Origin of the sequence: Pseudomonas sp. C11 (genome assembly GCF_034683865.1) — a bacterium.
In the GTDB taxonomy this organism is placed as follows: domain Bacteria; phylum Pseudomonadota; class Gammaproteobacteria; order Pseudomonadales; family Pseudomonadaceae; genus Aquipseudomonas.
Map to the genome: position 1 here is coordinate 1 of NZ_JAWIIP010000002.1, position 57,671 is coordinate 57,671.

36 protein-coding genes (1 of these 36 running past the window's edge) are annotated in these 57,671 nt (G+C 64.4%); 12 read left to right on the top strand and 24 right to left on the bottom strand.

The features are described from left to right. Window positions 1-307: 307 nt before the first annotated feature. From VC352_RS03240 to VC352_RS03300, 13 genes are all read right to left on the bottom strand, one after another. A complete protein-coding gene (locus VC352_RS03240; RefSeq protein ID WP_322978148.1) occupies window positions 308-1,891 on the bottom strand; it encodes an aldehyde dehydrogenase (NADP(+)) in 1,584 nt (527 codons plus the stop codon). 123 nt (window positions 1,892-2,014) lie between these two features. Next, the gene (gene araD1, locus VC352_RS03245; RefSeq protein WP_322978149.1) at window positions 2,015-3,001 is read right to left on the bottom strand and encodes an AraD1 family protein; all 987 of its coding nucleotides are present in this window, start codon (window positions 2,999-3,001) and stop codon (window positions 2,015-2,017) included. A gap of 53 nt (window positions 3,002-3,054) precedes the next feature. Beyond that, window positions 3,055-4,230, bottom strand: a complete 1,176-nt coding sequence (locus VC352_RS03250; RefSeq protein WP_322978150.1) for an L-lyxonate dehydratase — start codon at window positions 4,228-4,230, stop codon at window positions 3,055-3,057. A 326-nt stretch (window positions 4,231-4,556) separates the two neighbouring features. Beyond that, the gene (locus VC352_RS03255) at window positions 4,557-5,840 is read right to left on the bottom strand and encodes an OprD family porin (protein WP_322978151.1); all 1,284 of its coding nucleotides are present in this window, start codon (window positions 5,838-5,840) and stop codon (window positions 4,557-4,559) included. Window positions 5,841-6,036: 196 nt separating this feature from the next. Continuing rightward, window positions 6,037-6,996: an amidohydrolase family protein gene (locus VC352_RS03260; RefSeq protein WP_322978152.1), complete on the bottom strand. Its 960-nt coding sequence runs from the start codon at window positions 6,994-6,996 to the stop codon at window positions 6,037-6,039. Window position 6,997: 1 nt separating this feature from the next. Next, complete coding sequence (locus VC352_RS03265) at window positions 6,998-8,008, bottom strand: TRAP transporter substrate-binding protein (protein WP_322978153.1); 1,011 nt, start codon at window positions 8,006-8,008, stop codon at window positions 6,998-7,000. A 15-nt stretch (window positions 8,009-8,023) separates the two neighbouring features. Beyond that, a complete protein-coding gene (locus VC352_RS03270) occupies window positions 8,024-8,950 on the bottom strand; it encodes a YncE family protein (RefSeq protein WP_322978154.1) in 927 nt (308 codons plus the stop codon). A 51-nt stretch (window positions 8,951-9,001) separates the two neighbouring features. Then, a complete protein-coding gene (locus VC352_RS03275) occupies window positions 9,002-9,988 on the bottom strand; it encodes a TRAP transporter substrate-binding protein (protein WP_322978155.1) in 987 nt (328 codons plus the stop codon). 32 nt (window positions 9,989-10,020) lie between these two features. Continuing rightward, window positions 10,021-11,301: a TRAP transporter large permease subunit gene (locus VC352_RS03280; RefSeq protein WP_322978156.1), complete on the bottom strand. Its 1,281-nt coding sequence runs from the start codon at window positions 11,299-11,301 to the stop codon at window positions 10,021-10,023. Continuing rightward, a complete protein-coding gene (locus tag VC352_RS03285) occupies window positions 11,298-11,825 on the bottom strand; it encodes a TRAP transporter small permease (RefSeq protein ID WP_322978157.1) in 528 nt (175 codons plus the stop codon). The genes VC352_RS03280 and VC352_RS03285 overlap by 4 nt, the downstream gene beginning before the upstream one ends. Window positions 11,826-11,929: 104 nt before the next feature. Next, entirely contained in the window at window positions 11,930-12,946 is a 1,017-nt protein-coding gene (locus VC352_RS03290) for a 4-hydroxythreonine-4-phosphate dehydrogenase PdxA (RefSeq protein ID WP_322978158.1), read from the bottom strand. Then, complete coding sequence (locus VC352_RS03295) at window positions 12,943-13,902, bottom strand: amidohydrolase (protein ID WP_322978159.1); 960 nt, start codon at window positions 13,900-13,902, stop codon at window positions 12,943-12,945. Before VC352_RS03295 ends, VC352_RS03290 begins: the two co-directional genes overlap by 4 nt. Continuing rightward, window positions 13,895-15,226, bottom strand: a complete 1,332-nt coding sequence (locus VC352_RS03300) for an MFS transporter (protein WP_322978160.1) — start codon at window positions 15,224-15,226, stop codon at window positions 13,895-13,897. The genes VC352_RS03295 and VC352_RS03300 overlap by 8 nt, the downstream gene beginning before the upstream one ends. 290 nt (window positions 15,227-15,516) lie before the next feature. On the opposite strand from VC352_RS03300, the gene VC352_RS03305 reads away from it, so the two are divergent. The 4 genes from VC352_RS03305 (at window position 15,517) to VC352_RS03320 (ending at window position 19,670) form a co-directional block, all read left to right on the top strand. Continuing rightward, a complete protein-coding gene (locus tag VC352_RS03305; protein WP_322978161.1) occupies window positions 15,517-16,530 on the top strand; it encodes a tripartite tricarboxylate transporter substrate binding protein in 1,014 nt (337 codons plus the stop codon). Between the two features lie 49 nt (window positions 16,531-16,579). Next, window positions 16,580-17,101, top strand: a complete 522-nt coding sequence (locus VC352_RS03310; protein WP_322978162.1) for a tripartite tricarboxylate transporter TctB family protein — start codon at window positions 16,580-16,582, stop codon at window positions 17,099-17,101. Continuing rightward, a complete protein-coding gene (locus tag VC352_RS03315; protein ID WP_322978163.1) occupies window positions 17,098-18,618 on the top strand; it encodes a tripartite tricarboxylate transporter permease in 1,521 nt (506 codons plus the stop codon). Before VC352_RS03310 ends, VC352_RS03315 begins: the two co-directional genes overlap by 4 nt. A 101-nt stretch (window positions 18,619-18,719) precedes the next feature. Continuing rightward, window positions 18,720-19,670 carry a LysR family transcriptional regulator gene (locus VC352_RS03320; protein ID WP_322978164.1) on the top strand — a complete coding sequence of 317 codons (951 nt, stop codon included), beginning with the start codon at window positions 18,720-18,722 and terminating at the stop codon, window positions 19,668-19,670. A 36-nt stretch (window positions 19,671-19,706) separates the two neighbouring features. On the opposite strand, the gene VC352_RS03325 is transcribed toward VC352_RS03320, so the two are convergent. Together VC352_RS03325 and VC352_RS03330 are read right to left on the bottom strand one after the other, a co-directional pair. Then, window positions 19,707-20,198, bottom strand: coding sequence for a hypothetical protein (locus VC352_RS03325; RefSeq protein WP_322978165.1), 492 nt, complete (start codon window positions 20,196-20,198; stop codon window positions 19,707-19,709). A 118-nt stretch (window positions 20,199-20,316) separates the two neighbouring features. Beyond that, window positions 20,317-20,601, bottom strand: a complete 285-nt coding sequence (locus VC352_RS03330; protein ID WP_322978166.1) for a SelT/SelW/SelH family protein — start codon at window positions 20,599-20,601, stop codon at window positions 20,317-20,319. A 71-nt stretch (window positions 20,602-20,672) separates the two neighbouring features. Here VC352_RS03330 and VC352_RS03335 point away from each other — a divergent pair, with 71 nt between their 5' ends. Then, window positions 20,673-22,859 (top strand): patatin-like phospholipase family protein, encoded by a 2,187-nt coding sequence (locus tag VC352_RS03335; RefSeq protein ID WP_322978167.1) that lies wholly within the window; start codon window positions 20,673-20,675, stop codon window positions 22,857-22,859. A 55-nt stretch (window positions 22,860-22,914) separates the two neighbouring features. Here the strand turns inward: VC352_RS03335 and VC352_RS03340 are convergent, their stop codons facing one another. The 4 genes from VC352_RS03340 to recQ all read right to left on the bottom strand — a co-directional run bounded on the left by VC352_RS03340 (window position 22,915) and on the right by recQ (window position 29,125). Further along, window positions 22,915-24,954 carry a FimV/HubP family polar landmark protein gene (locus tag VC352_RS03340; RefSeq protein WP_322978168.1) on the bottom strand — a complete coding sequence of 680 codons (2,040 nt, stop codon included), beginning with the start codon at window positions 24,952-24,954 and terminating at the stop codon, window positions 22,915-22,917. A 272-nt stretch (window positions 24,955-25,226) separates the two neighbouring features. Then, window positions 25,227-25,658: a MarR family transcriptional regulator gene (locus tag VC352_RS03345; protein WP_322978169.1), complete on the bottom strand. Its 432-nt coding sequence runs from the start codon at window positions 25,656-25,658 to the stop codon at window positions 25,227-25,229. Between the two features lie 97 nt (window positions 25,659-25,755). Further along, window positions 25,756-26,913, bottom strand: coding sequence for a diguanylate cyclase (locus VC352_RS03350; protein WP_322978170.1), 1,158 nt, complete (start codon window positions 26,911-26,913; stop codon window positions 25,756-25,758). A gap of 73 nt (window positions 26,914-26,986) precedes the next feature. Beyond that, the gene (gene recQ / locus VC352_RS03355) at window positions 26,987-29,125 is read right to left on the bottom strand and encodes a DNA helicase RecQ (protein WP_322978171.1); all 2,139 of its coding nucleotides are present in this window, start codon (window positions 29,123-29,125) and stop codon (window positions 26,987-26,989) included. Between the two features lie 223 nt (window positions 29,126-29,348). Between recQ and VC352_RS03360 the strand changes: the two genes are divergently transcribed. The 4 genes from VC352_RS03360 to lapD all read left to right on the top strand — a co-directional run bounded on the left by VC352_RS03360 (window position 29,349) and on the right by lapD (window position 33,235). Next, window positions 29,349-29,933: a YecA family protein gene (locus VC352_RS03360; protein ID WP_322978172.1), complete on the top strand. Its 585-nt coding sequence runs from the start codon at window positions 29,349-29,351 to the stop codon at window positions 29,931-29,933. 16 nt (window positions 29,934-29,949) lie between these two features. Continuing rightward, window positions 29,950-30,348 (top strand): YbaN family protein, encoded by a 399-nt coding sequence (locus VC352_RS03365; RefSeq protein ID WP_322978173.1) that lies wholly within the window; start codon window positions 29,950-29,952, stop codon window positions 30,346-30,348. A 237-nt stretch (window positions 30,349-30,585) separates the two neighbouring features. Next, window positions 30,586-31,281 carry a cysteine protease LapG gene (gene lapG, locus VC352_RS03370; protein WP_322978174.1) on the top strand — a complete coding sequence of 232 codons (696 nt, stop codon included), beginning with the start codon at window positions 30,586-30,588 and terminating at the stop codon, window positions 31,279-31,281. 10 nt (window positions 31,282-31,291) lie between these two features. Then, on the top strand, window positions 31,292-33,235 hold the full coding sequence (gene lapD, locus VC352_RS03375) for a cyclic di-GMP receptor LapD (RefSeq protein ID WP_322978175.1): 1,944 nt from the start codon (window positions 31,292-31,294) through the stop codon (window positions 33,233-33,235). A gap of 21 nt (window positions 33,236-33,256) precedes the next feature. On the opposite strand, the gene VC352_RS03380 is transcribed toward lapD, so the two are convergent. After that, window positions 33,257-33,598 (bottom strand): tryptophan synthase subunit beta, encoded by a 342-nt coding sequence (locus VC352_RS03380; protein WP_322978176.1) that lies wholly within the window; start codon window positions 33,596-33,598, stop codon window positions 33,257-33,259. A 120-nt stretch (window positions 33,599-33,718) separates the two neighbouring features. After that, complete coding sequence (locus VC352_RS03385) at window positions 33,719-46,012, bottom strand: retention module-containing protein (RefSeq protein WP_322978177.1); 12,294 nt, start codon at window positions 46,010-46,012, stop codon at window positions 33,719-33,721. A 447-nt stretch (window positions 46,013-46,459) separates the two neighbouring features. Here VC352_RS03385 and VC352_RS03390 point away from each other — a divergent pair, with 447 nt between their 5' ends. From VC352_RS03390 to VC352_RS03400, 3 genes are all read left to right on the top strand, one after another. Beyond that, window positions 46,460-47,815 carry a TolC family outer membrane protein gene (locus VC352_RS03390; protein WP_322978178.1) on the top strand — a complete coding sequence of 452 codons (1,356 nt, stop codon included), beginning with the start codon at window positions 46,460-46,462 and terminating at the stop codon, window positions 47,813-47,815. Window positions 47,816-47,880: 65 nt separating this feature from the next. After that, window positions 47,881-50,040: a type I secretion system permease/ATPase gene (locus VC352_RS03395; RefSeq protein WP_322978179.1), complete on the top strand. Its 2,160-nt coding sequence runs from the start codon at window positions 47,881-47,883 to the stop codon at window positions 50,038-50,040. Between the two features lie 10 nt (window positions 50,041-50,050). Beyond that, window positions 50,051-51,409, top strand: coding sequence for an HlyD family type I secretion periplasmic adaptor subunit (locus VC352_RS03400; protein WP_322978180.1), 1,359 nt, complete (start codon window positions 50,051-50,053; stop codon window positions 51,407-51,409). Between the two features lie 7 nt (window positions 51,410-51,416). Here VC352_RS03400 and ligA read toward each other — a convergent pair whose 3' ends face one another. The 3 genes from ligA to smc all read right to left on the bottom strand — a co-directional run. After that, window positions 51,417-53,777 (bottom strand): NAD-dependent DNA ligase LigA, encoded by a 2,361-nt coding sequence (gene ligA / locus VC352_RS03405; RefSeq protein WP_322978181.1) that lies wholly within the window; start codon window positions 53,775-53,777, stop codon window positions 51,417-51,419. A 59-nt stretch (window positions 53,778-53,836) separates the two neighbouring features. Further along, window positions 53,837-54,658, bottom strand: coding sequence for a cell division protein ZipA (zipA, locus tag VC352_RS03410; protein WP_322978182.1), 822 nt, complete (start codon window positions 54,656-54,658; stop codon window positions 53,837-53,839). Between the two features lie 213 nt (window positions 54,659-54,871). After that, window positions 54,872-57,671 carry the 3' portion of a chromosome segregation protein SMC gene (gene smc, locus VC352_RS03415; protein WP_322978183.1) on the bottom strand. Its footprint extends 689 nt past the window's final position, so only the last 2,800 of its 3,489 coding nucleotides appear in the window; its start codon lies beyond the right edge, outside the window; it ends in the stop codon at window positions 54,872-54,874.

Consider the following 57,671-nt stretch of genomic DNA (forward strand, 5'->3'; position numbering starts at 1 on the left):
GGAGTCCTCTGCCAGGTTAAAAACTGTTACCCATGTGCTTGAACCGATTTGTCACCTATGTGGGTGAGTCGTACCGCAAAGACTTTTTGCCTTCTTTTGTGGCGTTTGACAAAAGAAGGTCGCCGGGAGGCGAAACGGGAGATATCAGCAGAACGCAGATAAGCTGCTTGAACACCGAAACAACCGAAACCAATACACAAACTCACCAGCCACTATCAAACAAAGCCATTTCACCAAACCGCACGAAGAACAAAAAAGCCCCGGCATAAGCCGGGGCAAATCGGGAAGGGAGCAGTGAACGGAGAAATCAGACGATGGCTTCGCGACTGCTGACGCCATCGACCAGACGCAGGATGCCCAGCGGGTTGGCATTCTGCAGCGCGGCTGGCAGCAGCCGATCCGGGTAGTTCTGGTAGCACACCGGGCGCAGGAAGCGATCGATGGCCAGCGTGCCCACCGAGGTGCCACGGGCATCGGAGGTCGCCGGATAGGGGCCGCCGTGAACCATCGCGTCGCATACCTCGACACCAGTCGGGTAACCATTAAGCAGCAGGCGGCCGGCCTTGCGCTCGAGTAGCGGCACCAGGTCGGCGAAGTCGTCCAGATCCTGCTCGTCAGCGATCAGCGTGGCGGTGAGCTGGCCGTGCATGCTCTGCAGGGCACGGGCCAGCTCGGCGTGGTCGGCGACTTCGACGACGATGCTGGTCGGGCCGAAGACTTCTTCCTGCAGCAGATGGTCGCCTTCGAGCAGCATGCTCACGTCAGCCTTGAATAGCTGTGGCTGCGCCTGGTTGCCGGCCTGCTCGTTGCCCGCCAAGTGAGTGACCTTGGCATGGCCTTTCAGCAGCGCGACGCCGCTGGCGTAGCTGCGCAGGGTGCCGGCATTGAGCATGGTCTGCGCCGGTTGTGCGCCGATGGCGTCGGCCAGGCCGGCGACGAACTCGCTGAACTCGGCGCTGCGAATGCCGATGATCAGGCCAGGATTGGTGCAGAACTGACCGCAGCCCAGCACCACGGAGCCAGCCAGCTCCTTGGCCACGGTGGCGCCCCGCGCTTTCAGGGCGCCCGGCAGGACGATCACCGGGTTGACGCTGGACATCTCGGCGAACACCGGGATCGGCTGCGCACGGGCAGCGGCCATGTCACACAGGGCGCGACCACCCTTCAGCGAACCGGTGAAACCAACGGCCTGGATGGACGGGTGCTTGAGCAGGATCTCGCCGACGCCGCCGCCGAAAATCATGTTGAACACGCCCTTGGGCATGCCGGTTTTCTCGGCGGCGCGGATGATGGCATCAGCCACCCATTCGGCGGTGGCCATGTGGCCGCTGTGCGCCTTGAACACCACCGGGCAACCGGCAGCCAGGGCCGAGGCGGTATCGCCACCGGCCGTAGAGAAGGCCAGCGGGAAGTTGCTGGCACCGAATACCGCGACCGGACCGACGCCCAGGCGGCACTGGCGCAGGTCGGGGCGTGGCAGCGGCGTGCGCTCGGGCAAGGCCCGGTCGATGCGCGCACCGTGGAAATCGCCACGTCGTAATACCGTAGCGAACAGGCGCAACTGGCCGCTGGTACGGCCGCGCTCGCCCTGGATACGGGCGGCCGGCAGCGCCGTTTCACGGCAGACGGTGGCGACGAAGTCATCGCCCAACGCATCGATTTCCGTCGCGATGGCGTCGAGGAATTCGGCGCGGCGTAGGGGGTCGAGCTTGCTGTACAGCGGGAAGGCGGCGGCAGCGGCTTCGGCGGCGGCGGCCACCTCGGCTTCGGTAGCCTGGATGAAATGCCCCGGCAAGGCCTCGCCAGTGGTGGCGTCCAGGCTCTGCAGGCGAATGTCGCCGGCGACGCTGCGCCGCCCGGCGATGTAGTTGTGACCGAGTATGCCAGTCATCAGGGTCTCCTCGACCGAATGGGTTCGAACGGCCGCCGTGGGTAACGGCGGGGATGGAGCCGAGGGCTCCGCATGGAGAGAAAGGACACGCGCCGCCGTTGTGCAGCGGCACGTGGCGACAGGTCAGAGCACGCTGACCTGCCCAGGCTGCACGGCGACCGGCTGGCGCGCGATGCCATTGCGCAGTGGCGCGCCGAACGCGTCCATGGCGATCTCGAAGGTATCGCCCGGCACAGCCTTGATGCCGTCGGCGAACGACAGCGTCGCGGTGCCGAAGTAATGCACGTGCACGTCCCCCGGGCGGAGGAACTGCGCGTACTTGAAGTGGTGATACTCGAGGTTCTCCAGGCTGTGGCACATGTTGTCCTCGCCGGAGAGAAACTCCTTCTCCCAGAGCACCTCGCCGTTACGCAGGATGCGGCTGTGGCCACGCAGGTTGTGCGGCAGGTCGCCGACGCGCAGCTCCGGGCCATAGGCGCAGTAGCGCAGCTTGGAATGCGCCAGGTACAGGTAGTTACGGCGCTCCATGACGTGGTCGGAGAACTCGTTGCCCAGGGCATAGCCCAGGCGATAGGGCTTGCCGTCGTCGCCGATCAGGTAGAGGCCGACCAGCTCCGGCTCTTCGCCGGCGTCTTCGGCGAACTCCGGTACCGGGAAGTCGGCACCGGGACGCACGACGATGCTGCCGTCGCCCTTGTAGAACCATTCCGGCTGCGCGCCGACAGCGCCGGCAGCGGGCTTGCCGCCTTCCAGGCCCCATTTGAAGATGCGCATGGTGTCGGTGAGGCTGGCCTCGTCCTGCTGGTGCATCTTGTCACGGGTGGCGGCGCTGCCCAGGTGGGTCAGGCCGGTGCCGCTGACCAAGCAGTGCGCCGGGTCGTCATGATCCAGCGGTGGCAGCACGCGCCCCGCTGCCAACAGGCCGGCGTAGTCCGGGCCGGCATCGCAGCCGCGCACGTCGACTTCCGCCGCCAGGCCATGGCCGGCACGAATCGCCGCCAAACCCAGCTCGCGCATGCTGCTCACGCCGCGCACCACTTGTACCTGGGCGCCATCGATGACACCCACCTGGCGTTGTCCCGCCTGGTTTTCGAATTGAATCAGCCGCATCTGGGTTTCTCCTGCGATGCTGAGGGCGCCGCCAACCGGCGGCGCCACTGCGGTCACTCGATGATGTTGAAGTCCTTGAGGTATTCCTCGGAGATTTCCAGGCCCAGGCCCGGCTTGTCGTCATCCAACTGGATGTAGCCATTGACCGGTTGCGGCTCGCCCTTGAACACGTAGTAGAACAGCTCGTTGCCGACCTCGACGTCGAACACCGGGAAGAACTCGGCCATCGGCGAGGCGGTGCTGGCCATGGTCAGGTGGTAGTTGTGCATCTGCCCGGCGTGGGGGATGACCGGCACCGACCAGGATTCGGCCATGGCGTTGATTTTGCGCGCCGCGGTGATACCGCCGACGCGGTTGGTGTCGTACTGGATGACGTCCACCGCGCGGCGTTCGAGCAGATCCTTGAAGCCGTGGCCGGTGAATTCGTGCTCGCCGCCGGAGATCGGCATGATGCCCATCTTCTTCAGCTCGATATAACCCTCGATGTCGTCGGCGATCACCGGCTCTTCCAGCCAGCGCGGCTCGAACTCGGCCAGCTTCGGCAGCATGCGGCGGGCGTATTCCAGGGTCCAGCCCATGTAACACTCGAGCATGATGTCCACGTCCGGGCCGGCCAGCTCACGCAGCGCGCGCACCTGTTCGATGTTGCGGCGCATGCCCGCCGGGCCGTCTTTCGGGCCGTAGCCGAAGCGCATCTTCAGCGCGGTGAAGCCCTGGTTCAGGTAGCCCTGGGCTTCTTCCAGGAACAGGTCGAGGTTGTCGTTGGCGTACAGCTTGGAGGCGTAGGTCCAGATCTTTTCCTTGGTACGACCGCCGAGCAGCTTGAACACCGGCTTGTTCACGGCCTTGCCCATGATGTCCCAGATTGCCAGGTCGATTGCCGAGATGGCGGCCATGCCGATGCCCTTGCGGCCCCAGGCGTGGGTGCGGCGGTACATCTTCTGCCAGATGTATTCGTTGTCGAAGGGGTCTTCGCCAATGCAGATCGGCGCCAGGTACAGGTCGATGATTTCCTTGGCCACGCGCGGGGCCAGGGCGCAGTTGCCGATGCCGACGATGCCGGTGTCGGTCTCGATCTCGACCACCAGCCAGCCGTGGAAACGGAACGAGCCCATGGCATCGCCGCGCTCGAAGAGGATGTCGCTGGCGTTGGTGCAGAAATGCGCCTGCGGCGGTACGACCTTGCCCTTCCATTCGAAGACGCGGGTACGGACGGATTTTATTTTCATGTTCACAACTCCTTGCACTGCAGGTTGGCTATCAGTCGTCATGCCACTGCCTGGGCATGCCACTGGCGATAGGGTTCGAAGCGGGTCGACAACGAGAGGCGAGCAGCGCCGGAGGCTGGTTGCAGGAAGATCGCCGTTCTTGTTGTCATTGTTCGGGTGTTCGGTAGCCGATCACTGGAGCCGACTCTAGCCAGTGGCTGAGGCGTCGAATAATCACTTCTACACATCCAGTGATAACCCCAGGAAATCTCTAGGCGACAAATACCGTTTCATCCGTTATCGATTAGGCGCCCCGCCGCTACCAGGGGGCGCCCAGCAGCTGCGGCTTACAGCAGCGACAGCGGGTAGTTGATGATCAGGCGGTTCTCGTTGAAGTCCTGGCCGACATCACGGCGGATATCCGAGTTGCGCCAGCGCACGCTGAGGTTCTTCAGACTGCCGTCCTGGATGGTGTAGGCCAGCTCGGTTTCACGGGCCCACTCCTCGCCGTCCTTGCGGCCGTCGCTGGCATGGATGTCATCGCCCTTGATGTAGCGGTTCATCAGAGTCAGGCCGGGGATGCCGAGGCCGGCGAAGTTGTAGTCGTGACGCAACTGCCAGGAGCGCTCATCGGGGCTGTCGAAGCTGGCGGTGAAGGCGTCGTTGACCAGGCTGCCGCCGCTGGCGCCGTCGACACGCAGGAACTTGGTGTCGCCGCGCAACTGCTGGTAGGCCGCGGTGAAGGTGTTGTTGCCGGTCTTGGCCGAGAAGCTGCCCTGGTAGACCTTGTTGTCCAGATCGCCGGCCTTGGCTGCGCCCTCCTCCTTGCCGGTGAAGTAGCCGAGGTTGCCGCTCAGTACCCAGTCGCCGACCGGTTGGCTGTGGGTCAGTTGCACGTAGCTCTGCTGGTAGACGTCTTCCAGGCGAGCATGCCAGGCGCCGACCATGGTGGCGTTGCCGTTGAAGCGGTACTCGGCACCGCCGAAGTTGAAGTCATCGCCGTTGAAACCGTTGAAGCTCATGTCTTCGCGGCTGGCGTCGTTACGCTGGCTGTTCTTCCAGAACTGGCCGCCGTAGAGGCTCAGCCCGTCGATTTCGTTGGAGGTGATCTGCGCCCCCTGGAAGGTCTGCGGCAGCGAGCGGCCATCGTCGGCACGCAGGATCGGCAGCACGGCGAACCATTCGCCGACCTTCAGCTCGGTCTTGGAGATTTTCGCTTTGGCGGCGACGGCGGTACGACCAAACTGGTCGGCTGGTTCGCCATCGTCATGGATCGGCAGCAACTGGCTGTTGGCCACGGTCTCGTTGCCATCGAGCTTGATGCTGTACAGGCCCAGCACATCGAGGCCAAAGCCAACGGTGCCTTCGGTGTAGCCGGAGCGCGCATCGAGAATGAAGCTCTGCGTCCAGCCTTCGGCCTGGGACTGGTCGTTGCCGTCCAGCTTCGGCCCGGAGTGGTTGAGGTAGTTACGGTTGAAGTAGTAGTTGCGCAGGTTCAACGAGACCTTGGCGTCATCGATGAAACCGGCGGCCTGCACCGTCGTGGTCGACAGACTGGCGCCCAGCGCCAGGCCGATGGCGACGCCCAGGGTGTTGCGGTTGAAGCGAGCTGCGGTGTGCAAGTTAGTCATGTTAATTGGCCTATCGATCTTGTTTTGGGCAAAGCCGTCCCCCTCGGGTACGCACCCGATGCAAAAAATCTGGGAGATGGCCGTTCAGGCGACCATGACTGGCCGCGGTACAACTTCACCGCCAGGGCGCCTCTGCTGCGGGATCAACCGTTGTGCAGAGGCGTACCGAGGCAGCATTCGGATGAGCGGTGGTGTGTCAGTCCTCCAGCTCGATTCGGTAGAAGGCCTGGGCGTTACGCCAGAAGAAGGCGTCACGCTGGGCCTCGTCGTAGTCGGCGAGGATCGTCTGCAGCGCCGTGACCAGCTCGCCGTAGCCGATACGCAAACCGGCCACCGGGAAGTTGCTGGCGAACAGACAGCGCTCGATCCCGAACAGCACCAGGGTTTCCTCGATCACCCCGCGGTTGCCTTCCAGTGTCCAGGGTTGATCACGCAGGCCCAGTTCGGAGACTTTCACGCAGACGTTGGGCTGCGCCGCCAACGCCGCCATGCCGGCGCGCCAGCCGTCGAGCCCGGCGGGGCTGCGATCCCAGGGGAAGCCCATGTGGTTGAGCACGATGGGCACCTCGGGGAAGGCAGCGGCCACCTCGGCGGCTTCCTGCAGGTGCCAGTACGGCACGCGCAGATCCCAGGACAAGCCATGCCGGGCCAGCAGTTCGAAGCCGCGTAGCCAGGCCTCGTCCTGCATGCTGCCGCTCTGCCCGCGCACGCTGGCGGCCAGCTCCGGCCGTGCGGCCGTCACCGGTTTGCTGCGGATGCCGCGCAGCAGCGGAAACTCCAGGTGCCGCCCCAAAACCTCCTCGCATTCCGGGCGGTGAAACCAGACATGCGCCACCACGGCATTGGGAAAGCCGTAGTGCGCATGTTGCTGGTGCACCCAGCGGGTTTCCGCCACCTGGTCGGCGCGGTCGTGTTCGGCCTCGCAGTGCACCGTGGCCAGCACCCGCTGGCCAGCGCTGTCGGCCAGGTAGTCCTCGGGCAGGTAGTTACGCCGCAGCGGCGCGTAATCGCCGAGAAAGAAGCCCGGGTCGACCTCGTCCTGCAGCCAGGGGTAGCGATGGCTGTCGAGGTTCCACAGGTGATGATGGGCATCGATCAGGCGCTGCCCGCCTGCCGCATACGGCAGGCCGAGGCGCTGGTGCAGGCTCTCGGGCATCTCAGTTGGCTCCGCGCAGGCGCTGCAGTTCTGCTTGCCAGGCATCGACGAACTCGGCGCCGATATTGCCGCGCACCTGCTCGGTAACCACCTTGGCCTGCTCGACGAAGCGTTGGCGCTGCTCATCGCTCAGGGCATTGACCTGCATGCCGGCGTCCTTGAGTTCGGCCAGCTTGTCCTGGTTGGCCTTGCGGGCGATGGCGCGCTGCTCGCCTCTGGCCTGTTCGGCAGCCTGGCGTACCTGGGCACGCTGGGCATCGTCGAGCGAGTCCCAGGTCTTCTTGCTCATCAGCAGCACGTAGGACGTGTAGATGTGCTCGCTCAGGGTCAGGTACTTCTGCACCTCGTTGAAACGCTGGGTGGCGATCAGCGAGATGGGGTTTTCCTGGCCGTCGATGGCGTGCATTTCCAGAGCGCCGAACACTTCGTTGATCGGCATCGGCTGGGCGTTGGCGCCCAGGTGCTCGAAGAAGGTACGGAAGATCGGGCTCTGCACGGTGCGGATTTTCAGGCCCTTGAGGTCTTCCCACTTCTCGATGGGGCGCTTGCTGTTGGTCAGGTCACGGAAGCCGATTTCCCAGAAGCCCAGGCCGACCAGGCCCTTTTCTTCCAGCTTGGCCAGCAGTTGTTGGCCCATGGGGCCGTCGAGCATGGCGTCCACTTCAGCCGGGGAGTTGAACTGATACGGCAGGTCGAGCACGCCGAATTCTTTGACCAGCCCGACCAGCGTCGGTGCACCGACCAGGGCGAACTCCACGGTGCCGGCCGGCAGCGCGCCAAGCATCTGCACGTCGTTGCCGATCATCGCCGAGGGGAACACCTTGACGTTGAGGGTGCCGCCGCTGGAAGCCTTGAGGTGCTCGCTGAACAGTTTGGCGCCCTGCGGGCCGGGCGCGTCGACGGGATCGCCCGCGCTGAGTTTGAAGCTGCGTTCCTCGGCGTGAGCGGCAAGACCTGGCAGCAGCAGGGCCAGGCTGATGGCAACGAGACTGCGGGTGAATGCGTTGTTCATCTTGTTGTTCTCCGTTCAGCGCACGATGACCTGGGATACATCCGGCTCGAGCAGGGTGTGGAAGTAACGCAGGAAGCTGTAGGTATTGAGATCCAGCATGCCGACGCGCTGATCCTTGAGCGTGACGAAGGCCAGGTCGCGGGTCGGGTGCAGGCTCATGGCGATGGCGTGAGTGTCCAGCTCGATGCGGTGGATTTCCTCCAGCTCGGCGTTGAACACGGAAATCGAATGCTCGGCGTAATTGGTCACGTACAGGCGATCATGACGGTCGCGGTAGATGCGCGTCGGGTCGGCGCCGGTACGCCCACGGCGGGTCACTTGCAACGTCTCGACATCCACGGCAACGATGCCGTTGTCGCCACGAGTGGCGACGTACAGGGTGCGCTCGTCGGCGCTGTAGCAGTTACCCTCGGGCATGCTGCCCGGCTGCACCGGCACCGGCGCGATGGTCGGGTCCTGCGGTTTCAGCCGGGTGATGGTGTTGCTCAACAGGTTGAGGGCGAAGGCGGTCTCACCGCTGCGGGTCAGCGCCACCAGGTGGCTCTTGTAGCCGCCGGAGGGAATGGCGCGATCCGGGGTGTCCTTGAGGTGCGGCTGGTCGAAGATCAGCAGGGTCGAATTACCTTCGCTGAGCACGTAAAGACGATCCTGCTCGTCCATCGCCAGGCCGTGCGGCCGACGGAACGGCCAGATGCTCAGGGTGCGTACGTGCTCGCCCTTGTCCAGGTCGATGACGAACACCGAGCAACCGCCCTCGCCTTCATGGCTGGAGGTTTCGATGCCGTAGTGACCGACGTAGGCGAAGCGGTTCTGCGAGTCCACCACGAACTCGTGGGGGAAATCCGGCAGGCGGATGTGCTTGATCGCGTCACCGCTCTCGACGTCGTAGAAGCTGAAGGTGTGGGCGCATTTCTGCACCAGCAGCAGAATTTCCTGACTCATGTTCTCGATTCCTGAGGGCGGCGCGCCAGGCGCCGCGTGGGGTGATGGGGCTCAGCGCAGGGCGTCGATGGCGTCCAGCAGCTCGCTGCCGTGTTGCTTGATGAAGGCGTCACGTATCGGCTGGGAAACCACCTGGCGGAAGGCCTCACGGTCGACGTTGGGCTCGATCTGCATGCCTTTCTCGGCCAGCTCGGCGAGGTACTTGCTGTCGTTCTCGGCATTCATCCGGCGCTGCGCCTGACCAGCGGCGCGGGCGGAATCGACCAACAGCTTCTGCTGCGCAGCCGGCAGCGAGTCAAACTTCTGCTTGTTCATCACCACCACCAGTGCGGTGTAGGCGTGATGGGTCTGCGACAGGTACTTCTGCACTTCGTAGAAACCGGAAGACCAGGTGATGCTCAGCGGGTGCTCCTGGGCGTCGACGGCCTTCATTTCCAGGGCGTTGTACAACTCGGCCAGCGGCAGCGGCTGCGGGTTGGCGCCGAGCAGGCGGAAGGCTTCGATCTGCGCCGGGTTGCTGGAGGTGCGGATCTTCAACCCCTTGACGTCATCCGGTACGCGCACAGGTTTGCGCGAGTTGGTGATGTCGCGAAAGCCCACTTCCCAGTAGGCCAGGCCCTTGAGGTTGTGCTCGGCCAGGCCATCGAGCAGTTGCTGGCCGATCTCACCATCGAGCACCCGGTAGGCATGGGCGCTGTCGGCGAACATGAACGGCAGGTCGAGCACCGACATGCGCGGCGTCAGGCCGCTGAAATTGGGCGTGCCGGACATTTCCAGGTCGATGGTGCCGCCACGTACGCCGGCGATCATCGCCTGGTCGTTGCCCAGCATGCTGTTGCCGAAGCTGCGCAGTTGCAGCTCGCCGTTGGAGCCCTCCTTGAGCAGGCGGTCGAACTCCTTGGCGGCCAGGCTCTGGGTGTCGCTGTCGGAGCCGGCGAAACCGAAACGCAGCATGGTCGCGGCCTCGGCCTGCAGCATCGAACAGCTCAGCAGCAGCATGCAGCCCAGGGTACGCAGTTTGTTCTTGTTGTTCTTCATGGTGTCTTCCTAAGGGTAGGGTTGGGGTTGAATCAGGGCAGGAACCAGCGCATCGGCGTCATCACCAACTGGGGGAAGATGATCAGCAGCGCCAGCACCGACAGGTGAGCGAAAAGGAACGGCAGCACGCCACGCATCACGCCATCGAGCGGCACCTTGCCGACGCCACTCATCACACTGAGTACGTTGCCCACGGGTGGCGTGATCAGGCCGATGGAGGTGTTGAGGATGAACAGGATGCCGAAGTACACCGGGTCGATACCGGCCAGCTTGATCACCGGCATGAACACCGGGGTGAGGATCAGCACGATGGGCATCAGATCCATGGTGGTACCGACCACCAGTACGATCGCCATGATCACCACCAGCAGCAGTTGCGGACGGTCGATCAGAGGTTCGAGCAGCTCGCTGACCAGCATCGGCAGCTCGGCGATGGTCATCAGCCAGGACGACACCAGCGCCGCCGCGACCAGGAACATCACCACCGACGTAGTGCGCCCAGCATCGAGGAATACCTGATACAGGTCGCGCAGCTTCAGCTCGCGGTAGACGAACAGCGAGACGAACAGCGCATAGATAGCAGCCACCGCTGCTGCCTCGGTGGGAGTGAAGATGCCCAGTTTGAGGCCGCCGATAATCACGACCGGCAGCATCAAGGCCCAGATACCTTCGCGCAGCGCCTGCAATACCTCGGCACGCGAAGCCTTCTCGCCCACAGGCAGATCGCTACGGCGCGCCAGCCACCACCAGGTGCCCCACAGCGCCAGGCCCATCATCAGCCCGGGGAAGATACCGGCCATGAACAGCTTGGTGATCGACACGCCACCGGCGACGCCGAACACCACCAGTGGAATGGACGGCGGAATGATCGGCGCGATGATGCCACCCGCGGCGATCAGCCCGGCCGAGCGATTCGGGTCGTAGCCGGCCTTGCGCATCATCGGCATCAGCATTGCGGCCACCGCAGCGGTATCCGCCACGGCCGAGCCGGACAGCGAGGCCATGACGATGGCCGCGATGATCGCCACGAAACCCAGGCCGCCGCGCATGTGGCCGACCAGCGCCATGGGCAACGCGACGATGCGCCGCGACAGACCACCGGCATTCATCAGCTCGCCGGCCAGCATGAAGAACGGAATGGCCAGCAGCGGGAAGCTGTCGGCGCCGCTGATCAGGTTCTGCGCGAGAATCTGCGCATCGAAGGTGTCGAGCTGAATCATCAGCGCGACGCCGGCCAGCATCAGTGCGAAGGCCACCGGAATACGCATGGCCATGGCGCCCAGCAGGGAGCCGAGAAACACGAAGATGGTCATTTCGACACCTCGGAAACCAATGCGGCCTCGCTACCGCTGGCCGCCAGGCGCAGCGGATCGGCCTGACGGAACAACAGCTGGTAGAGGCGGCTGAGAATGATTGCGCCCATGGCCAGGCTGCACACCACACCTGCGGCGTACATCCAGCCCAGCGGCAGGCCGGCCACCGGCGACAGGTTGTCCATGTTGATCAGCGTCTGCTTGACGCTACCGACCAGAAACAGGCCGCAGCAGAACAGCATCAGCAACTCGGCCAATACCGCGCAGACGCGCTGGCCGAAGGCCGGCAAACGGCGGAAGACCAGGTCGATGCCCAGGTGGGTGTTGTCACGCAGCGCAATAACAGCGCCGATGAAGGTCAGCCAGACGAACAGGTAGCGTGCGCCTTCGTCCGACAGGGCAATGCCGGAGTTGAAGCCGTAACGCAGCACCACGTTGACGAAGACCAGGATCACCATGGTGGCCATGCAGAACACCACGATGCCTTCGAACAGACGGGAAAACAGCCGGGTTAGCGTGAGCATGAGCACTGCCCTCCCCGTACGCCCGGCAGCGCGGGCTGCCGGCGATTGTGATCGATAGCCATGAGCGGCTCCTCTTATTGTTGTTGTAGCGCCTGGGTCGCGGTTCAGCGGCGCTGGCTCAAACCCATGCGGCAGGCGATCTCGAAAGCCTGGCGGGTTGCACCGACATTGGCCTTGCCCTGCCCGGCGATATCGAACGCCGTGCCGTGCGCCGGCGTGGTGATCGGGATCGGCAGGCCGCCCTGCACCGTCACGCCACGGGAGAAGCCCATCAGCTTGATCGCGATCTGGCCCTGGTCGTGGTACATGGTCACCACCGCGTCGAAGGCCTGGCTGTCGCCCTGCACCTTGAGGAAGATGGTGTCGCCCGGGTACGGGCCGACGGCTTCGATGCCCTCGGCACGCGCCTGCTCGACCGCCGGGCCGATGATGTCCAGCTCCTCGCGGCCGAAGCTGCCGTTGTCGCCGTTGTGCGGGTTGAGGCCACAGACGCCGATGCGCGGTTTTTCCAGGCCGTTGCGCTTGAGTGCGGTGTCGATCAGGCGGATCGCTTCCACCACACGCGTCTGGCTGATCATCCCCGGCACTTCGGCCAGTGCCACATGCGAGGTCACCCGCGAGGTCCACAGGTTGTCGAGCACGTTGAACTCGCAGAACGGGCCGTCGAAGCCCAGGTATTCGGCGAACCAGTGCAGCTCGTCGCTATGGCCCATGCCGGCCATGTGCAACGAGGTCTTGTTCAGCGGGCCGAACAGGATGGCATCGGTGACGCCGTCGGCGGTCAGGCGCAGCGCCTGCTCCAGGGTGTCGAGGCTGTACTGGCCGCCGATCACGCTGGCCTCGCTGCGCGGGAAGTCGCCTTGGGCGCGGCCGCGAAACGGCAGCAGCAGCGGCATGTCGTCGGCGAAATCCAGAGCATCGGTCGAATCGATGATGCGGTAGGGGAAGGATTGCCCGGCGATGTCCATGCCACGGCGCATTTCCGCCTCGTCGGCGATCAGCAGCACCTGGGCCTTGCGCCGCACCTCCGGTTGGGCGAGCAGGCGCGCGATCAGCTCGGGGCCGATGCCGGCGGGGTCGCCCAGTACCATGGCCAGGCGTGGAAGGGTTGCCTTGTTCATGCATGTATCCTCAGGTCGGCCGATGCTCCATCCGGGCGGATCACATCGGGCACGGTGCGATAGACGCGCCGCGCATTGCGGTAGAAAAGCTGTTCCTGCTGGGCCAGCGGCAGGTCGGCGACGATGCGCTTGAAGCCGCCGTAGATGTCGTCGAACGAGCCACACAGGCTGTCGACCGGAAAGTTGCTGGCGAACATCACCCGCTCGGCACCGAACATGGCGATGGTCTCGCGCACGATCCAGGCGTTGTCCGCCACGCTCCAGCGCCGGCCAGGCAGGCCGATGCCGGACACCTTGACCGCCACGTTCTCGCACTCGGCCAGCCGGGCCATCGCCGCGTGCCAGGCCGCCAGGGCCTGTTCGCTGCGATCGGACGGCAAACCGGCATGGTTGAGAATGAGCTGGGTGGTGGGAAAGTCACGGGCCAGCTCGATGGCCTCGTGCAGGTTCCACCAGGGCGTTTGCAGATCGAAGTGCAGGCCGTGGCGCGCCAGCTCGGCATAGCCCTGGCGCCAGCGCTCGTCACTCATCAACGTACGCTGACTGCCGACTTCCTCGGGCGTAGCCGGGCCACCGGGCTTGTGCCGCACGCTGCGCACGCGCTCGAAGGCGGCCTGCGCTTCGAGTACCTCGGCGGCGTCCGGCGCATCCAGCCAGGCCTGGGCGACCACGGCGTTGGGCGCGCCGTAGAGGGCGGCGACTTCGTGGATGAAGGCGGTCTCGCCGATGGGGTCGCGCGGATTCCATTCGGTTTCCACATACACGGTTTCCACCACGCGGTGCTCGCCGGCATCGGCCAGATAGTCAGCCGGGAAATAGCGGCGCTTGATTGCGCTGTAATCGCCGTAGCGGAACGGGATGTTGTGCTCGCCCGACAGCCAGGGGTGGTAGTTGCGCTGTGGATCCCAGAAGTGGTGATGGGCGTCGACGATCGGCCCGTCGTACAACTCAGCCATGGGAAACCTCGGTGTTGTCCAGGGAAATCAGCAGGGTGCCGGCGATGAACAGCGCCGAGCACAGGGCGAAGAAGCCCAGTACCGCGGGATAGCCACCGGCATGCTGCAGCAGCAGGCCAACCAGGATGGGCACGGCGATACCGCCCAGGCTGCCGGCCAGGTTCATCACCCCACCGATCAGGCCGACCCGCGCCGGCGAGGCCAGCAGTGCCGGGAAGCTCCAGTACAGGCTGCCCCACATCAGGAAGAAGGCGGTCAGCGACAGCAGCCCGACCGCCAGGTAGGCGTCGCTAAGGCTCGGCAGCAGCAGGAAGGCGCCCAGTGCCACTAGGCCGGAGCAGGCCAGCAGGCCCTTGGCGGCGACGCCACGGCGCACACCCTTGGCGATCAGGCGATCACAGAGGAAGCCTCCCGTCAGCGAGCCGATGGCGCCGCACAGGAAGATCACGAAGGTCGCCGCGCCGATGCCCTTGATATCGAAGCCACGCGCCTGCGCCAGGTAGCTCGGCCCCCAGGTCAGCAGGCCGAAGAAGACCATGGCCCAGCTGGCACGACCGAGCAGGATGCCGATCAGCGAGCGCGGGGCGATACCCAGGCCGCGCACACCCTGGCGCGCCGCCTCGGCCATCGACACGTTGCGCCCCTCGTTGATCACGGCCAGTTCGGCAGCGTTCACCTGCGGGTGTTCGGCGGGGTTGTCGCGCAGGTAGCGCCAGGCCAGCCAGCCCGTGGCCAGGGTAGCGATACCAGCGATGAAGAAGGCGCTGCGCCAGGAACCCAGCACGGCGATCAGATAGGCGATGATCAGGCCACCCAGGGCCACGCCGAGCGGGCCGCCGCAATCCATCAACACCGCGCCACGACTGCGCTCGCCACTGCCCAGCCACAGCGAATTGAGCTTGCCGCCGGCCGGGAACAAGGGCGCCTCCGCAGCACCAAGGGCGACCCGCGCGAAGATCAGCGACAAGCCGCCGGTGGCGAAGGCTGCCAGGGTCTGGAAGGTACCCCATAGGCCGGTCGACCAGGCGATAACGCGGCGCGGGCCGTAGCGGTCGATCAGCCAGCCACCGGGAATCTGCAGCAGCGCGTAGGCCCAGAAAAAGCTGCTGAGGATCAGGCCCTGCATGCTCGGGCTCAGATTGAATTCGCCGGCGATGACCGGCATGGCGATTGACAGCGAGACGCGGTCGATCAGGTTGATCACCGTCAGGGCGAAGATGATGGCGAAGATGCGCCAGCGCACGTTGGAAGGACGTATCTGAGCCACCGGAGCGGTGGAGGCAGAAGCAGGATGCAGGTGGGGCGTTGCGCTCGAGTGAGCCATGGCGCTGACCTCATAGTTATCGTTCTTGTAAGGTTCCGGCGCTTCGAGTCGGCCGCCGGTGTGGACGCACTATTCCAACCCTGAGCTATTACCGTCCAATCAAAAGTCCTCATAGACCTATCACTACAGGGTATCGCTCATATCACCACTACCGATTCCATGAACGCACGCTCGAAAATGACTCGATAACCCCAAGCTATCGGCGTATGCGATTTACTCAGTGGACGCAGGCAGACTCGCTTCCCACACTCGGGCCACTCCATAACAAGCACAACAAGAAGAGGCTCACCATGCGGACTCCCCCCGTTCGTCATCTCGCTCGCCTGCTCGCCGGCTGCACCCTGCTCTGCGCCAGCGCCCTGCCCGCCCTGGCGCATGCCTGGCAACCGGAGAAAAACGTCGAGATCGTCGTCGCCGGCGGCCCTGGCGGTGGCACCGACCAGCTTGGCCGCCTGATCCAGTCGATCGTCAGCCAGCACAAGCTGCTGGACGTCAATACCGTGGTGCTGAACAAGGGCGGTGGTAACGGCGCCGAAGCCTTCCTCGACATGAAATTGGCCAAGGGCGAGCCCGAGCGCCTGGTGATCGGCACCAACAACATCTACCTGCTGCCACTGGTGGCCAAGCTCGGCTACCAGTGGACTGACCTCACCCCAGTGGCCGCCGTGGCCGAAGACGACTTCATCCTCTGGACCTATCAGGACGCCCCCTGGCAGGACGCCAAGGCCTACTTCGAGGCGGTGCGCGCGAACCCGCCGCAAATGCGCATGGGCGGCAGCCAGTCCAAGGACGTCGACCAGACCCTGACCCTGCTGCTCAACCAGACCACCGGCAGCAAGCTGACCTACATCCCCTTCAAGAGCGGCAGCGAGGCCGCCACGCAACTGGCCGGCAAGCACATCACCTCCAACGTCAACAACCCGGCCGAGAGCGTCAGCCAGTGGCGCGGCAACCAGGTGCGCCCGCTGTGCGTGTTCAGCCAGGCGCGCATGGCCTACACCGAGAAGGTCACCGAGACCCAGTCCTGGGCGGATGTGCCGACCTGTAAGGAGCAGGGCCTGGGCATCGACCAGTACCGTTTCCCGCGCACGGTATTCATGGCCGGCGATGTCACCCCGGAGCAGCGCGCGTTCTACGTCGAACTGCTGCGCAAGGTCACCCAGACACCGGAATTCAAGGCCTACGTCGAACGCAACGCGCTGGTGCCGACCTTCCTCGCCGGTGACGAGCTGAGCGCCTACATCGAGCAGGACACCGCCCGGGTGACCCCGGTCTTCGCGCAGGCCGGCTGGCTGCGCAAATGATCCGCCACGGGCGCCGCCTGGCGCGGCGCCCGCAACGAGGGTGAACGACATGAATGCGAAACACGATAGCGCCGCCCTGCTCGGCACCCGCTGGGTGGAGGTCGGCCTGGCCCTGTTTACCGTCGCGCTCGGCGCCGTGGTGATGCTGGGCAGTCTCGAAAGCGGCATCGGCTGGGGCGATGCCGGCCCACAGGCGGGCTACTTCCCCTTCTACATCGGCCTGCTGCTGAGCGCTGCCAGCCTGGCCAACCTGCTGCTCACCGCGCTCAACTGGCGCGCACTGGGTAACGCCTTCGTCAGTCGCGGCGCCTTTCGCCAGGTACTGGCGGTGTACCTGCCCATCGTCCTGTACGTCGCCGTGATGCCCTTCACCGGCCTCTACATCGCCTCGACACTGTTCATCGCCTGGTTCATGTGGCGTGACCGCCAGCGCGCGACGCCCTACGGCTGGCCGATGATCCTCACCGTGGCCGTGGGTGCCAGCCTGGCCAGTTACCTGATCTTCGCCCTGTGGTTCAAGGTACCGCTGCAGGCCGGCCCGCTGGCCCTGCTGGGAGGGCTGTTCAAATGAGCGAAATCGAATCCCTCATGCATGGCATGAACCTCATCCTCACCCCCGGCCACATCGGTCTGATGGTGGTGGGGGTGCTGCTGGGTATCCTGGTCGGCGTGCTGCCGGGCCTCGGCGCGCCCAACGGCGTGGCGCTGCTGTTGCCGCTGACCTTCACCATGGAACCGGTGTCGGCCATCATCCTGCTCTCCTGCATGTACTGGGGCGCGCTGTTCGGTGGCTCGATCACCTCGATCCTGTTCAACATACCCGGCGAACCCTCATCGGTGGCGACCACCTTCGACGGCTATCCCATGGCTCGCCAGGGCAAGGCCGCCGAAGCGCTGACTGCCGCCTTCACCTCGGCCCTGCTCGGCGCCCTGGTGGGCGTGCTGCTCCTGACCTTCCTCTCCACACGCATCGCCGACTTCGCCATGCAGTTCAGCTCGCCCGAGTTCTTCGCCGTCTACCTGCTGGCCTTCTGCACCTTCATCGGCATGAGCAAGAACCCGCCGCTGAAGACCGTAGTGGCGATGATGATCGGCTTCGCCATGGCCGCCGTCGGCATGGACACGGTATCCGGCGATCTGCGCCTGACCTTCGACCAGAGCTGGCTGCTGTCGGGCATCAGCTTCGAAGTGGCGGTGATCGGCCTGTTCGGCATCGGCGAGATTCTCTGCACCGTGGAAGAAGGCCTGGTGTTTCGCGGAGAACACGCGCGCATCACGCCGATGACCATCCTGCGCACCTGGGCCAAGCTGCCGCGTTACTGGCTGAGCTGGCTGCGCAGCGCGCTGGTCGGCTGCTGGATGGGCGTCACCCCGGGCGGGCCCACCGCCGCCTCGTTCATGAGCTACAGCCTGGCGCGGCGTTTCTCGAAGAACCGCGACAACTTCGGCAAGGGCGAGATCGAAGGGGTCATCGCCCCGGAAACCGCCGACCACAGCGCCGGCACCAGCGCCCTGCTGCCGATGCTGACCCTGGGCATCCCCGGCTCGGCCACGGCGGCGGTGATGCTCGGCGGCCTGATGATCTGGGGCCTGCACCCGGGGCCGACGCTGTTCGTCGAGCAGCACGACTTCGTCTGGGGCCTGATCGCCAGCATGTACCTGGGCAACGTGGTCAGCCTGGTCGTGGTGCTGGCCACGGTGCCGCTGTTCGCCTCGATCCTGCGCATTCCCTTCTCGATCATCGCGCCGATCATCATCATGCTCTGCGCCATCGGCGCCTACTCGGTGCACAACTCGATGTTCGACGTGGCGCTGATGCTGGGCTTCGGCGCGCTGGGCTACCTGTTCAAGAAGCTCGGCTATCCCATCGCCCCGCTGGTGCTGGCAGCGGTACTGGGCGACAAGGCCGAGGATGCCTTCCGCCAGTCCATGCTGTTCTCCGCCGGAGAGCTGTCGATCTTCTGGTCCAACCCACTGGTTGGCAGCCTCACCAGCGCCGCGCTGCTGATGCTGTGCTGGCCGCTGCTGGCGCGCCTGCTGCAGCACCTGCGCCGCCCACGCGGCCTGACTCGGGAGGTGGCCGAATGACGACTGGCAACAAGAGCAAACCTCTGCCCTCCACGCTTGCACTTGGCAACCAAGGGGGTTTCTTGTCAGGCTTGCTGCCCTCAGAGCAGCGAGCCACCGTCATGTCCCGTATCCCCGAAGCCAGCATCATCCACAGCCGCCTGCGCCTGCGTCAGTTGCGCCTGATGCTGGCGCTGGAAGAACTCGGCTCGTTGCGCCGCGCCGCCGACGAGATCGGCATGACCCAACCGGCGGCCACCAAGATGCTGCACGAGGCCGAAGACCTGCTCGGCGTCGAGCTGTTCGAGCGCCTGCCACGCGGCATGCGCGCCACGCCCTTCGGCGAGACGGTGATCTACTACGCACGCATGGTCTTCGCCGAACTCACCGGCATGCGCGAGGAACTGGTGGCGCTGGAGTCCGGCAACCTCGGTCGGGTGACGGTCGGGGCCATTCCGGCGCTGGCCTCGGGCCTGCTGACGCGTACCATCGCCACCCTCAAGGAAAGCCACCCACGCCTGTCCATGAGCATACAGGTGGACACCAGCGACGTGCTGGTGCAAGCCCTGCAACAGGATCAGCTGGACGTCGTGCTGGGCCGCATTCCTACCGGGGCGCGCACCGAGGATCTGCAGTTCGACAGCCTCGGCGAGGAAGTGCTGTGCGTCGTCGCGGGCGCGCACAATCCCCTGGCGCAGGCGAAGAAACTCACCTGGAGCGAGCTGCAGCACATGACCTGGGTGCTGCAGCAGCACCCCAGTCCGATGCGCTCGATCATCAACCAGGCCTTCCACAACGCCCGTGTCGATACCCCCAGCAGCATCGTCGAGACCACCTCGATCATGACCCTGCTGTCCTTGCTGCAGCAGACCGATATGATCGGCGTGACGCCGCTGTCGGTGGTCAACGACTACCCCGGACGTCACCTGCTCGCCGTGCTGCCGATTCATTTCGGCCCGCGCCTGCCGCCCTACGGCCTGATCAGCCGGCGCCACCGCGTGCACTCTTCGGCCATGCAGACCTTCGTCGCCGCCGTGCGCGCCGAACAGGCCAAGCAGAACGAGCGGGGTTGAAGGCGCTGCGGGGATGCCCGCGCAGCGCCCACGCCATCAGTTGATGCTGTAGCCGCGTCCCGCCAGGCAGGCGCCTAGCGCACGCCGATAGAGCTCGGTCGACTCGGCGCTTACCGGCGCATTCGCGGTGGCCGGGTCGAAGCCGCTCTGACCGACCGCCCAGCCATGGCACTCGTAACGGTCTCGGCCCTGCTGCTCGGCACTCTGGCCATTGGCCGGATAGGCGATCACTTCGTAGCTGGCGACATTGCTGCTCTGCACGGTGGGTGGCGGCGTGGCCACTTCGTAACGCTGAGCATTGGCATTCCACAGGTAGTAGGTGCCGGCGGCAACGAAGTACAGCGCACTGCCGATCCACAGTTCACGAGCACCGTCCGGCAGGCCATGGCCATGCCCGCCACCGTGGCCGGGCCCCCAGTTGCCCCAGCCTGGGCCACCGGGCCCGCCAGGGCCGGGCGGACCGGCTACGGCTTGGGCAGAAAGAACCAGCGCCATCAGCGCCAGAATCATGGAACGTTGCAGCGACATGCTTCACCTCTTCACGTGACGGCCGTAGCGGACGGCCCAGGGCAAATTATTCGCGCACGCCCAAGCAAACGCTGTCAGCCCTGTGTAAAGACGGGGTAAAACTTCTGATACATGAGGTTCAGGGCCGGTCGTTGTGCCCCAGATCGCGGCCCGGATCGATCAGATCGCGCACGCGCTGCTTGAGCACCTTGGCCTCGGGGAAGCCACCATCGGCCTTGCGTTCCCAGACCTGCACGCCGTTGCAGAGAATACGGAACACCCCGCCCGTGCCTGGTTCCAGACTCACCCGGCCAAGCTCGTCGGCAAAGGTGCTGAGCAGTTCCTGGGCCAGCCAGGCGGCGCGCAGCAACCACTGGCACTGGGTGCAATAGGTGATGACGATTTCCGGCTTGTGATCTGACATGGGCAGGCTCTGATGGACGAAGCGGGTGCCTATAATAGCGGCCTTTGTGCCCGTCTAATCCGGTATTCGTCATGCCTCGCCTGCTCCGCCCGCTGCTGATTTTCCTCGCCCTTCTTGCGTTGCCGACGTACGCCGAAGAGCGTATCGGCCTGGTGCTGTCCGGCGGCGCCGCGCGCGGGCTGGCGCACATCGGCGTGCTCAAGTCGCTGGAGCGCCAGGGCGTTCGCATCGACGCCATCGCCGGCACCAGCATGGGCGCCATCATCGGCGGGCTCTATGCGGCCGGTTACCGGGTCGACGAGCTGGAGCAGCTGGCGCTGCGACTGGACTGGCAGCAGGCGCTATCCGACTCGCCGCCGCGCGAGGACATCCCCTTTCGCCGCAAGCAGGACGACCGCGATTTCCTGATCAAGCAGAAGCTCAGCTTCCGCGACGACGGCAGCCTCGGCCTGCCGCTGGGCGTGATCCAGGGGCAAAACCTGGCCATGCTGCTGGAAACCCTACTGGTGCACCGCAGCGACACGCGCAACTTCGACCGCCTGCCGATCCCCTTCCACGCCGTGGCCACCGATATCGCCACCGGTGAAGAGGTGATCCTGCGCAGCGGCCACCTGCCGCAGGCGATGCGCGCCAGCATGTCGATCCCGGCGGTGTTCGCTCCGGTGGAGCTCGATGGCCGCCTGCTGGTCGACGGTGGCATGGTCAACAACATCCCCATCGACGTGGCCCGGCAAATGGGCGTCGACCGGGTCATCGTGGTCGACCTGGGCACCCCGCTGCGACCGGTCGACGAACTGACCACGGTAGTCGACGTGATGAACCAGTCGATCACCCTGATGACGCGCAAGAACTCGGAAGAGCAACTCAAGACCCTGACGCCGGACGACGTACTGATCACCCCACCACTGGCCGGCTATGGCGTGGCCGATTTCAACCGGGCCGAGCAAATGATCGACGCCGGTTACCGTGCCACCGAGGCACTCTCTGCTTCGCTGGCACGCCTCGCCCAACCGGGCGGCGGCAGCCCGGCGCTGGCCGTGGCGCGTTCGCGTGAGCAGCGCAACCCGCTGATCCGCGAAATCCGCGTGGAGAACGACTCCAAGGTCGGCGACGCGGTGATCCTCAGCCACATCCGTCAGCCGCTGAATCAGCCACTGGATCTCGAACGCCTGCAAAAGGACATGGGTACGCTCTACGGCCTCGACTACTTCGAACGCGTGCAATACCGCATCACGCCCCTGGACGAGCGTGGCAGTGCACTGGTGATCGACGCGCGCGGCCGGCGCACCGGCACCGACTACCTGCGCATCGGCCTGAACCTGGCCGACGACATGCGCGGTGACAGCGCCTTCAACATCGGCGCCAGCTACCGCATCAACGGCATCAACGAACTCGGTGCCGAATGGCTGACGCGCGTGCAACTGGGCGACCGCCAGGAGCTGTACAGCGAGTTCTACCAACCGCTCGACTCCGGCTCGCGCTACTTCATCGCCCCTTACCTGTCGGGCGAGGCGCGCAACATCGAGTCCATCCTCGATAACGACCCCATCGCCGAATACCGCCTGGAGCGCTACGGCTACGGCCTCAACCTCGGGCGGCAGATCGCCAACAATGGCGAGATCCGCTTCGGCATCGGCCAGGCCTGGGGCGAAGCGGACGTGCGCGTCGGCGAGCGCGACCTGCCGAGTTTCAGCTTCAGCGAGGGCTACTACGAACTGAAGTACTCCTTCGACACCCTGGACAACGTCGACTTCCCGCGACAGGGCGAAGAAATCGGTCTGCTGCTGCGCCAGTACGACAAGGGGCTGGATTCCGATCAGGACTACCGTCAATGGGAGCTGAACCTGAGCAAGGCGTTCAGCGTCGAGCGCAACACCTGGATCTTCGGCGGCCGCTACGGGCGCACCCTGGACGAAGCCGATGTGGTCACCTCGGGCTTTGTCCTCGGCGGTGCCCAGGAGCTGTCAGGCTTTCGCCAGGATGCCCTGAGCGGGCAGAACGTGGCACTGGCGCGCATGGTCTACTACCGCCGGCTGACCCAGCACTCGCTGCTGCCGCTGGATGTCCCGCTGTACCTGGGCATGTCGCTGGAGCGTGGTCGCGCCTGGAACAACGACAATGCCTTCGACAGCGGCTACATCAACGCCGCCAGTGTGTTCCTCGGCCTCGACACGCCACTCGGCCCGCTGAACTTCAGCTACGGTCTCAACGATGAACGGGAAAAGGCGTTGTACCTGAACCTGGGCAAGAGTTTCTGAAACGACAAGGCCGCGCAATCTGCGCGGCCTTGTCGATTCACCTGAGCGGTGGCAATCAGGCGATCTCGGCCAGCAGCAGGCGCGCTGCCTCCTTCTCCTGCTCGTCGCCCTCGTCGATCACTTCGTTGAGGATGTCGCACGCTGCCGCGATATCGCCCTGCTTGATGTAGGCCAACGCCTGATTGAGCTTGGTCATGTGCTCGGGATTGCCGGCCAGGTGATCCAGGTCGATCGGCTGCAGCGGTTGCTCGGATTCGTCGGCGAAGGCGTCGAGGAACTGCTCGTCGAGTACATATTCGTCCACCGGCTCGACACGCGACTCGCCGTGTTCCATGTCCATCTCGAAGACTTCCGGCAGCTCCCGCAGGTTGCTGGCGAAATGTGGGTCATGCGCCACCTCTTCTTCGGCCTTCTTCAGACGGGCCGGGGTGTCGGCCTTGAATGGGCTGACCAGATCCCAGTCGGCATCCAGAGAGAGATCGTCCAGGTTGAGCTGGAAATCACTGTCGACGAGCGGCTCGACGGCCTCGGGCTCGGCAACTGCGGCAGGCTGAACAGCCTGCGCACGGCTGCCGGCGAAGTAGCGGGCCTTGATCGGTTCGATACGCGCAGGCGGCACGCCCAGATCGAGCAGCGCCTTTTCCTGGTCAAGGAACGCCGACTCATCACCCAGTTCGCCATAAACCTCGCTCAGGCGCAGACGCAAATCGGCGCGCTGCGGATAAAGCTCGATGGAACGACGCAGCGCACTGGCCGCCTCGGCAAAACGGCCGTAGGCGATATAGACGTTGGCACCCTCCAGCGGATCGGGCTCAGCGACAGGCTCGACGACCACCGGGCGGCTGACCATTGGGGATTCGCCGACAGGTGCAAGCCGCGGCGCGTCGTTCGTCGGCTCGGGTGCCTGCTCCTTGGCGCGACGTCGATAGGCAACGAGAAGCCCGAAGAGCGCCAGGCCGAGCACCGGCAGCCCAGCCATCAGCCAGGAGCTCCAGCCGAACGAGGAGCTGGACGCCGCCTCGCTTGGCGGCGTGCTCGCTTCGGCAGCAGGTCGCTGCGCCATCTCCTGGGAAATGACCTGGAGCTGACGATCCTTCTCTTCCATTTGCTGGCGCAACTGATCCAGTTGGCTCTGCATCTGGCTGAGCGCCGATTGCAGTTGGGCGTTCTGGTCGGTCACGGTCTGCAGCTGGGCGTTAACCTGCGCGACCTCCTCGCTCAAGGGGGCAGGCGCAGGTGTCTCGCTCGCCAGTGCATCGAGCGATGGCTGCGCAGCGGCAGCTTCGTTCGGCGAAGAAGTCGGTGCGCTGACCTGGGCTCCCGCAACCTCTGCGGCCGGAGCACTCAGTTGACTGGCCGGCAGCGGCGCGACCTCCGCCATGGCAGGTGCTGCAGAATCCGGCAACAGCAGTTGCTGATCAACGCGCAGACGATGGCGGTCGCCACCTACGAAGGCCGCCTGATTCAACGCGAAGATGTCTTCCATCAGGCTTTCGCGGCTGGCCGAACTACCGGAAGCGACGAGCTTGCCGGAGATACTCCAGAGACTGTCACCACCCTGCACGCGATAACGCTGCCCCAGGGCGGCTGGCGGCATACGAGTAGGCACCGGCGCCTTGTTCGCCGAGGCCGTAGCCTGCGGTGAGCGGGTCGCCGCCGTTGCCGCGATGGGGGCGGCGCTGCTGCTGTAGGCCGTCGAGCCTGGCGGGTCGAGGAGTACGGTGTATTCGCGATAAAGCTGGCCGCCCGGGCGCGCAACTTCGACGATGAAGTTCAGATACGGCTCACGCACCGGCTTGCTCGACACCACCCGGATCACGCTACGCGATCCACGCAGAATGGGGGTGAAGCGCAGGTCGTTGAGAAAGTAGACGCGCTCGACGCCCGAGCGCGCGAACACATCGGCAGGCGCCAGACGCACATGCATGTCCGAGGTTGCCAGATCGCCAACCTGCAACAGCTCGATTTCCGCATCCAGAGGCTGGCTCAGTGCCGAATGCAGGGTGATCTCACCTAACCCCAATGCCGACGCAACGCCGGAATAAAGAGCGGTGCCAGAGGCCACTGCCAAAACCAATTTACGCAGCCGAGCCATGCGACCTCCACATTTTGCGCGTCGTGCAGCGCCGTCAGACATTCTGCGGCGGCCTTCTGTTACAGAAGATTAGCGCACGAAACGATAGATCAACCTCTCAGAAACAGGACCCGGTTGCGCGCCCGATCCCGCCTCACATTATGACGACTGCTTCACAAAGCAGCACATTGCCGCCAGTTTGCCGACGAGCCAAGAGCGCAGCAAGCGCTTTTAGTCAAAAAACGGACACCACCCTACTCAAGGATGGCGCGCGGGCCAGACCACAGGCTTCGTCACTTCGTCAGATTGGCGAGTACGCGTGCATGCACGAGCTGGCAGCGGCGTAGATCGTCCTCGTCGATACCCACGAAGACTTCCTGGCGCAGTTGCGTGGAAATGGCCTCGATCTTCTCGATCAGGGGCTGCGCCTTGGGTTGCAGGGCGATTTTCTTGGCCCGGCGATCTTCCGGCACGGCGACACGGATCACCAACTCCTGCGCCTCCAGGCTGTCGAGCAGGCGTGCCAGGGTAGGCCCCTCGACGCCTACGCTCTGCGCCAGCTCACGCTGAGTCGGCATTTCGGAAAAACGTGCCAGGTGCAGCAGCACCAGCCAGCGCGCCTGCGACAGGCCGAGGCCCACCAGGCGACGGTCGAGTTCGGAACGCCAGGCGCGCGACAACTGCGCGACCTGCATGGCAAAACGGTGTTGATCAGGGTAAGACATGGATCAGCTCATACAAAGGTCAAAAACTAATTATTAGCCAGCTAGCCATAACCCTTCGCTGAGAGCAACCCCACAGATTGTCGCGTGTCGTTTCAGCTCAGCCAACGACTCGATTGCGACCGAATGCCTTGGCCTCGTAAAGCGCCCGATCCGCGCGGGCGTAAAGGGTGCTCAATTCATCACCCTCGCGGGGCTGGATGACCGCGACACCCAGCGACAGCGTGAGCACCTCACTGGACGACGCTTCGTGAGGCAGGTTGAGCGCCACCAGTGCCTGGCGTATCGATTCGGCGATGCGCAGCGCCTCCTCCCGCGGCGTATCGAACAGCAGCACGGCGAACTCCTCACCGCCCAGGCGTACGGCGAAATCCAGCGGTCGGCGGGCTGCCTCTTCGAGCAGCAGCGCGATTTGCTGCAGAGCCAGATCCCCCGCCTGATGGCCATACCGGTCGTTGTACAACTTGAAGTGGTCGGCATCGCACAGCAACAGCGCCAGGGATTCGCCATTGCGCTGCGCCTGGCGCCAGAGGCGTTCGAACTGGCGGTTGAAGCTGCGTCGATTGTGCAACCCGGTGAGGCTGTCGCGGTCGGCCAGCAGACGCATCAGGTTGCTCACCAGAAAATGCTCGCGCGACTTGTACTCCAGCAGGTAACAGCCGACACCGCCGAGCAGGTTACCGAACAGCAGGAACATCAGGTTGTTGACCAGGCGTGGCAACGGCAGGCCGGCCCATGACTCCAGCGCCGCATAGACCAGCAGGATCGCCAGTGAACAGACGGCGGCCTCGGCCAGACGCAGGCCGATGAGGAAATAGGCAGCGATACAGACCAGCATCAGCCCTTCATAGGGGTAGTTAGGATCATGCAGATGCGCGACGGCGACGATCGAGGCAGCACCGAGCCCCACGGTGGCGATGCACGCCAGGCTCAGGGGTTGTAGCAGATGAGGATGACGGCGCTGGATGATCAGGTAACCGCACACCAGCAGAACCACCAGCACGAGCATGCGAATCGCCAGCATCCACCCCAGATAGGGCGCATCCATCATCTGGGTGTCCAGCACGGCGAATGCCAGCCAGATGAAGACCGCGACAATCAGCGAGATGCGCTTGAGTTCAAAGCGATCTTCGAGCAGGTAGGCGCGGTACTCGCTCTCCAGCAGACGGGAGAAACGCAAACCACGAAATCCCAGGCTCAGTTGATCGGCATAAGGACTGGGACGGACATCATCGAGCCAGGCGTGATAACTCGGCACCCTCACCTCCTCTGCTGGCGGCCTGCATTCACTTTAGCAGGCGCTTGGTGCCGACCTGCAAGCGCAGGCTCGCTCAGCCTTCGAACTCGGCCTGCAGGGCGGCGCGCACGCAATACAGCACGGCCTCGTCAACCTGGCCGGCGAACAGCGGAGCGATCTCGCTCACAGGCGGCAGTTCGCCCTCGCCGTCGAGAAACGCATCCTGAATCTCGCCGAGCAGTTCCTCAGGCAAGTCCAGCGCCTGCTCCAGGCTCAGGTGCTGTTTGCTGATCGCTTCGGCCAGCAGGCTGTAGACGTTGCGCTCGCTGCAGTTCAGTTGGTTGGCGATCTGCGCCGGCGTCATGCCGGCGCGGGCCAGGCTGACCAGCTCATGACGCAGGTCGGCGACCGGCGCGGGCGCAGGCGCCTCTTCGCCGCCGTTGAGCACATCGAGAAAGGCCTGGCCGTAGCGCTCCAGCTTGCGCGCACCGACGCCGCTGACCTGGGCCATGTCGCCGAGCGTCGCGGGCTGGCTGCGCAGCATTTCCAGCAATGTGGCATCGGGGAAGATCACGTACGGCGGCACGCTGTGCTCCTCGGCCAGCTTGCGCCGCAGGCTGCGTAGCGCCTCCCACATCTCGCGCTCGTGGCCACGCACCAGTTGGCTGGCGGCGCTGCCGGAAGACGACGTTTTGGCGCTCTGCGCCGGCTTGGGATCGTGGCGCAGCTCCAGCCCCACCTCACCGCGCAGCAGCGGCCGGCAGGCATCGGTCAGACGCAGGCCGCCGAAGCCTTCCAGATCGACATCTGCCAGGCCACGCGCCACTAGTTGGCGGAACAGCGTGCGCCACTCGTTCTCGTTGTGCGCCTTGCCGATGCCGAATACGGCGAGGTGCTGATGGCCGGCGTTGCGGATCTTTTCGTTGTCGCGCCCAAGGAGGATGTCCACCAGGTGGCCGACGCCGTAGCGCTGACCGCTGCGGTAGATGGTCGACAGCGCCTGGCGTGCCGCTTCGGTGGCGTCCCAGGTCTGCACGCCGTCGATGCAGTTGTCGCAATGGCCGCAAGGCTGCGGCAACTCCTCGTCGAAATAGGCCAGCAACGCCTGGCGCCGGCAGTGCGGCTCCTCGCACAGCGCCAGCATGGCGTCGAGCTTGTGCTGCTCGATGCGCTTGTGCAGCTCGTCTCCCTCGGAGTTGGCCAGCATCTGCTTGAGGAAGATCACGTCCTGCAGGCCGTAGGCCATCCAGGCATCAGCAGGCAGGCCGTCACGGCCGGCGCGGCCGGTTTCCTGGTAGTAGGCCTCCAGCGACTTGGGCAGGTCGAGATGGCAGACGAAGCGCACGTTGGGCTTGTCGATGCCCATGCCGAAGGCGATGGTAGCGACCATGATCAGCCCTTCCTCGTTGAGGAAGCGCTTCTGGTGGTAGGCACGCAGGTCGTTGGCCAGGCCGGCGTGATACGGCAACGCCGGATAGCCCTGGCTGCTGAGGAACTCGGCCACCTCCTCCACCTTCTTGCGCGACAGGCAGTAGACGATGCCGGCATCGCCCTTGCGCGGCGCGAGGAAACTCAGCAGCTGCTTGCGCGGATTATCCTTGGGCTGGATGCGGTAGAAGATATTCGGTCGGTCGAAGCTGGAGAGAAACCGCTCGGCATTCTGCAGGTGCAGGCGCTGGACGATTTCCTCACGGGTGCGCTTGTCCGCAGTCGCAGTCAGGGCGATGCGCGGCACTTCGGGGAAGAGTTCGGCGAGTTGGCCGAGTTGCAGGTACTCGGGGCGGAAGTCGTGCCCCCACTGCGACACGCAGTGCGCCTCGTCGATGGCGAACAGGGCAATGTCGAGGCCCTGCAGGAAGCTCAGCATGCGCGGCTGCACCAGGCGCTCGGGCGCCAGGTAGAGCATCTTGATCTCGCCACGACGAATACGATCGGCAATCTCGCGCTGCTCGTCAGGGCTCAGCGTCGAGTTCAGTGCCACGGCCGCCACGCCCAGTTCGTCGAGAGTGGCGACCTGATCGTCCATCAGCGCGATTAACGGCGAGACCACCACCGCCAGGCCGTCGCGCATCAGCGCCGGCACCTGGAAGCACAGCGACTTGCCGCCGCCGGTCGGCATCAACACCAGGGCATCGCCGCCTGCGGCCACGCGCTCGATGATCGCAGCCTGATTGCCGCGAAAGGCGTCGTAGCCGAAAACGTCTTTGAGAATGCGCATGGCGTGGTCGAGCATGGGGGCCTCCGAATCGAGCCGCGCATTATGCCGCACTCTGGCCATGGACTGGGCAACGGGCTGTACGAAGCCGGCGTCGATCATCAGGAAAAACACCTGCCTGCCATCGCGGCTGAAGCCCCTCCCAGCATAATGTCGCGCCGTAGAGCCCATCGCGGCGTAGGTAGTTTGCCCCTGGCCTGCTAGAATCTGGCCTCGCATTCAGCCTCAAGGTAACTCCACGATGTCCTTCGCCGAGCAATTGTCCCGCCTGCAAGCCTTCCTCGATGCCGACGAGCTGCATGAAGAAGCGCTGGACTACGTGGCCGCCCATGGCTATCTGACCGCCCTGGCCATCTGCCCCGAGCCGGTGCCCGAGCGCGAATGGATCGATGCGTTGTTCGCCGAGCCACCGCACTACCGCAGCGATGCCGAGCGCGAAGAGATCGAAACCACGCTGGTGCACCTCAAGGCGCACATCGCCCGCCAACTGGCCGGCGAGGAAGAGCCCGAGCTGCCCTGCGACCTCGACCTCGGCGAAGAGCCGGACGATTCCGACCTGCGCGGCTGGTGCATCGGCTTCATGGAAGGCGTGTTCCTGCGCGAGGCCGTGTGGTTCGAAGACGCCGAAGACGAAGTCAGCGAGCTGCTGCTGCCGATCATGGTCGGTTCCGGCCTGTTCGACGAACAGCAGGAGTTCGCCGAGATCGCCCGCGATCACGACCTGGTCGACAGCATGATCGACCAGATCCCCGAGCTGCTCACCGCGCTGTTCCTGCTGTGCCAGGCCCCGGAAGAAAAGCCCGCCCTGCTCAAGCCGCGCCACTGATTCCTGCCGTTCGGCCATGCCCCGCGAAGTTCGCGAAAGCCGCCACCGCAGCGTGCGTTATGCGCTGCTGGCGGTCGGCTGGCTGAGCATCGCGCTGGGCGTCATCGGCATCTTCCTGCCGGTGTTGCCGACCACGCCCTTCCTGTTGCTCGCCGCGGCCTGCTTCATGCGCAGCTCGCGGCGTTTCTACATCTGGCTGGTAACGCACCCGCAACTCGGGCCATGGATCCGCGATTACCTCGATGGCCAGGGCATTCCGCGCAAGGCCAAGGTCTACACGCTGGTGCTGATGTGGTCGAGCATCGCCGTTTCCAGCTACCTGGTGCCGCACTTCTGGGCGCGCCTATTCATGCTCACCAGCGCCATTTGCGTGAGCATATACATCCTGCGCCAGAAGACGCTGCCGAGCCGCTGAAACCCTGCATCGCCAAGACTTTGACAGCCAACTTGTGATTATCGCAAGCAACCGGCAAAAAGCTGTCGCCTCGCCTAGACTGAGCCGATCAGACTCGGAGAGAACCCCATGCGACGGCAGCGCATCAAGGGCGCCTCTAAAAACGTAGGCGAGGCAGCCAGCGCAAGGCAAAAACAGGCGAAAAAGCGGAGTTTACGAGCTGTAAATGAGCATTTTGAGCCTGTTTTTAACGCGGAGATGGCAACGCAGGTAGTTTTTAGAGGTGCCCTTCAGGGTTGGCGAGGGCGCTTGCTAATCCTCTGGATCGGCGGCCTGCTGCTGGCTGGCCTGAGCACGGCCAACTGGGATTTCGAGCTGATCCTGAAGAACGCAGAAAGCCGCTACGGCAACCTCGGCCCGGCGCGCAAGCGCCTGCTCGACTGGCAGGCGCTGATCGCTAGCAGTGACGCGCTGGCCGAGAAGGACAAGCTCAACGAGGTCAACCGCTTCTTCAACCGCACCGTGCGCTTCGTCGACGACCAGCAGTTATGGCGCGAGAACGACTACTGGGCTACGCCGGTAGAGACTCTGATCAAGGGAGCTGGCGACTGCGAGGACTACTCGCTGGCCAAGTATTTCACCCTGCGTCGTCTCGGCATCCCCAGCGAGAAACTGCGCATCACCTACGTCAAGGCTCTGAACTACAACCAGGCGCACATGGTGCTGACCTACTACGCCAGCCCCGGCGCCGAGCCACTGGTGCTGGACAACCTGATCAACGATATCCGTCCCGCCTCGCAGCGCCGCGACCTGCTACCGGTCTATGCGTTCAATGCCGAAGGCCTCTACCTACCCGGTTCCAACGCACGCAAGAGCGACTCGAAGAAGCTCTCGCGCTGGCAGGACATCCTGAAAAAAATGCGCGCCGAAGGCTTCGCCGTGGGCGAAGGCTAGGAGGAGAACCATGTCCCTACTCAAGCAACTGTTCCTCGCCATCTGCCTGTTCCTCGTGGTGGCCTTCACCGGCAGCTTCATCGCCAGCGTGGAGACCTCGCGCGAGCAACTGCTCAGCCAGTTGCGCTCCCATGCCCAGGACGCCGCCACGGCGCTCGGCCTGTCGATGGCGCCGCACGTGGACGACCCGGCCATGCTCGAGTTGATGGTCAGCTCGATCTTCGACAGCGGCTACTTCGCCAGCATCCGCGTGGTCAGCATCCCCACCGACGAAGTGATCGTCGAACGCAGCACCGAGGTCAGGCCGGAAAACGTGCCGCAATGGTTCATCGACCTGGTCAACCTTGAGCCCGAAGGTGGCGATGCCCTGATCATGCGCGGCTGGGAACAGGCGGCGCGGGTCGAGGTGGTCAGCCATCCGCAATTCGCCCTGGCCAAGCTGTGGGACAGCGCCATCGGCAGCCTGCTCTGGCTGCTGCTGTGCGGGCTGGTCAGCGCCGTGCTCGGCGGCTGGCTGCTGCGCACGCAATTGCGCCCGCTGGACAACATGGTGCAGCAGGCGCAGGCCATCACCCGCCGTGAATTTCTCACCCTGCCCCGGGTGCCGCGTACCCCCGAACTCAAGCGCGTGGTGCTGGCCATGAACCAGATGGTGGACAAGCTCAAGACACTGTTCGCCGAAGAAGCCGCGCGCAGCGAGAAGCTGCGCGAGGAGGCCTACCAGGACAGCCTCACCGGCCTGGCCAACCGCCGCCAGTTCGACATTCGCCTGGGCAACCAGTTGGTGGTCAACGAACAGCATCCGGACGGCTACCTGCTGCTGCTGCGCCTGAATGACCTCGGCGGACTCAACCAGCGCCTCGGCGGCCAGCGTACCGATGAGCTGATCCAGGCCGCCGGCGAACTGCTCAAGCGCCAACTCGACAACCCGGAGCACGGCGAATGGCTGGCGGCACGCAGCCGTGGTGGCGAGTTCACCCTGCTCGCGCCCGGCTTGCGCAGCGAAGACGCCGAGCGCCTGGCCAACGAGCTTGTCGAGCAACTGGAAGCCTTGCGCCATACCGGAGCCAGCGATTGCACGCCCGTGGCGCACCTGGGCCTCGCCGCGTTCCGCCCCGGCGAGCCGGCTGGCCAGGTGATTGCCCGCGCCGACCAGGCGCTGGCGCAAGCGCAGAGCCAGGTCGGCAGTTGCTGGGGGCGCAACGACGACTTCGAGGCGCCAAGCGGGCAAAGCCTGCATGACTGGCGTGGCTGGATCGACGATGCCCTGGCTCAGGGTAAGCTCCAGCTCTACCTGCAGCCCGTGGTGGAGTGCGCCACACGTGCACAGCTGCTGCACCACAAGGTACTCGCGCGTCTGATCGACCCACAGGGTGAGGCCGTGGTTGCCGGGCGCTTCCTGCCCTGGATCGAACGCCTGGGCTGGAGCGCCCGACTGGATCTGGCCATGCTCGAACACAGCCTCGAGCACCTGGCAAAGCGCCCCGAACCGCTGGCGCTGAGCCTCTCGGCGAGCACCCTGCGCAACTCAGGGAGCCGCACGCAATTGCTGGAGTTGTTGCGCCATCACCGCGACCTGGGAAGTTACCTGACCCTGGAAGTGGACGAGCGCCATCTACCGCCACCGGCAGAGCTGGAGAGCATGAGCCAAAGCATCCGCGAAGCAGGTTTCAGCCTGGGCCTGCAGCATTTCGGCGGGCGTTTCAGCCTGATCGGCAACCTCACCCACCTCGGTCTGGCCTACCTGAAGGTCGACGGCACTTACATCCGCGCCATCGACGCAGAGGGCGACAAGCGCATGTTCATCGAGGCGATCCAGCGCGCGGCCAACAGTATCGATTTGCCATTGATCGCCGAGATGGTGGAAACGGAAGGTGAGCTGGCCGTGTTGACCGAACTGGGCATTCACGGCGCCATGGGGCGCTTGATCGGCGCCCCGGCGCCTGCGGTTTAGCAGGCCGTTGAGAAACGACCGCTAGACCAGGTTCGGTTCGTCGTCCCCCAGCAACCCCGTCAGGCCTTCGATCTCGGCCCGCGCGATGGCGCGCTGGTCGAGTTTCTCCCGCGCGGCCTCGGGCAGGTCGGTGTAGCGGATGACACCCCGCTCGACCAGCACGCTGACCACGTCTTCCAGTACCCGCACCAGTTCCAGGTCGGACTGTTTGAGGCTGTCGAGGCGCGCCTTGACCTCCTCGCGAGCTTCGAGCCAACGGTGCAGCTCCTCACTCTCAACGGCCAGCGTCTCGTTCATGCCCTCGAACGGCTCATGCTCGACTCTGAGCAAGCGGCCAGCGGCGTCGCGCTGTACGTAAACCATGGATGCCTCCGAAAACAGCCCGAAAAAAAGCCCGCTGCCGGAGAGGCAGCGGGCCCTACTCTAGTTGAGCGCGCGAACTAAGGAAACTCTGATGCGCCACTCGGACGCAGGCACGGCTCCTCAGGCCACCAGTTGATGCTTGTCCAGCATGCTGTCGATGATATCGGCCGTACTACTACCGGCACCGCCTCCGACTAGGGTGTTGGCCAGGGTGATGGTCTGATCCACCCCGTCCGCATTACCCACATTACCGCTGCTCGACACGCTGATCACGGTACTGCCCGGATCGCTGGCGAAGTCGAAGCTGAGGTACTGGCTCAGTGCATCGGCATCGTTCGGGTCGCTGACACCGACCAGCAGTTGCGACAGATCCAATTTGTCGCCACCCTCCAGATCGAAGTCATTGACTACGTCATGGTAGTTGCCACCACGATCATCGGCATTCCAGACGAAGGTATCCTGGCCATCACCGCCGATGAGGATATCGTCGCCGACGCCACCGATCAGCGTATCGTTGCCGACACCGCCGTTCAGCGTGTCATTGCCTGCACCACCGAGCAGGATGTCGTTGCCCATGCCACCGATCAGAGTGTCATGGCCCGCGCCGCCTTCCAGGCGATCATCGCCGGCTGCGCCATCGAGTACGTCATCGCCACCGAGACCCAGCAGCACGTCACTGCCAACGGTACCGACCAAGGCGCTGTCGTTGCCCTCGGTGCCGCTGAGCACATGCGGCGCCGCCGAGTTGCCGATACCGACCACCAGATTCGCCGTGCTGACATCACCGTCCGCCTGGGTCAGTTGATAGGTGAATACATCCTCCTTGCCCAGGTTGGCGTAGTCGGCATCCGGCGTGTAGGTGTAGGAGCCGTCGCTATGCAGAACCAGGCTGCCCCACTGCCCATCGATGGTCTTCGAGCTGGTCACGGCTACGTAATTGCCGTTGTCCAGCACGCTGAGCGTCGCGCCTTCGCTGCCCTTGCTGTCCACCGCGCCCCACGGGTGCTCGCTATGCAGGTAGGTGTTGGGGTCGGTGATCAGGTTGCCTGATACCGCCGTGGCGGTCTCGACCAGTACCGCAGCTGCGACCGTGACCAGGGTGATGTTGTCGATGGTCACGCGGAACTGGTTGTTGTTACGGCTCTGGTTGGCCGAGGTACGGTCATTGGCCTCGACGTACAGGCGGTAGGTTCCGCCTGCCAGGTTGAGCAAAGTCTGGGTCGAACCCTGGATCTGGCTCTGTACCGTCACCTCCTGCCAGGTGTTGCCAGACTGCTGGTAGAGCTTCCAGGTAAAGCTGTCGCCCGTACTGGCCGCCGACTGGGTGACATCGAACGACAGCTTGCCAGTCGAGCCCTGAGCGATCTCGAAGGACGGCGTGACGGCCTTGGTGCTGACGCCATCGCTGCTGTTGGTATCACGCAACTGCAGTCGCCCACCCTCGACCCGAACACCATTGACCCCGCTATCGCCGCTGGTGTTGCTGCCGGCAATGGCAGTCACCCCCCACTTGCCAGCCGCAGCATTGAGGACGTTGCTGGTTGCCACCACCGTGCTTTCGTCACCGAAGGGGAAGAAGTTGTCCTGCGTGTCGAACACCCAGGGATTGCCAGGATATGAACCGTTGCCGGTGGACGAGAAGTCCGCCAGTACGGTCGTGACCGGATTCGGGGTGACCCAAGTCTGACTCACGTTGGCCTGGGCGTAGTTGTCGTAGGCATAGACCTCGCTGCTGTCGGTGATGGTCAGCGCCAGTTCGCCGGTAACAGCATCTCCGTCGTGATCAACCAGGGTGTAGCGGATGGTTTCGGTCTGGTCGTCGGCCACGTCCTTGTTGAAGCTGTAGCTGTAAGCGCCGGTGAGCAGGTTGATGCTGAATGTGCCACCGCCCGCCGTGGTGAAGGTCAGCACATGGCTGGCCGCGTCATAACCGGCAGAGGACATGTCGTAGCTCACACCGTTATGCATGACCTGGCCGATGGGTTGCGCGGCCGGGCCGTCGGCGCCGAAACCGTTGCTGCCTTCGCTGATCACGTTGCCACTGATCACCGTACCGCTGACTGTGCCCTGCAGGGTGTCGTTGAGCTGGTTGAGGTTGGATACCAGGATGGCATCGGTATTGGCGCCCGCCTTGCCGTCATAGGCGATGGGGTTGAGCAACGTCTTGTCCTGGCTGCTTCCCAGCCCCATGCCCAGTGCATAGGACTTGATGTCGTTGGCATTGAGGAAGTCGGTCCAGGCCTTCTCCTCGACGCTGTCGATGCCATCGCCCAGTTCCGGGTTGTACTGGCCTCCATCATTGTTGCTGGCGCCGCTGTTGGATAGCGTCGGCTGGCCGTCGGACAGGAAGTACGAGACGTTCTGCACATCGCTGCCGACCAGCTTGCCGGACGAGCCGAAGGCATTCATCGCCTTGATCAGCGCATCGTCGTAGTTGGTCGAGCCATCGCCCGCGTTGTTGGCCAGACCGGTGAGCCAGGCTTTGGCGTCACCGGCCGTCATCCACACGCCACCCACGGCACTGGCCGAGTTGGCAAAGGTGACGATCCGCACCATCACGTCGCCGCGTGCGTCGTAGCTGTCGATCAGGCTCTGTACGGCATCCTTGGCCAGCGCCAGCTTGCTGCTGAAGCCACTGACGCCCGGAGGGGCGTCGTCCATGCTGCCGGACAGATCCAGCACGATCATCAGGTTGGTCTGGATGCCCTGCGGCTCGCTGGCGGACTTGGCAATATCGTCCGGCAACGCCGGCGAGTCGTCATCCACGCTGATGGTCAGGCTGCCCACGGCCGGTACCGACGACATGCTGGAGTCCCACACCTGATAGGTGAAAGCCAGGCTGAGGTCGTTCTCGTCTGCCGTCCCCGGCAAACTCGGCGCCGCATGATCGAGTGGCTTGAACAGCTCGAAGCGGTAATCACCGCTCGCCGCGTTGGTCAGGCTGAGGGTGAAGACCGGGTTGTCATCCGCATCGAAGGCGCTGAGCGTCTTGCCATCGCTACTGAGCTGATAAGTAAGCGCCGAGCCCCCCGAAGACAGACTACCCAGACCGCTGGCGTCCCAGGTGAAACCACCGAAGCTGTCGACCTGATAACCCAGGCTGCCGCTGGCGGTGGTCACCTCTCCTGGCAGGTCGTTGGAGCCTCCGGCCAGACCACCTGGCAAGCCGTCCTCGTCCACCTGGCCGAAGGCCTGGCCACCCACGGGATCGTTGCCCGTCAGGTTGAGGGTCAGCGTACCGACGGAGGTATCGCCATCGCCATCCTGGATCTGATAGCTGAAGGTCTCGGGGCCGGCACTGGCGCCACTGCCTGCGGTGTAGATCAGGTTGCCATTGACATCGATCAGCAGGGTACCGCCCTGGCTGCCCTGGCCGAGAATCTGCACAGGAGCGGCGGTGGATTTGCCATCGCTGCCGAAGTCGTCATTACCGGTCAGGTCAGTGACATTGCCGATCACCTGGTTGGTGGCCGTGCGTGACACGTCATCAGCCAGCATATCGTTGACCGCGGTCGGCGCATCATCGCGGAAGCCCACCACCTGTCCGAGGTCGATACTGGCCGAGCTGTGATCACCATCGGCATCGCTGATGGTGGCCTGCAGGGCGACCTTGCCGGCACCGAGCAACTGCAGTTCGTCCGGCTGCGCGGTTGGGTGTACCACGGCCAGCAGTTGCGTGAGGGTCACCACCCCAGCGGCATCGACGCTCAGGGTGAAGACCAGCGCATTGCCTGTCTCGGTTCGCCCTTCGACCACGCTGCCGTTGAGCACCAGCTTGACCGCCTGGCCACTGGCGGTCTCCACCAGCCCGGAGTCAGCCGAGTTGATCACCAGCCCATATGTCAGCGAGCCCGGGCCATCGGCGCCGTATTCGGCATTGAAGGCCGAGCTGAAGTTACGACTGACAGCCGCCTGCGGCGTACCCAGATCGGTTTCATCGACCTGCAGCGGCATGCCCCAGGTGACGTTGGTGCTGACGTCGTTGTAGTCGTAGTCGGCGTTGTCGGTCACGTCCTCCCAGTTCTGGTTACCGGGCGCCGCATTGTCCTGCAGGTGCGAACCGCCCGGGTTGAACTCGGCACGGTCGAATAGCACATTCGCCCCACCTGCGCCCGTGAGTGGCACGCCACCCAGCAAGGCCTGCCAGTTGCCATCGGCATCCTGCTCGAAGGTCACTTCGGCGCCATTGCTCAGGGCAGCATTGGCCGCTCCGTTGGGGATGATGAAGAAGCCAACCTCGTTCGGATCCAGGCCATCGAGGTCGAAGGTGCTGCCTGTAGCCTCAGCCTTGACGTCCGCCCAGATCACCTTGCCTACCGAAGGATTACCGTCGGCATCACGGGTGTAGTATCCATAGCTGTTGTCGAAGCCGGCATTGCTGCCAAGCAGCGTTGCCTGCGACTCGAAACCCGGTTGCAAGGCCTGGATGGTCGGTGTGTCATCGTTGACCAGCACATCGAGCCGCCCTTCGGCGGTATCACCGTCACCATCGGTCAGGGTGTAGCCGATCTGCAGGGTGATGTCGTTCTCGTCCAGGCCGGCCACATGCATCAGCGGTTGGTGCAGTTGCACGCTATAGGCGCCGGCAGCCGGATCGGTGAGAGCCACGGTCAGCAACACGCCACGGGTGTCGCTGCTGATGGTCAGGATGTTGGTCTGAGCGTTCCAGGTCGAGGTGACACTCTCGCTGCCTAGCACATTCGGCCCAGACAGAGCGATGCTGCCAAATCCATCGGAGCCGGTGGTGAAGTCGAGGGTGCCGGTGACCGTGGTGTAAGTGCCGGGCACATCGCCCTCGCCGCCATTGATGCCGTTGGCCAGCCCTTCATCGTCAAGGGCGAAGGTGGCCTGGCTGATGCCAGCCGAAGGCCCGTCGTCCTCGAAGCCGACCACCTTGCCCAGATCCAGGCTGGCGCTGTGCGAGTCGCCATCCTTGTCGTAGATGGTCACGCCGAGCTGCAGCAGGCCCTCCTTGATCAGTGCCAGCTCGTCGTGGCTGCTGTTATTGCCATGCTCGATCGCCTGGTATTGCTCCAGGGTCACATTGCCGTTACTGGCATTGACGCTGATCTTGAACACGGTCACGCCGTTGGCCGTGCCCAGGATGTTGCCGTCGGCACCCTTGGACAACAGGATGTCGCCGCCGGCCGTGGCATCCAGCCCGGAGTCCACGCCATCGCTGCTGAGGTTCAGTTCGAAACGGGTACGCGAGGCATCCAGACCATCGGAACCGGCATCGACGCTCAGGCTAAACAGATCAGCGCCCGGAACGCGCACATAGCCCAGCAAATTGCCGTGGCCAACTTCGTCGTTCGGTGAGGCATAGCCGGGCTCGTTCTGGCTGGAGCCACCCTGCCCGACCGATTCATCGACATACAGCCGAGCACCCTGCGCCAAGGCAAACGAGGTAACCAGAGGCCCGTCGTCCTCGAAGCCGACCACCTTGCCCAGATCCAGGCTGGCACTGTGCGAATCGCCATCCTTGTCGTAGATGGTCACGCCGAGTTTCAGCACGCCATCCTTGATCAGTGCCAGCTCGTCGTGGCTGCCGGTATCGCCATGGGCGATGGCCTTGTACTGCTCCAGGGTAACGCTGCCATCGGTGGCATTGACGCTGATCTTGAAGATGGTGACGCCGTTGGCCTTGCCGAGGATGTTGCCGTCGCCGTCCTTGAACAGCAGGATGTCGCCGCCTGCCGTGGCGTTCAGCCCCGAGTCAACACCGTTGCTGGTGAGCGTCAGGCTGTAGCGGGTGCGGCTGGCATCGAGTCCATCGGAACCGGCATCGACGCTCAGGCTGAACAGATCAGCCCCCGGAACGCGCACATAGCCCAATACATTGCCATGGCCAACTTCGTCGTTCGGTGCGGCATAGCCGGGTTCGTTCTGGCTGGAGCCGCTCTGCCCAACCGACTCATCGACATACAGCCGCGCGCCCTGCGCCAAGGCAAACGAGGTAACCAGAGGCCCGTCATCCTCGAAGCCGACCACCTTGCCCAGATCCAGGCTGGCACTGTGCGAATCGCCATCGTTGTCGTAGACAGTCACGCCGAGTTTCAGCACGCCATCCTTGATCAGTGCCAGCTCGTCGTGGCTGCCGGTATCACCATGCTTGATCGCCTGGTACTGCTCCAGCGTCACGCTGCCATCAGTGGCATTGACGCTGATCTTGAACACGGTCACGCCGTTGGCCTTACCGAGGATATTGCCGTCGCCATCCTTGTACAGCAGGATGTCGCCGCCTGCCGTGGCGTTCAGCCCCGAATCAACACCATTGCTGGTGAGCGTCAGGCTGTAACGTGTGCGGCTGGCATCGAGGCCATCGGAACCGGCATCGACGCTCAGGTTGAACAGATCGCCACCCGCAACACGCACGTAGCCCAGCACGTTGCCATGCCCGACCTCATCGGTCGGCGCCACGTAGCCGTTCTCGTTCTGGGTCGAACCGCCCTGCCCGACCGACTCGTCGACATACAAGCGCACGCCACGCTCCAGCTCGAACGACGTGACCTTGGGCCCGTCGTCCTCGAAGCCGACCACCTTGCCCAGATCCAGGCTGGCGCTGTGCGAGTCGCCATCCTTGTCGTAGACGGTCACGCCGAGTTTCAGCACGCCATCCTTGATTAGCGCCAGATCGTCATGATCGCCGCTGTCGCCATGCTTGATCGCCTGGTATTGCACCAGCGTCACGCTGCCGTCGGTGGCATTGACGCTGATCTTGAACACGGTCACGCCATTGGCCGTGCCGAGGATGTTGCCGTCACTGTCCTTGGACAACAGGATGTCGCCACCGGCCGTGGCATCCAGCCCGGAGTCGACACCCTGCTGAGTAAGCGTCAGCTGGTAGCGCGTACGACTGGCATCGAGCCCATCGGAACCGGCATCCACGCTAAGGTCGAACAGATCGTGCCCCTCGATTCGGGCATAGCCAAGCACGTTACCGTGCCCCTGCTCGTCGTCGGGCGCCGCCCAGCCCGGCTCGCTCTGGCTGGAGCCGCCCCTGCCGACCGACTCGTCGACATAGAGCTTGGCCCAACGCTCCAGTTCGAACTCGCTGATCTTCGGCCCGTCGTCCTCGAAACCAACCACCTTGCCCAGATCCAGGCTGGCGCTCTGCGAATCGCCATCCTTGTCGTAGACGGTCACGCCGAGTTTCAGCACGCCCTCCTTGATCAGTGCCAGTTCGTCGTGGCTGCCGGTATCGCCATGGGCGATGGCCTTGTACTGCTCCAGGGTGACGCTGCCATCGGAGGCATTGACGCTGATCTTGAAGATGGTGACGCCATTGGCCTTGCCGAGGATATTGCCGTCGCCGTCCTTGAACAGCAGGATGTCGCCGCCTGCCGTGGCATTAAGCCCCGAATCCACGCCGTTGGCGCTGAGGCTCAGGCTGAAGCGGGTACGGCTGGCATCCAGGCCATCCGCGCCGCCATCGGCGCTCAGGCTGAACAAGTCCTTGCCCTGGATCCGCGCATAGCCCAGCACGTTGCCATGGCCAACTTCGTCGTTCGGTGAGGCATAGCCGGGCTCGTTCTGGCTTGAGCCGCCCGTGCCAACCGACTCGTCGACATAGAGCTTCGCCCCCTCGGCAACGGAGAAAGCCGTGATCTTCGGCCCGTCGTCCTGGAAGGAGAAGTAGGACGATTTGCCGCCGGCCAGTTCCACGCTGGCGCTGCGGGTAACGGCGTCACCATCGCCATCGATGAGGGTCACCTGATACTGCAGTTTCAGCGAACCGTCCTTGATCAGCAGGTCGACCGCTTCATCGAAGCGCTGGCCGTTATCGGGGTGACGAATGGCCTCGAACAGCGTGGTCTGCAATTGCGCCTGACCGTCGACCGTGACGATGGCAATGGTGAAGACCGTATCGCCGCTGCTGTCGAGCCCTCTGAGCAGTTGGCTGTCGGAGGCATCGACGACCAGACGGATGGCCCCGCCATCAGTGGCCGACAGCGTGGTGGCCAGGCCCTCAGGCGGGATGCCGGTAAAGCTCAGGCTGCTACTGAACGACGCCTGACCATCGGCCCCGGCCGCGGCGGTCACGCTGAACAACGCGCTGAGGCCACCAGAAACCTGAGTCGTGGTACGTGCCAGCACACCGCTGGCGTCGTCATTGACATAGCCCTGGCTGGAGTCGTCGTTGGCGGCGTAGCGATCCTGCTCGCCACGGGTTTCGTCCAGCACCACTTCCAGTTGCCCGAGCGCCTGGCTGTCGACACCGAGGCTGAGCGTCGGCACATCGTCCTCGATGTTGATCACGAACAGGCCGCTGACATCCTCGCCAATCTGCAGCGGGTCGCCGTCGCCATCGGTGATGGCCAGCAAATGGGTGAAATCGATACCAATCTGGCCATAGCTCGACCACAGCTCACTGTCGTTGCCGTCCGCCTGCGGATGATCGATCGGCCCCTGCAGGGTGAAACTGAAGCTGCCATCGGCATTGATCACCAGGGTGAACACCGGATAGCCGCCGACCTCTGCGGCAGCGGTCGCGGTGAGCGTGGTGCTGAGCAGATGGCCCTGGTCGTCGAGGCTTTCACTGACCGTATAGACCAGCGGCCTTTCCGCCGAAGCCAGGCCCTGCCCATCGAGAACGGCCGTAGCGGCCTCGCTGCTGACCAGGCCGAAGCTGCCGCGCCCATCGGCACCGAAGGCCACCAGCGAGGCCAGGCTGCCCGCGCCGGTAGCGGTACTGACCACCAGGGTCTGACCAAACTCGGGATTGCCGACATGCGGGGTGTCGAGCTTGTCTTCATGAACGGTGCCACCGATGGCGGGCGGTGTGCTGTTCGTCCAGGTGGCCTGGATGTTGACGTCGTTGTAGTCGTTGTCGCTGCCGCTGTTGTTGACGTCTTCCCAGTTCTGATTGCCGGGGGCGGCGTTGTCCTGAACATGGGGTTTGTTATCAGGATTCAGTGCCGGATTATCAAACACCAGATTGGCACCGCCTTCGCCTGCCAGCGGAGAACCATTGGCAAAGGCCTGCCACTGACCATCGACCAACTCGAAGCTCACCTCGGTGCCATTGCTGACGCCATTGGCGCCACCGTTAGGGATGATGAAGAAGCCAATGCTGTCGGGGGCCAGGCCTTCCAGCGTCACGCTGCTGCCAATGCTCAGTTGCGTCGTGTCGGACCACACCACCACACCGCTGGCCGGCACACCGTCCGGCCCCTTGGTGTAGTAGCCGTAGCTATTGGCGTAGGACGCATCGCCACCCTGATAGGTCAGGGTCAGGCTGTAGTCCGGCTCGCTGGTCACCAGTTCGGGAACATCGTCCTCGATATTGATGACGAACAGCCCACTGCTGCCCTCAGGCAGTTTTAGCGGATCGCCATCGCCATCGGTAGCGGTGAACAGTTGGGTGAAGTCGATCCCGGTTCCCCCGGCGTTGCTCCACAGCTCGCCATCATCACCATTGGCCTGCGGATGGTCGATCGGCCCCTGCAGGGTGAAACTGAAACTGCCATCGGCATTCACCTGCAGGGTGAAGACCGGGTAATTGCCCAGGCTGTCGGCGGATACCGCAGTCAGCGTGGTGCTGACCAGCTTGCCGTCGACGACGGTTTCCACCACGTCGTAGACCAGGTTTTCACCCCCTGATTTCAGGCCCTGAGCCTGCAGCAGCGCGGTAGCCGTATCGCCGTCAACCAGGCCAAAAGCGCCAGGGCCATCAGCCCCGAAGGACACCAGCGAACTCAGCGTGCCCGCGCCCGTTTCGCTGCTTACCACCAAGGTCTGCGCACCACCCTCGGCATTGCCGGTGTAAGGCGAGGACAGCAGATCCTCATGCACCGTCCCGCCCGGCAGCGCCTGCTGCGGATCGAGGTTTTTCAGGACTGGCACATCATCCTCAATATCGATGACGAAGCTGCCCTCGGCAAAGCCGCCGAAGATCGGGTCGCCGTCACCATCGGTGGCCACCAGCACACCGGAGAAGTCCAGCGCCAGGTCGCTGCCGCCCAGCGTTTCCGAGTCCACACCATCCTGCTGCGGATGATCGACCGAGCCTTGCAGGGTGAAGTCGTAGCTGCCGTCAGGCCGCACCACCAGATTGAAGACCGGCTGGCCGCCCTCGCCGGCCGTCGCGGTCAGCGTGGTGCCATCGCTGGAGACGCTATACACCAGCGCCACTCCACCGGAGGTCAGGCCCAGCGCCTGCAGCCCGGACAGCGCGCCAGGTTCCTGGCTCAACTGGAAGCCGCCGCGACCGTCCGCACCGAACTCCACCAGTGCATCCAGGGTGCCGGCGGCGCCGCTGGCCGTCAGCGTCTGGCCACTGCCTTCGGTATTGCCGCCAGTCAGGGCATCTTCCTGCACCTGACCGGTAACCACCGGACGCTCCTCGCCGCCGATCTGCACCGGCACATCATCCTCGATATCGATTACGAAGCTGCCCTCGGTGAAGCCGCCGAAGATCGGGTCACCGTCACCATCGGTGGCCACCAGCACACCGGAGAAGTCCAACGCCAGGTCGCTGCCGCCGAGGGTTTCCGAGTCCACACCATCCTGTTGCGGGTGATCGACCGGGCCTTGCAGGGTGAAGTCGTAGCTGCCATCAGGGCGAACCACCAGGTTGAAGATCGGCTGACCGCCCTCGCCGGCCGTCGCGGTCAGCGTGGTGCCGTCGGCGGAGACGCTGTACACCAGCGCCACCCCGCCAGAGGTCAGGCCCAGCGCCTGCAGTCCAGACAAGGCGCCAGGTTCCTGGCTCAACTGGAAGCCGCCGCGACCGTCCGCACCGAACTCCACCAGCGCATCCAGGGTGCCGGCCGCACCGCTGGCAGTCAGCGTCTGGCCGCTGCCTTCGGTATTGCCGCCAGTCAGGGCATCTTCCTGTACCTGGCCGGTGACCACCGGGCGCTCCTCGCCGCCGATCTGCACCGGCACGTCATCCTCGATATCGATGACGAAGCTGCCGCTGACGAAACCGCCAGGCACGGCATCGCCATCGAAATCCGTGGCGATCAGGAGCTTCGAGAAGTCCAGGGACAACTCACTGCTGCCCAGGGTTTCCGAGTCGACCCCGTCCTGCTGCGGATGATCGATAGGCCCGAGCAGGGTGAAGGTGTAGCTGCCGTCCGCGCCGACCACCAGGGTGAATACTGGCGCGCCTTCCACGCCAGCGGTGGCAGTCAGGGTGGTGCCATCAGCCGAGACCGAGTAGACCAGCGCCTGGCCGGCCGATGACAAACCCAGCGCCTGCAGGTCGCTCAGCGCCTCGGCACGGGTGTCGAGCTGGAAGCTGCCGGGGCCGTCGGCGCCGAAGTCGACCAGGTTGTTGAGCGTGCCCGGCTCGCCGATGGCCTGCGTGGTTTGCGTCGGCAGGTTGCCCGGCTCGGCATTGCCGCTGCTCAGCGCGTCCTCGTGCACCTGGCCGCGAATCCACGGCCGTTCCTGCTCGCCGCCCGACTGCACGGGGCTGTCGTCGTCGATCAGGATGCTCAGGCTGCCGGTCGCTGGCGTGCCGTTACCGTCGGTGATGGTGTAGCCGAACTGGTAGAGGATGTCGTTCTCGTCACTGCCGCCCAGTTCCGGGGCTGCGTGATCGAGGGGGGCGAAAAGCTGGAACTGATAGGCGCCGGTCGCCAGGTTGGTGACCTGGGCCAAGAACACCACGGACTCTCCCGCCGTCGCGATCAGCGTCAGACCATCTGGGCTGACCTGATAGACCAGCGGCGCGCCACCGGAAGTGACGCCCAGCGCGGCCAGGCCGGCGGTCGACCAGGTGAAGGTGCCGGGACCATCGGGGCCGAAGTTGTAGCCCAGTACGCCGGTGACCTGGGTTGCGGCGCCGTCCAGATCGTTGACACCGCCGACGATGCCATCGGGCAGGCCGTCTTCATCGACCGCATTGGCGGCAGTACCGCCCGAGGGAACGCCGTCGGGCGCGGCAGCAGCGGTGATTTCCGGAGCAGGAAACTCCGGCGCCGCATTCAGCCCTTCGGTGGGAAAGCCGATGGTCGGGTCGACCGCGCCGCCGACTTCGCTCAACAGCACGAAGGAATTGCCACCGCCCGCACCACCGGCGCCGCCCCCGCCGGCACCAGGCCCGGCGGCGGTCGCTTCGGCTTGCAGGGTCGGGTCGGCACCGGCCTCGATCGCCGCCTGCAGTTGCTCGACATCGGTGAGGTCGCCGTCAGAGGGCGCGGTCGGCGGCGTCTCGACCACGGGCGGCCGGTAGTCACCGTTGTCACCGAGCAGTTGCGTATCGAGGGTCAGGCTGCTGTCGCGCCCCAGGGTCAGTTGCTCACCATTGCTCATGGCCACGGCGACCGCGCCAGTGGCGCCGGTCACCAGTTGCTCACCCGCGTAAACCCGATCCCCTTCGCTGATCGGCCGGCGCGATCCATCGCTCGCTACCGCGAACACTTCGCCGACCACCTGACTGACGATACCGATAAGAGTAGCCATGATTCCATCCTCACTACGGCTGCCGACCCACGCCGACACGTATCACTCGAAAGGGCCAAAGCACCTTGTGCAACGCGTGAGGAGGGAAAAACAGCACTGAGTGGAATGGAGCGGCGCAAAACTCAAAAAACGCTACTGACAAAAAAATGTCACCACAGTCCGCGTCGAACTATTCCATCAGATGAATTCCCGCCCTTCTGGTGCCTGACCGTTTGTTTTGGCCGCACAGCCCCGGAAAACGGGGCGCTGCGCGACCGATACGTTCAAACAATGTGCTGCTTTTCGCAGAGTTCATAAGATTTTTTGTGAATATGGCTTGTGAAAAAATCTTCTTAGCTCCTCAAAAAGTTGTTCTTAGATTTGATGTTACAAGCTTGAAACGGTTTGTAAGTCAAAAAAGCCATTTTTCTGGCGACAGGATAAGAACTTCGATTAAGGAGACTCCCGATGCGCACTCTCACCCCCCTGTGGAGCGCCATGCTTTTGGCGATGGCCAGTATGCAGGTTCATGCGATGACACTTTCCGAGGCCATCCAGAGCACGCTGGACAACCACCCGGAAGTCCGCGCAGCGGTGAACAGCCGCCTGTCCTCGGACGAGGACGTCAAGTTCGCGCGTGGCGGCTACCTGCCGACCGTCGACCTGCTGGTCGGCTACGGTCGGGAAAACACCGACAGCCCGAGCACCCGCGCGCTGGGTGATCACAACACCGAGACACTGAACTACCGCGACGCCGAACTGCGCCTGCGGCAGATGCTCTTCGATGGCTTCAACACGCCCAATGAGGTGGCCCGCACCGAGGCCGTGGTGAACTCCCGCGCCTACCGTCTGCTGGGCACGTCCGAGAGCCTGGCCCTGCGCACCGTGGAGGTGTACCTCGATGTGCTCAAGCGCCGCGAGATGGTCGACCTGGCACGTAACAACCTGCAGGCCCACCAGCGCATCAACGACCAGATCGGCCTGCGCAGCCGCCAGGGCGTCGGCAGCGCCGCCGACCTTGACCAGTCCGAAGCGCGCCTGGCCCTGGCGCAGAACAACCTCTACACCGAGGAGGTGAACCTGTCCGACGCCGAAGCCAACTTCTTCAGTGCAACAGGCAGGATGCCCGACGAGCTGGTCTCGCCCTCCTCGGTCAAGGGCGGCATGCCGGCTGATCTGCTGGCCGCACGGCAAACGGTGATGGACAACAACCCCTTCCTGAAATCCGCCCAGGCCGACGTCAACGCCGCCGAGAAACAGTACGAAGTGGCCAAGTCGCCCTTCTATCCGCGCTTCGACATCGAGCTGGCCACCAATGCCAACGACAACGTGCAGGGCGACGAGGGCCACTACAACTCCTGGCGGGCAGGCGTGGTGATGAACTACAACCTGTTCAACGGCATGCGCGACAAGGCCCGCCTGCAATCGGCCGCGCACCAGGTCAACGAATCGATGGACATCCGCAACAACGCGCTGCGGGTGATCAACGAGAACCTCTCCCTGGCCTGGAACGCCATGGAGAACGCCCGCCTGCAAACGCCCAAGGCACGCGACTACGCCGAGTACACCGCCCGTGTGCGCGAGGCCTACCAACAACAGTTCAGCCTGGGGCAGCGCACCCTGCTCGACCTGCTCGACAGCGAGAACGAGCTGTTCACCGCCAACCGCCGCTACACCGAGGTGCGCTACAACGAGGAATTCTCGATGTACCGGGTGGTTGCCGCCATGGGGGATCTGCTGCGTCAGCAGCAGGTCGTAGTACCGGCTGAAGCGGTAGCCCTCACCGAGGTGAAGAGCGAAGCGCGGTTGCCGGAAATGAAGTAAGCCGTGCCTGCAGGTCGCCAGGCGCGCAGTGCATGCCTGGCGGTCTGCGGCTGCAGGAGTCGTACATGACCACGATGGAACGGCCGATACCGGCCAGCGATCCCCGCCTCAGTCACGATGATCCCTTGCTCGATGGCCTGTTGATCCTCTGCAAGCTGCATGACTGCAAGGCCAGCCGTGGCAGCCTGACGGCGGGGCTGCCCTTGCCGGCACAACGCCTCACGCCCGACCTGCTCGACCGCGCCGCCGCGCGGGCCGGCCTGCAGGGGCGCCTGCTGCAACGCGAACTCGCCAGCATTTCCGCCCTCAATCTGCCGGTGCTGCTGCTGCTCAGAAATGGCCGCAGCGCCGTGCTGCGCCAATGGGGGCCGAAGCAGCAGGCGCAGATCCTGCCGTGTGAAACGGACGGCGGCGAACAGTGGGTCAGCCATGAACAGCTGGCCGCCGAGTACAGCGGCCAGGCCTTCTTCGCCCGCCCCCGGCACGAGCTGGAGGAAGCCCGCACGCCGCTGGTGCCGCGCATCGAAGCCTGGTTCCGCGACACCCTCAAGCTGTCGCGCTGGCTCTACACCGATGCCGTGCTGGCCAGCCTGCTGATCAACCTGCTGGGCCTGATGGTGCCGCTGTTCGTCATGCAGACCTACGACCGCGTGGTGCCCAACCAGGCCACCTCGACGCTCTGGGTGCTGGCCATCGGTCTGCTGGTTGGCACCGGCTTCGAACTGCTGCTGAAAGTCTTGCGCGCGCACCTGCTCGACACCGCCGGCAAGAAGACCGACGTGGTGCTCTCGGCCACCCTGTTCGAGCGCATCACCGGCATGTCGATGAAGGCGCGTCCGGCCACCATCGGCGGCTTCGCTCAGAGCATCCACGACTTCCAGGGTCTGCGCGACTTTCTCACCGCCGTGACCCTGACCAGCCTGATCGACTTGCCTTTCTCCCTGCTGATGCTGCTGGTCATCGGCCTGATCGGCGGCCCGCTGGTGGTCATCCCGGTGCTGGCCTTCCCCATCACCATCCTGTTCGCCTGGATCATCCAGGTGCGCCTGCGCGACACGGTGCAGAAGAGCCTGCAACTCGGCTCGCAGCGCCAGGCCCTGCTGATCGAGACCCTCAGCGGGCTGGAGATGCTCAAGGTGTGCGGCGCCGAGAGCGAGCGCCAGCACCAGTGGGAGCAGACCCACGGCGCCCTCACCCGCCTGGACGGCCACGCCAAGTTCCTCGCCTCGCTGGCCACCAACGGCACCCTGTTCCTGCAGCAGTTCGCCGGCATGGCCATCATCATCGCCGGGGTCTACTCGATCATCGCCGGCCACCTCAGCGTTGGCGCGCTGGTCGCCTGCTACATGCTCGGCAGCCGCATCCTCGCCCCACTGGGGCAGATCGCCGGGCTGATCACCCGTTACCAGCAGGCGCGCCTGACCATGACCAGCACCGATGCGCTGATGGCCCTGCCGCAGGAGCGCCAGGACAAGCAGCGCCCGCTGGATCGCACCCAGCTCAAGGGCGCGCTGGACGTGCGCCAGATCAGCTTCGCCTACCCTGGCCAGAGCACGCCGGCGCTGAGCAACGTCAGCCTGCGACTGGGCGCCGGCGAACGCCTTGGCATCATCGGCCGCAGCGGCTCGGGCAAGAGCACCCTGGCGCGCCTGCTGATGGCCTTCTACAGCGCCGACGAGGGGCAGATCCTGCTGGACAACCTCGACCTGCGCCAACTGGACGTCGCCGACCTGCGCCACCAGATCGGCTACGTCGCCCACGACCTGCCGCTGCTGTCGGGCAGCCTGCGCGACAACCTCACCCTCGGCGCGCGCTACATCAGTGATGCGCGCATGCTTGAAGTCGCCGAGCTGACCGGCGTGGTCGAACTGGCGCGCCAGCATCCACAGGGTTTCGACCGTCCGGTGGGCGAGCGCGGCCAACTGCTCTCCGGCGGCCAGCGCCAGGCCGTACTGTTGGCACGTGCGCTGCTGCTCGACCCGCCGATCCTGGTGCTCGACGAGCCCACCAGCGCGATGGACAACACCAGCGAAGACCAGTTGCGCCAGCGCCTGCACAAATGGGTGCAGGGCAAGACGCTGATCCTCATCACCCACCGCGCCTCCATGCTCAGCCTGGTCGACCGCTTGGCCGTGCTGGACAACGGCCGGGTGGTGGCTGACGGGGCGAAGGAGTCGGTGATCGAAGCCTTGCGCAAGGGCCGCGTCGGCCCGGCCAGCCTGTAGGAGCCACGCCATGCAAGCCAATCCCAGCCTCGGCAGTTACCTCGACGGCCTGCGCGAACGGCGCCAGGACACCGAGTTCATGCCGGAAGTGGAAGGCGCCATCCTGCAGGACTCGCCCTGGTTGACCCGGGCCACGGTCTGGGCAGTCAGTGCCTGCCTGCTTGCCGCACTGGTGTGGGCGCACTTCGCCGTGCTCGAAGAAGTCACCACAGGCGAAGGCAAGGCCATTCCGTCGAGCAAGGTGCAGGTCATCCAGAACCTCGAAGGCGGCATCATCAGCGAGATTTTCGTCCGCGAGGGCCAGATCGTGGACAAGGGCGATACCCTGCTGCGCCTGGACGACACGCGCTTTCTCTCCAACCAGGGCGAGACCGAGGCCGACCGCCTGGCGCTGGTCGCGCGTATCGAGCGCCTCAGCGCCGAGGCCGAGGGCCGTGCCCCGATACTGGCCGAGGAAATCATGCGTGACGCGCCACGCCTGGCCGAGGATGAACTGGCCCTGTACCGCTCGCGCCAGCAGCGCCTGCAAGGCGAGCAGCGCACCCTTGGCGAGCAGTTGCGGCAGAAGGAACAGGAGTTGGCCGAGTTCCGCTCCAAGGCCGCGCAGTACCGCTCCAGCCTCGGCCTGCTGCAACAGGAGCTGAACATGTCGCAGCCACTGGTCGCCTCGGGCGCCATCGCCGAGGTGGAAATGCTCCGCCTGCGTCGTAGCGCGGTGGAGATGCGCGGCTCGCTGGAAGCCACCAACCTGGCCATTCCCCGCGCCGAGGCGGCCATGGCCGAGATCAAGAGCAAGATGCAGGAGTCCGAGGTGACCTTCCGCTCCGACGCCCTCAAGGAACTCAACGAGACGCGCACCCAACTGCAGAAGATCACCGCCACCAGCGTCGCCATCCAGGACAAGGTGACCCGCACCACCGTCACCTCACCGGTGCGTGGGGTGATCAAGCAGCTCAAGGTCAATACCATCGGCGGCGTGGTACAGCCGGGCAGCGACATGCTGGAAATCGTGCCGCTGGACGACAGCCTGCTGATCGAGGCCAAGGTGCGCCCGCAGGACGTGGCCTTCCTCCATCCGGGGCAGAAGGCCATGGTCAAATTCACCGCCTACGACTACACCATCTACGGCGGGCTCAAGGCCAATCTGGAACTGATCAGCGCCGACACCATCAGCGATGAGGAAGGCAACAGCTTCTACCTGATCCAGGTGCGTACCGAGAAAAGCCACCTGGGCAGCGAGGAACATCCGCTGCTGATCATCCCCGGCATGGTCGCCAGCGTGGACATCATCACCGGCGAGAAAAGCGTGCTGGCCTACCTGCTCAAGCCCGTGCTCAAGGCGCGTGCGGAGGCCATGCGCGAGCGTTGAGCGCGGGTTAAACCGTGATGCCGTAGGCCTTGAGCTGCTCGATGAACTGCGCTTCGTCGAGCACCTTGACGCCCAGCTCGCTGGCCTTGGCCAGCTTCGAACCGGCCCCGGGGCCGGCCACCACGCAATGCGTCTTGGCCGATACCGAACCGGCCACCTTGGCGCCGAGGCTTTCCAGCTTGCCCTTGGCCACGTCGCGGCTCATGACCTCCAGGGTGCCGGTCAGCACCCAGGTCTGGCCGGCCAGGGGCAGGCCTTCGGCGACCTTCTTCTCGCTTTCCCAGTGCATGCCGAAATCGCGCAACTGCTGCTCGATAGCGCGCGCACGCCGGGCATTGTCCGGGTTGTCGAAGAACTCGCGCACGGCCTTGGCCTGCTTCTCCGGCAGGGTCTGGCGCATGTCCAGCCAGTCGCCGCCGAGCACGCCGTCGAGACTGCCGAAACGCTCGGCCAGCTTCTGCGCCGCACCTGGGCCAACGCTGGGGATATTCAGCTTGTCGAGCATGCCACCCAAGGTCGCAACGGCGCTGAACTCGGCGCCCAGCTCGCCCTCTTCCTGCAACTGCAGGCCACACTCGCCCAGCAGGGCCGCGATCACCTGTTGGTTGTGCCCATCCTCGAAGAAGCTGTGGATCTCGTGCGCCACTTCCAGGCCGATATCCGGCAGGTAGGTGAGCACCTCGGGCAGGGCCTGCCGAATGCGCGCCAAGGCGCCCAGGGAACGGGCCAGCACCTTGGCGGTTTCTTCGCCGACATCAGGAATACCGAGGGCGTAGATGAAGCGCGCCAGGGTCGGCCGCTTGCTGTCTGCGATGGCCGACAGCAGCTTGTTGCTGGACACCTCGGCGAAGCCTTCCAGGCCGATGATCTGCTCGAAGTTCAGCTTGAACAGATCAGCCGGCGAGCCGATCAGCTTCTCCTCCACCAGTTGCTCGATGGTCTTGTCGCCGAGGCCTTCGATATCCATGGCGCGACGCGAGACGAAATGGATGATCGCCTGCTTGAGCTGCGCCTGGCAGCTCAGACGACCGACGCAGCGGTACACCGAACCTTCGCTGACCGATTCCTTGCCCTTGCTGCGCTTGATCAGTTGCGTGCGCTCCACGGCCGAGCCGCACACCGGGCATTGCTCAGGGATGTGCACGGGCCGCGCATCGTCCGGGCGGCGCTCGGGCACCACGGCCATGACTTGCGGGATCACGTCACCGGCGCGGCGGATGATCACCGTGTCGCCAATCATCACACCCAGGCGCGCCACCTCGTCCATATTGTGCAGAGTGGCATTGGCCACCATCACGCCCGCCACCTTGACCGGTTTGAGGCGTGCCACTGGCGTCACCGCGCCGGTACGGCCGACCTGGAATTCCACATCAAGCAGCTCGGTCAGCTCTTCCTGCGCCGGGAATTTGTGGGCAATGGCCCAATGCGGCGTGCGCGCGCGGAAGCCCAGTTGCTGCTGGTCTTCGATGGTGTTGACCTTGAACACCACGCCGTCGATGTCATAGGCCAGGCTCATGCGCCGCTGGCCGATATCGCGGTAGTAGTCCAGGCACTCTTCGATGCCCTTGGCCAGTTTCAGCTCACGGCTGATCGGGATGCCCCAGGCCTTGAGCTGCTGCAGCATGGCCACCTGGGTGCCGGGTAGCTCGCCGCTGACCTGGCCGATGCCGTAACAGCAGAATTCCAGTGGGCGGCTGGCTGTGATCTTCGGATCGAGCTGACGCAGGCTGCCTGCCGCGGCGTTGCGCGGGTTGGCGAAGGTCTTGCCACCGGCCTCGGCCTGACGCGCATTGAGTTCCTCGAAGCCGGCCTTGGGCATGAACACCTCGCCACGCACCTCCAGCACCTGCGGCCAGCCTTCGCCCTGCAGCTTGAGCGGCACGTTGCGGATGGTGCGCACGTTGGCGCTGATGTCCTCACCGGTGGCGCCATCGCCACGGGTGGCGCCACGTACCAGTTGGCCGTTCTCGTACAGCAGGCTCACCGCCAGGCCATCGAGCTTGGGCTCGCAGCTGTATTCGACCTCGGCACCGCCACCGAACAGATCACCGCCCGACAGCCCCAGACCGCTCTGCACACTGCGGTCGAAGGCGCGTAGATCCTCGTCCTCAAAAGCGTTGCCGAGGCTGAGCATCGGCACCTCATGGCGCACCTCGCCAAAGGCGCCAAGGGCCTCACCACCGACACGCTGGGTCGGCGAATCGGGCGTGACCAGTTCCGGATGCTCGGCTTCCAGCGCCTGCAACTCACGGAACAGGCGGTCGTACTCGGCATCGGGAACGCTCGGTTCGTCCAGCACGTAGTAACGGTAGTTGTGCGCGTCCAGTTCCTGGCGCAGCGCGGCGATACGTTGGGCGGCGTCGGTCATGCTCGATCTCTCAAACGAAAAGAGCAGCCTGGGCTGCTCTTTTGCAATGCGCTGGTGTATCAGCGTTTCTGGGTCAGCTGCCGGCGCTCGAACTCGACGATGCGCTGGCGGTAGTGTTCGATGGTCTGTGCGGTCATCACGCTGCGCTGGTCATCCTTCAGCTCGCCGCCTAGTTCGTGGGCCAGCTTGCGCGCGGCAGCAACCATCACGTCGAAGGCCTGCTTCGGATGACGCGGGCCAGGCAGGCTGAGGAAGAAGCTCACGGCGCGTGTGCTGAAGCCTTCGATGTCGTCGAGATCGAAGGTGCCGGGCTTGAGTGCGTTGGCCATGGAGAACAGCACCTCGCCATTGCCGGCCATGCTCTCGTGGCGATGGAAGATGTCCATTTCGCCGAAACGCAGGCCGCTTTCGAGGATGTTCTGCAGCAGTGCCGGGCCCTTGAAACCGATGTCGTCGCGAGCGACCACGTTGATCACCAGCACCTCTTCTACCGGTGCGGCATCGGCAGCCGGCTTGGCGCTCTTCTTCGGCTCGTCGATTTCGTCATCGACCGGGTTGAGCAAGGTCGGCACCGGCTCGTCGACGGCCAGGTTGAGGTCACCCTGTTGCGGCTCGTTACGTGGGCGACGCGGCAGATCCTTGGCACTCATCGACGGCAGTTCGTCTTCGTCGAACTGAGGCTCAAGATCGCGCTTGACCACACGGGGCGGGCTCAACAGATCGGGATCGCTGTCGTCATCTCCTGCATTGGCAAAACTGCGATCGAGCTTGAACTTGAGTTTGCCCTTGCCGCCCCGCATACGACGCCAGCCATCGAAAAGAATGCCAGCGATAACGATGATGCCAATAACGATCAGCCATTCGCGCAGACCGAATTCCATGAAATACCCGACCCCTAAAAAATTCTGATTAAAAAAGATCCAATCAATCGGATCGCAACTCGACTATAAAACGCGGCGTCGACAGGATGTTCGTGTGACGTTTTCCGCGTGTAACAAAAAGTGGGCAATAAGCTAGCACGACGAAAGGCAACTTTACACCGCCAGACACATCAGGTTGGGCTGGCGTTCAGCCATAACGTGATACTTCTGGCACTATGCCTCCACCATTGCCAGCGCCTCCTCGACATCCACCGCCACCAGCCGTGAGCAGCCCGGCTCATGCATGGTGACGCCCATCAACTGATCGGCCATTTCCATGGCGATCTTGTTGTGGGTGATATAGATGAACTGCACCGTTGCAGACATCTCCTTGACCAGGCGCGCATATCGACCCACGTTGGCGTCGTCCAGCGGCGCATCCACTTCGTCCAACATGCAGAACGGCGCCGGATTGAGCTGGAAGATGGAAAACACCAGTGCCAACGCAGTCAGCGCTTTCTCTCCACCGGAGAGCAAATGAATGGTGCTGTTCTTCTTGCCCGGGGGCCGCGCCATGATGGTTACACCGGTATCGAGTAAATCTTCGCCGGTGAGTTCCAAATAAGCGTTGCCGCCACCGAAAACTTTTGGAAAGAGTGCCTGCAAACCGCCATTGATCTGATCGAAAGTATCCTTGAAACGGTTGCGCGTTTCCTTGTCGATCTTGCGAATGACATTCTCCAGGGTTTCCAGCGCTTCGACCAGATCGGCGTCCTGCGCATCCAGATAGCGCTTGCGCTCGGACTGCTGCTGATACTCGTCGATGGCCGCCAGGTTGATCGGCCCGAGACGGGCGATGCGCGCGGCCATGCGCTCCAGCTCTTCTTCCCAGGCGCTCTCGCTTGCCTCGGCCGGCAGCGTGGCGATCACCCCATGCAGGTCGTAGTTGTCCTCGGCGAGCTGGTCGGCCAAGGCCTTGCGCCGTACGTTGAGCGACTGCCAGTCCATGCGCTGCTGCTCCAATTGGCTACGCAGCAGTTGCGCCTGCTGCTCGGCCTGGGTGCGGCGTTTCTCGGCATCACGCAGCTCGCGGTCGGCGTCTTCCAGCGCCAGGCGTGCCTGACGCAGTTCGTCGTCCACCGCCATACGCCGTTCGAGTAGTTCTTCGAGCTTGATGCGCAGCTCTTCCAGCGGCGCCTCGCCCTCTTCCAGATTCAGCGACAGTTGCTCGCGCCGTTCGTGCAGGCGCTCGGCCTGCATCTCCAGGCGCTCCAGTGCCTGACGGGTGGAGTCGTGCTGGGCCTTGAGCGAGCCAACGCGTACCGCCAATTGATGCGCGTGATCCTTGTGCTGACGCGCCTCCTGACGCACCCGGTCGAGGCGTTCGCGCAGGCTGTCACGGCTGGCCAGCAGGCTTTCACGCTGCTCGTTATCCAGCGCCATGGTGTCCAGTGCGTCCTGCAGTTGCAGACGCGACTCGCCCAGTTGCTCCTGCTCGATCTCGCGTTGTTCGGCCGCTTCCTGCAGCTCGTCCTGCAGACGACGACGGCGCAGGCCCAACTGCTCGGCCTTGGCCTGGCTGGCGGACAATTTTGCCTTCAACTCACTCAGTTGCCGCGCCAGCTCCTGGCCTTGGCGACGCTGCTGCTCACGCTGTTCTTCCTGAAGACGTTGTTCGTCGCGCAGCCCCAGCAGACGCTCATCCAGTTGCGCCAACGCGGCTTCGCGTTCCTCGCGCTCCAGCTGCAGGCGCTCCAGCTCCTGACCGCGTGCCAGCACGCCGCTGTCGGCTTCGGCGGCGCGGCGCACACGCAGGAAGTGCCGGCCGACCCAGTAGCCGTCGCGGCTGATCAGGCTTTCGCCTTCGGCCAATTGCGCACGGGCGGCCATCGCCTGCTCCAGCGATTCGACCGGGCGCACACCCGCCAGCCAGGGCGAGAGGTCGTGGCTTGACTCGACCTTGTCCAGCAGGCTGCCGGCACGCCGCGCACCACCGCTAGCAGGGCTGGCCAGACGCAGTTCGCCCTGCTCCAGCGCAGAGAAATCCAGGCCGGCGAAATCATCCAGCAGCACGGCCTGCAGGTCGGCACCGAGCACGGTTTCCACCGCCAGTTCCCAACCAGCCTCCACGCGCAGGCCTTCGGCCAGGCGCGGACGCTGCAGCAGGTTCTGCTCGCGTAGCCATTCGCCAGCGCCCTGCCCTGGATCGAGCGCAGCCTGTTGCAACGCCTCCAGCGACGCCAGCCGGCCGTTGAGGCGTTGCAGCTCGCCTTGCGCCTGCTGCTGGGCCTGGCCGGCCTGCTGCAGTTCCTCGCGCAGTTGCAGCAGGCGCTCGGCCTGCTGCGCTTCGGCCAGTTGCAGCGCTTCATGCTCCAACTCGCCGGCAGCAAGCTGTTCGTTCAGTTCGAGAATGGCGGCGTCTTCGGGATCAGCCGCCAGTTGCTGCAACTCTTCGTTCAGGCGGCGCTGGCGTTCGGCCAGGCGCTCCAGGCTCTGCTCCAGTTGGGCGATGCGCGACTGCTGCACCTCGGCCTGGCGGCGCGGTTCGGCGCTGCGCTGGTTGAAGCCGTCCCACTGTTCCTGCCAGCCATGCATGGCAGCTTCGGCCTCTTCCAGGCTGGCGGCAGATTCCTCGGCAGCAGCGGCTGTCATCTCCTGCTCGGGCAAGAGCATCTCCAGCTCTTCGCCCAGGGTAGCGAGCAAGGTGCGGTCGTGACCGAGGTGTGATTCGGTTTCCAGGCGCGCCTTCTCCGCCTCGCGCAGGTCGTCCTGCAACTGGCGCAGGCGCTGCTGGCCGTGCTGGATGCTCTGTTCGACGCGGGCGATATCGCCACCCACCGAGTAGAAACGGCCCTGAACCAGATTGAAGCGCTCGGAGAGTTCATGGTGACCGTCACGCAGACGCTCGATGCTGGCATCGGCACTGCGCTGCTCGGCCACCAGGGCCTCGAAGGCCACCTCCTGATCGCCGATCACCTGCTCGCGGCTGCCGACCTGCTGGTTCAACGTCTGCCAGCGCAGGGCCAGCAGTTGC

Bases quoted from the DNA above. Each gene is read 5' to 3' on its own strand.
- lapD (WP_322978175.1), top strand. From the start codon at position 31,292: ATGTCCCTACTCAAGCAACTGTTCCTCGCCATCTGCCTGTTCCTCGTG.
- VC352_RS03265 (WP_322978153.1), bottom strand. From the start codon at position 8,008: ATGAACAACGCATTCACCCGCAGTCTCGTTGCCATCAGCCTGGCCCTG.
- VC352_RS03360 (WP_322978172.1), top strand. From the start codon at position 29,349: ATGTCCTTCGCCGAGCAATTGTCCCGCCTGCAAGCCTTCCTCGATGCC.
- VC352_RS03310 (WP_322978162.1), top strand. From the start codon at position 16,580: ATGAATGCGAAACACGATAGCGCCGCCCTGCTCGGCACCCGCTGGGTG.
- VC352_RS03400 (WP_322978180.1), top strand. From the start codon at position 50,051: ATGCAAGCCAATCCCAGCCTCGGCAGTTACCTCGACGGCCTGCGCGAA.
- VC352_RS03315 (WP_322978163.1), top strand. From the start codon at position 17,098: ATGAGCGAAATCGAATCCCTCATGCATGGCATGAACCTCATCCTCACC.
- VC352_RS03325 (WP_322978165.1), bottom strand. From the start codon at position 20,198: ATGTCGCTGCAACGTTCCATGATTCTGGCGCTGATGGCGCTGGTTCTT.
- VC352_RS03320 (WP_322978164.1), top strand. From the start codon at position 18,720: ATGTCCCGTATCCCCGAAGCCAGCATCATCCACAGCCGCCTGCGCCTG.
- VC352_RS03330 (WP_322978166.1), bottom strand. From the start codon at position 20,601: ATGTCAGATCACAAGCCGGAAATCGTCATCACCTATTGCACCCAGTGC.
- VC352_RS03275 (WP_322978155.1), bottom strand. From the start codon at position 9,988: ATGAAGAACAACAAGAACAAACTGCGTACCCTGGGCTGCATGCTGCTG.
- VC352_RS03290 (WP_322978158.1), bottom strand. From the start codon at position 12,946: ATGAACAAGGCAACCCTTCCACGCCTGGCCATGGTACTGGGCGACCCC.
- VC352_RS03250 (WP_322978150.1), bottom strand. From the start codon at position 4,230: ATGAAAATAAAATCCGTCCGTACCCGCGTCTTCGAATGGAAGGGCAAG.
- VC352_RS03260 (WP_322978152.1), bottom strand. From the start codon at position 6,996: ATGCCCGAGAGCCTGCACCAGCGCCTCGGCCTGCCGTATGCGGCAGGC.
- VC352_RS03305 (WP_322978161.1), top strand. From the start codon at position 15,517: ATGCGGACTCCCCCCGTTCGTCATCTCGCTCGCCTGCTCGCCGGCTGC.
- VC352_RS03270 (WP_322978154.1), bottom strand. From the start codon at position 8,950: ATGAGTCAGGAAATTCTGCTGCTGGTGCAGAAATGCGCCCACACCTTC.
- lapG (WP_322978174.1), top strand. From the start codon at position 30,586: ATGGCAACGCAGGTAGTTTTTAGAGGTGCCCTTCAGGGTTGGCGAGGG.
- VC352_RS03240 (WP_322978148.1), bottom strand. From the start codon at position 1,891: ATGACTGGCATACTCGGTCACAACTACATCGCCGGGCGGCGCAGCGTC.
- VC352_RS03345 (WP_322978169.1), bottom strand. From the start codon at position 25,658: ATGTCTTACCCTGATCAACACCGTTTTGCCATGCAGGTCGCGCAGTTG.
- zipA (WP_322978182.1), bottom strand. From the start codon at position 54,658: ATGGAATTCGGTCTGCGCGAATGGCTGATCGTTATTGGCATCATCGTT.
- VC352_RS03365 (WP_322978173.1), top strand. From the start codon at position 29,950: ATGCCCCGCGAAGTTCGCGAAAGCCGCCACCGCAGCGTGCGTTATGCG.
- VC352_RS03335 (WP_322978167.1), top strand. From the start codon at position 20,673: ATGCCTCGCCTGCTCCGCCCGCTGCTGATTTTCCTCGCCCTTCTTGCG.
- VC352_RS03285 (WP_322978157.1), bottom strand. From the start codon at position 11,825: ATGCTCACGCTAACCCGGCTGTTTTCCCGTCTGTTCGAAGGCATCGTG.
- VC352_RS03385 (WP_322978177.1), bottom strand. From the start codon at position 46,012: ATGGCTACTCTTATCGGTATCGTCAGTCAGGTGGTCGGCGAAGTGTTC.
- VC352_RS03255 (WP_322978151.1), bottom strand. From the start codon at position 5,840: ATGACTAACTTGCACACCGCAGCTCGCTTCAACCGCAACACCCTGGGC.
- VC352_RS03295 (WP_322978159.1), bottom strand. From the start codon at position 13,902: ATGGCTGAGTTGTACGACGGGCCGATCGTCGACGCCCATCACCACTTC.
- VC352_RS03395 (WP_322978179.1), top strand. From the start codon at position 47,881: ATGACCACGATGGAACGGCCGATACCGGCCAGCGATCCCCGCCTCAGT.
- recQ (WP_322978171.1), bottom strand. From the start codon at position 29,125: ATGCTCGACCACGCCATGCGCATTCTCAAAGACGTTTTCGGCTACGAC.
- VC352_RS03380 (WP_322978176.1), bottom strand. From the start codon at position 33,598: ATGGTTTACGTACAGCGCGACGCCGCTGGCCGCTTGCTCAGAGTCGAG.
- VC352_RS03300 (WP_322978160.1), bottom strand. From the start codon at position 15,226: ATGGCTCACTCGAGCGCAACGCCCCACCTGCATCCTGCTTCTGCCTCC.
- ligA (WP_322978181.1), bottom strand. From the start codon at position 53,777: ATGACCGACGCCGCCCAACGTATCGCCGCGCTGCGCCAGGAACTGGAC.
- VC352_RS03340 (WP_322978168.1), bottom strand. From the start codon at position 24,954: ATGGCTCGGCTGCGTAAATTGGTTTTGGCAGTGGCCTCTGGCACCGCT.
- VC352_RS03390 (WP_322978178.1), top strand. From the start codon at position 46,460: ATGCGCACTCTCACCCCCCTGTGGAGCGCCATGCTTTTGGCGATGGCC.
- VC352_RS03280 (WP_322978156.1), bottom strand. From the start codon at position 11,301: ATGACCATCTTCGTGTTTCTCGGCTCCCTGCTGGGCGCCATGGCCATG.
- araD1 (WP_322978149.1), bottom strand. From the start codon at position 3,001: ATGCGGCTGATTCAATTCGAAAACCAGGCGGGACAACGCCAGGTGGGT.